The 55,170-nt window shown below is 67.3% G+C and carries 57 protein-coding genes (2 of these 57 running past the window's edge); 25 read left to right on the forward strand and 32 right to left on the reverse strand.

The features are described 5' to 3' along the window. Positions 1 to 175 carry the 3' portion of a transketolase family protein gene (locus QTH90_RS17345; RefSeq protein WP_286665807.1) on the forward strand. It extends 830 nt beyond the left edge of the window, so only the last 175 of its 1,005 coding nucleotides appear in the window; its start codon lies off the left edge, out of view; it ends in the stop codon at positions 173 to 175. 8 nt (positions 176 to 183) lie between these two features. Continuing rightward, positions 184 to 2,187 carry a transketolase gene (tkt, locus tag QTH90_RS17350; protein WP_286665808.1) on the forward strand — a complete coding sequence of 668 codons (2,004 nt, stop codon included), beginning with the start codon at positions 184 to 186 and terminating at the stop codon, positions 2,185 to 2,187. Positions 2,188 to 2,300: 113 nt separating this feature from the next. Here the strand turns inward: tkt and QTH90_RS17355 are convergent, their stop codons facing one another. Then, positions 2,301 to 3,527 carry a DEAD/DEAH box helicase gene (locus QTH90_RS17355; protein WP_286665809.1) on the reverse strand — a complete coding sequence of 409 codons (1,227 nt, stop codon included), beginning with the start codon at positions 3,525 to 3,527 and terminating at the stop codon, positions 2,301 to 2,303. A 130-nt stretch (positions 3,528 to 3,657) separates the two neighbouring features. On the opposite strand from QTH90_RS17355, the gene QTH90_RS17360 reads away from it, so the two are divergent. The 4 genes from QTH90_RS17360 (at position 3,658) to QTH90_RS17375 (ending at position 6,663) form a co-directional block, all read left to right on the forward strand. Beyond that, positions 3,658 to 3,873 carry a DUF3820 family protein gene (locus QTH90_RS17360; protein WP_286665810.1) on the forward strand — a complete coding sequence of 72 codons (216 nt, stop codon included), beginning with the start codon at positions 3,658 to 3,660 and terminating at the stop codon, positions 3,871 to 3,873. 228 nt (positions 3,874 to 4,101) lie between these two features. Then, complete coding sequence (gene rbp / locus QTH90_RS17365; protein WP_286665811.1) at positions 4,102 to 4,500, forward strand: RNA-binding regulator; 399 nt, start codon at positions 4,102 to 4,104, stop codon at positions 4,498 to 4,500. Positions 4,501 to 4,652: 152 nt separating this feature from the next. Further along, positions 4,653 to 5,141 (forward strand): tripartite tricarboxylate transporter TctB family protein, encoded by a 489-nt coding sequence (locus tag QTH90_RS17370; RefSeq protein WP_286665812.1) that lies wholly within the window; start codon positions 4,653 to 4,655, stop codon positions 5,139 to 5,141. A gap of 10 nt (positions 5,142 to 5,151) precedes the next feature. Continuing rightward, a complete protein-coding gene (locus QTH90_RS17375) occupies positions 5,152 to 6,663 on the forward strand; it encodes a tripartite tricarboxylate transporter permease (protein ID WP_286665813.1) in 1,512 nt (503 codons plus the stop codon). A gap of 156 nt (positions 6,664 to 6,819) precedes the next feature. Here the strand turns inward: QTH90_RS17375 and QTH90_RS17380 are convergent, their stop codons facing one another. The 9 genes from QTH90_RS17380 to purT all read right to left on the reverse strand — a co-directional run bounded on the left by QTH90_RS17380 (position 6,820) and on the right by purT (position 17,323). Next, entirely contained in the window at positions 6,820 to 7,992 is a 1,173-nt protein-coding gene (locus QTH90_RS17380) for an ABC transporter substrate-binding protein (RefSeq protein ID WP_286665814.1), read from the reverse strand. A 31-nt stretch (positions 7,993 to 8,023) separates the two neighbouring features. Beyond that, positions 8,024 to 9,910: an AMP-dependent synthetase/ligase gene (locus tag QTH90_RS17385; protein ID WP_286665815.1), complete on the reverse strand. Its 1,887-nt coding sequence runs from the start codon at positions 9,908 to 9,910 to the stop codon at positions 8,024 to 8,026. After that, positions 9,907 to 10,680, reverse strand: a complete 774-nt coding sequence (locus QTH90_RS17390) for an ABC transporter ATP-binding protein (protein ID WP_286569783.1) — start codon at positions 10,678 to 10,680, stop codon at positions 9,907 to 9,909. Before QTH90_RS17390 ends, QTH90_RS17385 begins: the two co-directional genes overlap by 4 nt. A 529-nt stretch (positions 10,681 to 11,209) precedes the next feature. Continuing rightward, positions 11,210 to 12,025: an ABC transporter ATP-binding protein gene (locus tag QTH90_RS17395; RefSeq protein ID WP_286665816.1), complete on the reverse strand. Its 816-nt coding sequence runs from the start codon at positions 12,023 to 12,025 to the stop codon at positions 11,210 to 11,212. Then, a complete protein-coding gene (locus QTH90_RS17400) occupies positions 12,022 to 13,098 on the reverse strand; it encodes a branched-chain amino acid ABC transporter permease (RefSeq protein ID WP_286665817.1) in 1,077 nt (358 codons plus the stop codon). Before QTH90_RS17400 ends, QTH90_RS17395 begins: the two co-directional genes overlap by 4 nt. A gap of 165 nt (positions 13,099 to 13,263) precedes the next feature. After that, positions 13,264 to 14,139, reverse strand: coding sequence for a branched-chain amino acid ABC transporter permease (locus QTH90_RS17405; protein ID WP_286665818.1), 876 nt, complete (start codon positions 14,137 to 14,139; stop codon positions 13,264 to 13,266). 93 nt (positions 14,140 to 14,232) lie between these two features. After that, the gene (locus QTH90_RS17410; RefSeq protein ID WP_286666280.1) at positions 14,233 to 14,976 is read right to left on the reverse strand and encodes a helix-turn-helix domain-containing protein; all 744 of its coding nucleotides are present in this window, start codon (positions 14,974 to 14,976) and stop codon (positions 14,233 to 14,235) included. Positions 14,977 to 15,146: 170 nt separating this feature from the next. Next, positions 15,147 to 16,094 (reverse strand): LipP1 family hormone-sensitive lipase, encoded by a 948-nt coding sequence (gene lipP1 / locus QTH90_RS17415; protein ID WP_286665819.1) that lies wholly within the window; start codon positions 16,092 to 16,094, stop codon positions 15,147 to 15,149. 26 nt (positions 16,095 to 16,120) lie between these two features. Next, positions 16,121 to 17,323, reverse strand: coding sequence for a formate-dependent phosphoribosylglycinamide formyltransferase (gene purT, locus QTH90_RS17420; RefSeq protein ID WP_286665820.1), 1,203 nt, complete (start codon positions 17,321 to 17,323; stop codon positions 16,121 to 16,123). Positions 17,324 to 17,488: 165 nt separating this feature from the next. Between purT and QTH90_RS17425 the strand changes: the two genes are divergently transcribed. From QTH90_RS17425 to QTH90_RS17445, 5 genes are all read left to right on the forward strand, one after another. Beyond that, positions 17,489 to 18,337, forward strand: a complete 849-nt coding sequence (locus QTH90_RS17425) for a 3-hydroxybutyryl-CoA dehydrogenase (RefSeq protein WP_286665821.1) — start codon at positions 17,489 to 17,491, stop codon at positions 18,335 to 18,337. A 127-nt stretch (positions 18,338 to 18,464) separates the two neighbouring features. Then, positions 18,465 to 19,280, forward strand: a complete 816-nt coding sequence (locus QTH90_RS17430) for a crotonase/enoyl-CoA hydratase family protein (protein ID WP_286665822.1) — start codon at positions 18,465 to 18,467, stop codon at positions 19,278 to 19,280. A gap of 88 nt (positions 19,281 to 19,368) precedes the next feature. Next, positions 19,369 to 19,830: a MarR family winged helix-turn-helix transcriptional regulator gene (locus QTH90_RS17435; RefSeq protein ID WP_286665823.1), complete on the forward strand. Its 462-nt coding sequence runs from the start codon at positions 19,369 to 19,371 to the stop codon at positions 19,828 to 19,830. A 65-nt stretch (positions 19,831 to 19,895) separates the two neighbouring features. Further along, positions 19,896 to 20,321: an organic hydroperoxide resistance protein gene (locus QTH90_RS17440; RefSeq protein WP_286665824.1), complete on the forward strand. Its 426-nt coding sequence runs from the start codon at positions 19,896 to 19,898 to the stop codon at positions 20,319 to 20,321. A 144-nt stretch (positions 20,322 to 20,465) separates the two neighbouring features. Beyond that, complete coding sequence (locus QTH90_RS17445) at positions 20,466 to 21,584, forward strand: DUF2855 family protein (RefSeq protein ID WP_286665825.1); 1,119 nt, start codon at positions 20,466 to 20,468, stop codon at positions 21,582 to 21,584. A 52-nt stretch (positions 21,585 to 21,636) separates the two neighbouring features. On the opposite strand, the gene ccmI is transcribed toward QTH90_RS17445, so the two are convergent. Genes ccmI through napE form a run of 14 tightly spaced genes read right to left on the reverse strand, consistent with a single transcriptional unit; the run spans position 21,637 to position 32,642 of the window. Continuing rightward, on the reverse strand, positions 21,637 to 22,860 hold the full coding sequence (ccmI, locus tag QTH90_RS17450) for a c-type cytochrome biogenesis protein CcmI (protein WP_286665826.1): 1,224 nt from the start codon (positions 22,858 to 22,860) through the stop codon (positions 21,637 to 21,639). Beyond that, positions 22,857 to 23,291: a cytochrome c-type biogenesis protein gene (locus tag QTH90_RS17455; protein WP_286665827.1), complete on the reverse strand. Its 435-nt coding sequence runs from the start codon at positions 23,289 to 23,291 to the stop codon at positions 22,857 to 22,859. Before QTH90_RS17455 ends, ccmI begins: the two co-directional genes overlap by 4 nt. Beyond that, positions 23,288 to 23,809 carry a DsbE family thiol:disulfide interchange protein gene (locus tag QTH90_RS17460; RefSeq protein ID WP_286666281.1) on the reverse strand — a complete coding sequence of 174 codons (522 nt, stop codon included), beginning with the start codon at positions 23,807 to 23,809 and terminating at the stop codon, positions 23,288 to 23,290. Before QTH90_RS17460 ends, QTH90_RS17455 begins: the two co-directional genes overlap by 4 nt. Then, positions 23,806 to 25,812 (reverse strand): heme lyase CcmF/NrfE family subunit, encoded by a 2,007-nt coding sequence (locus tag QTH90_RS17465; protein ID WP_286665828.1) that lies wholly within the window; start codon positions 25,810 to 25,812, stop codon positions 23,806 to 23,808. Before QTH90_RS17465 ends, QTH90_RS17460 begins: the two co-directional genes overlap by 4 nt. Further along, positions 25,809 to 26,267: a cytochrome c maturation protein CcmE gene (ccmE, locus tag QTH90_RS17470; protein ID WP_286665829.1), complete on the reverse strand. Its 459-nt coding sequence runs from the start codon at positions 26,265 to 26,267 to the stop codon at positions 25,809 to 25,811. Before ccmE ends, QTH90_RS17465 begins: the two co-directional genes overlap by 4 nt. Next, the gene (locus QTH90_RS17475; protein WP_286665830.1) at positions 26,257 to 26,403 is read right to left on the reverse strand and encodes a heme exporter protein CcmD; all 147 of its coding nucleotides are present in this window, start codon (positions 26,401 to 26,403) and stop codon (positions 26,257 to 26,259) included. Before QTH90_RS17475 ends, ccmE begins: the two co-directional genes overlap by 11 nt. Next, positions 26,400 to 27,170, reverse strand: a complete 771-nt coding sequence (gene ccmC, locus QTH90_RS17480) for a heme ABC transporter permease CcmC (protein WP_286665831.1) — start codon at positions 27,168 to 27,170, stop codon at positions 26,400 to 26,402. Before ccmC ends, QTH90_RS17475 begins: the two co-directional genes overlap by 4 nt. 11 nt (positions 27,171 to 27,181) lie before the next feature. Next, positions 27,182 to 27,787 (reverse strand): heme exporter protein CcmB, encoded by a 606-nt coding sequence (gene ccmB, locus QTH90_RS17485; RefSeq protein ID WP_286666282.1) that lies wholly within the window; start codon positions 27,785 to 27,787, stop codon positions 27,182 to 27,184. 25 nt (positions 27,788 to 27,812) lie between these two features. Next, positions 27,813 to 28,487, reverse strand: a complete 675-nt coding sequence (ccmA, locus tag QTH90_RS17490; protein WP_286665832.1) for a cytochrome c biogenesis heme-transporting ATPase CcmA — start codon at positions 28,485 to 28,487, stop codon at positions 27,813 to 27,815. Beyond that, positions 28,480 to 29,157, reverse strand: a complete 678-nt coding sequence (locus QTH90_RS17495; protein ID WP_286665833.1) for a cytochrome c3 family protein — start codon at positions 29,155 to 29,157, stop codon at positions 28,480 to 28,482. The genes ccmA and QTH90_RS17495 overlap by 8 nt, the downstream gene beginning before the upstream one ends. Before the next feature lie 18 nt (positions 29,158 to 29,175). Beyond that, positions 29,176 to 29,649, reverse strand: coding sequence for a nitrate reductase cytochrome c-type subunit (locus tag QTH90_RS17500; RefSeq protein ID WP_286665834.1), 474 nt, complete (start codon positions 29,647 to 29,649; stop codon positions 29,176 to 29,178). A 19-nt stretch (positions 29,650 to 29,668) separates the two neighbouring features. Next, complete coding sequence (gene napA, locus QTH90_RS17505; protein WP_286665835.1) at positions 29,669 to 32,158, reverse strand: periplasmic nitrate reductase subunit alpha; 2,490 nt, start codon at positions 32,156 to 32,158, stop codon at positions 29,669 to 29,671. Further along, positions 32,148 to 32,426: a chaperone NapD gene (locus tag QTH90_RS17510; RefSeq protein WP_286665836.1), complete on the reverse strand. Its 279-nt coding sequence runs from the start codon at positions 32,424 to 32,426 to the stop codon at positions 32,148 to 32,150. Before QTH90_RS17510 ends, napA begins: the two co-directional genes overlap by 11 nt. Positions 32,427 to 32,474: 48 nt before the next feature. Then, complete coding sequence (gene napE, locus QTH90_RS17515) at positions 32,475 to 32,642, reverse strand: periplasmic nitrate reductase, NapE protein (RefSeq protein WP_286665837.1); 168 nt, start codon at positions 32,640 to 32,642, stop codon at positions 32,475 to 32,477. Positions 32,643 to 32,772: 130 nt separating this feature from the next. On the opposite strand from napE, the gene QTH90_RS17520 reads away from it, so the two are divergent. Then, on the forward strand, positions 32,773 to 33,819 hold the full coding sequence (locus QTH90_RS17520; RefSeq protein WP_286665838.1) for a serine/threonine protein kinase: 1,047 nt from the start codon (positions 32,773 to 32,775) through the stop codon (positions 33,817 to 33,819). Here QTH90_RS17520 and QTH90_RS17525 read toward each other — a convergent pair. After that, a complete protein-coding gene (locus QTH90_RS17525; RefSeq protein WP_286665839.1) occupies positions 33,816 to 34,706 on the reverse strand; it encodes a LysR family transcriptional regulator in 891 nt (296 codons plus the stop codon). The genes QTH90_RS17520 and QTH90_RS17525 overlap by 4 nt on opposite strands. A gap of 113 nt (positions 34,707 to 34,819) precedes the next feature. On the opposite strand from QTH90_RS17525, the gene QTH90_RS17530 reads away from it, so the two are divergent. From QTH90_RS17530 to QTH90_RS17550, 5 genes are read left to right on the forward strand one after another with little or no spacing between them, the layout of a single operon-like run. Then, complete coding sequence (locus QTH90_RS17530) at positions 34,820 to 36,547, forward strand: acyl-CoA dehydrogenase family protein (RefSeq protein WP_286665840.1); 1,728 nt, start codon at positions 34,820 to 34,822, stop codon at positions 36,545 to 36,547. A gap of 40 nt (positions 36,548 to 36,587) precedes the next feature. Next, complete coding sequence (locus QTH90_RS17535) at positions 36,588 to 37,565, forward strand: Bug family tripartite tricarboxylate transporter substrate binding protein (protein WP_286665841.1); 978 nt, start codon at positions 36,588 to 36,590, stop codon at positions 37,563 to 37,565. Between the two features lie 28 nt (positions 37,566 to 37,593). Beyond that, positions 37,594 to 38,571, forward strand: a complete 978-nt coding sequence (locus QTH90_RS17540) for a tripartite tricarboxylate transporter substrate binding protein (RefSeq protein WP_286665842.1) — start codon at positions 37,594 to 37,596, stop codon at positions 38,569 to 38,571. Between the two features lie 31 nt (positions 38,572 to 38,602). Beyond that, positions 38,603 to 38,989: a PaaI family thioesterase gene (locus QTH90_RS17545; RefSeq protein ID WP_286666283.1), complete on the forward strand. Its 387-nt coding sequence runs from the start codon at positions 38,603 to 38,605 to the stop codon at positions 38,987 to 38,989. Beyond that, a complete protein-coding gene (locus tag QTH90_RS17550; protein ID WP_286665843.1) occupies positions 38,986 to 40,125 on the forward strand; it encodes a CaiB/BaiF CoA transferase family protein in 1,140 nt (379 codons plus the stop codon). The genes QTH90_RS17545 and QTH90_RS17550 overlap by 4 nt, the downstream gene beginning before the upstream one ends. A 37-nt stretch (positions 40,126 to 40,162) precedes the next feature. On the opposite strand, the gene htpG is transcribed toward QTH90_RS17550, so the two are convergent. Continuing rightward, on the reverse strand, positions 40,163 to 42,205 hold the full coding sequence (gene htpG / locus QTH90_RS17555) for a molecular chaperone HtpG (RefSeq protein ID WP_286665844.1): 2,043 nt from the start codon (positions 42,203 to 42,205) through the stop codon (positions 40,163 to 40,165). Positions 42,206 to 42,471: 266 nt separating this feature from the next. Between htpG and QTH90_RS17560 the strand changes: the two genes are divergently transcribed. The 7 genes from QTH90_RS17560 (at position 42,472) to QTH90_RS17590 (ending at position 48,291) form a co-directional block, all read left to right on the forward strand. Beyond that, on the forward strand, positions 42,472 to 43,122 hold the full coding sequence (locus QTH90_RS17560) for a hypothetical protein (protein WP_286665845.1): 651 nt from the start codon (positions 42,472 to 42,474) through the stop codon (positions 43,120 to 43,122). Between the two features lie 32 nt (positions 43,123 to 43,154). Beyond that, positions 43,155 to 43,793 carry a hypothetical protein gene (locus tag QTH90_RS17565; RefSeq protein ID WP_286665846.1) on the forward strand — a complete coding sequence of 213 codons (639 nt, stop codon included), beginning with the start codon at positions 43,155 to 43,157 and terminating at the stop codon, positions 43,791 to 43,793. Positions 43,794 to 43,812: 19 nt separating this feature from the next. Next, a complete protein-coding gene (locus QTH90_RS17570) occupies positions 43,813 to 44,469 on the forward strand; it encodes a hypothetical protein (RefSeq protein ID WP_286665847.1) in 657 nt (218 codons plus the stop codon). Continuing rightward, positions 44,469 to 44,954, forward strand: coding sequence for a hypothetical protein (locus tag QTH90_RS17575; protein WP_286665848.1), 486 nt, complete (start codon positions 44,469 to 44,471; stop codon positions 44,952 to 44,954). The genes QTH90_RS17570 and QTH90_RS17575 overlap by 1 nt, the downstream gene beginning before the upstream one ends. 5 nt (positions 44,955 to 44,959) lie before the next feature. Next, positions 44,960 to 45,766, forward strand: a complete 807-nt coding sequence (locus tag QTH90_RS17580) for a fimbrial biogenesis chaperone (RefSeq protein ID WP_286665849.1) — start codon at positions 44,960 to 44,962, stop codon at positions 45,764 to 45,766. Continuing rightward, on the forward strand, positions 45,763 to 47,844 hold the full coding sequence (locus QTH90_RS17585) for an SdrD B-like domain-containing protein (RefSeq protein WP_286665850.1): 2,082 nt from the start codon (positions 45,763 to 45,765) through the stop codon (positions 47,842 to 47,844). The genes QTH90_RS17580 and QTH90_RS17585 overlap by 4 nt, the downstream gene beginning before the upstream one ends. A 168-nt stretch (positions 47,845 to 48,012) precedes the next feature. Continuing rightward, on the forward strand, positions 48,013 to 48,291 hold the full coding sequence (locus QTH90_RS17590) for a hypothetical protein (protein ID WP_286665851.1): 279 nt from the start codon (positions 48,013 to 48,015) through the stop codon (positions 48,289 to 48,291). A gap of 106 nt (positions 48,292 to 48,397) precedes the next feature. Here the strand turns inward: QTH90_RS17590 and QTH90_RS17595 are convergent, their stop codons facing one another. The 6 genes from QTH90_RS17595 to QTH90_RS17620 all read right to left on the reverse strand — a co-directional run bounded on the left by QTH90_RS17595 (position 48,398) and on the right by QTH90_RS17620 (position 54,192). Next, positions 48,398 to 49,432 carry an ABC transporter substrate-binding protein gene (locus QTH90_RS17595; protein WP_286665852.1) on the reverse strand — a complete coding sequence of 345 codons (1,035 nt, stop codon included), beginning with the start codon at positions 49,430 to 49,432 and terminating at the stop codon, positions 48,398 to 48,400. Between the two features lie 83 nt (positions 49,433 to 49,515). Beyond that, on the reverse strand, positions 49,516 to 49,791 hold the full coding sequence (locus QTH90_RS17600; RefSeq protein ID WP_286665853.1) for a hypothetical protein: 276 nt from the start codon (positions 49,789 to 49,791) through the stop codon (positions 49,516 to 49,518). Positions 49,792 to 49,924: 133 nt separating this feature from the next. After that, complete coding sequence (locus tag QTH90_RS17605) at positions 49,925 to 51,280, reverse strand: sensor histidine kinase (RefSeq protein ID WP_286665854.1); 1,356 nt, start codon at positions 51,278 to 51,280, stop codon at positions 49,925 to 49,927. Further along, entirely contained in the window at positions 51,277 to 51,936 is a 660-nt protein-coding gene (locus QTH90_RS17610; RefSeq protein ID WP_286569743.1) for a response regulator, read from the reverse strand. The genes QTH90_RS17605 and QTH90_RS17610 overlap by 4 nt, the downstream gene beginning before the upstream one ends. Positions 51,937 to 52,513: 577 nt before the next feature. Continuing rightward, positions 52,514 to 53,188 carry a DsbA family oxidoreductase gene (locus tag QTH90_RS17615; RefSeq protein WP_286665855.1) on the reverse strand — a complete coding sequence of 225 codons (675 nt, stop codon included), beginning with the start codon at positions 53,186 to 53,188 and terminating at the stop codon, positions 52,514 to 52,516. 50 nt (positions 53,189 to 53,238) lie between these two features. Continuing rightward, on the reverse strand, positions 53,239 to 54,192 hold the full coding sequence (locus QTH90_RS17620; protein ID WP_286665856.1) for a LysR family transcriptional regulator: 954 nt from the start codon (positions 54,190 to 54,192) through the stop codon (positions 53,239 to 53,241). A gap of 145 nt (positions 54,193 to 54,337) precedes the next feature. On the opposite strand from QTH90_RS17620, the gene QTH90_RS17625 reads away from it, so the two are divergent. Beyond that, on the forward strand, positions 54,338 to 55,170 hold the 5' portion of the coding sequence (locus QTH90_RS17625; protein WP_286665857.1) for an MFS transporter. Its footprint extends 502 nt past the window's final position; only the first 833 of its 1,335 coding nucleotides appear in the window; its start codon is at positions 54,338 to 54,340; its stop codon lies off the right edge, out of view.

The raw sequence follows: 55,170 nt of genomic DNA on the forward strand, positions 1-55,170 counted from the left end.
GCTCGGCGAGGCGGTGGCCGGCCTGCTGCTGCGCAGCGGCAATGCACCGGCGCAGTTCCGCCAGATCGCGCTGCCCGACGCCTTTCTCGATGCCGGTGCGCTGCCGACCCTGCATGAGCGCTACGGCATCTCCGCCGAAGCGATGGTCTCGCAGATCAAGGGCTGGCTGGGCTGAGGTGGGCCATGACGTCCCACGCACTCGCGCCGCTGGCGCATGCCATCCGCTTCCTCTCGATCGATGCCATCGTGCGTGCCACCGAGGGGCACCAGGGCGTGCCGCTCGGCATGGCCGAGATCGCGACGGCGCTGTACACGCGCCACCTGAAGTTCAACCCGGCCGACCCGACCTGGCCGGACCGCGATCGCGTGGTGCTGTCGAACGGCCATGGCTCGATGCTGCTGTATTCGCTGCTGTACCTGACGGGCTACCGGAACATCTCGCTGGAACAGGTCCGGAGCTTTCGCGAGTTCGGCTCGCGCTGCGAAGGCCATCCGGAGTTCGATCCGTCGAGCGGCATCGAAGTCACGACCGGGCCGCTCGGCCAGGGCATCGCGAACGCCTTCGGCATGGCGGTGGCCGAGGCCTATCTCGGCGCGCGCTTCGGCCCGGGTCTGGTCGACCACTTCACCTATGCGTTCGTCGGCGACGGTTGCCTGCAAGAGGGCATCGGCCAGGAAATGATCTCGCTGGCGGGACATCTGCGGCTGGGCAAGCTGATCCTGCTGTGGGACGACAACCGCATCACGGATGACGGCAGCACGGCGCTCTCGATCAGCGAGGACGTCGCGGAGCGATTCCGCGTCGCCCACTGGCACGTGATCGAGGTCGACGGCCACGACATCGAGGCGGTGGCCGACGCCCTCGCCCTTGCGCGGCAGGACCCGCGCCCGTCGATGATCGCGTGCCGCACGGTGATTGCGCGCGGCATCGCGAGGCTCCAGGGCCAGCGTGGCGGCCACAGCGCGAGGCTGCATCCCGAGGACGCCGATGCCGCGCGACAGGCGCTCGACTGGCCCGGCGCGCCGTTCGAAGTGCCGGCGCCGGTGCTGCAGGCCTGGCGAGACGCCGGGCGCCGGAGCACAGCGGCCTACGACGAGTGGCAGCGCAGGCTGGCCGGCTTGCCGGCGGCCGATCGCGCCGAGTTCGAGCGGATCATGGCCGGCGACTTGCCGCTGGAGTGGCGCGACGTGCTGCACAGCTACAAGCGCCGCATGCTCGACAGCGACGACCAGCCGCAAGGGGGCATCCTGATTTCGGCCGAGATCAACGACCTGCTCACCGATGTGTTGCCCGAGCGCATGGTCGCTTGCGCAGACCTCGAAGCGCCGACCAGCCACAAGCGGCGCCTGAACGCCTTCACTGCCGACGACCGCGGCGGTGCGTATGTGCACTGCGGCGTCAGGGAACACGTGATGGGCGCGATGGCCAACGGCATGGCGGCGCATGGCGGCGTCATCCCCCTGAGCGTGACCTACCTCGCCTTCTCCGACTACGAGCGGCCCGCGATGCGCATGGCCGCGCTGATGGGGCTGCCGGTGAAGTTCGTGTTCAGCCACGATTCGATCGGCCTCGGCAAGAACGGGCCGACGCATCAGCCGGTCGAGATCCTCGCGTCCCTGCGCGCCATGCCGAACATGCTGGTGTTCCGCCCGGCCGACGCGGTCGAGGCCGCCGAATGCTGGGAGGCGGCACTCGAGCATCGCAGCGGACCATCGAGCCTGGTGTTCGCGCGACAGGCGCTGCCCCGGGTCCGCCGCCGCAATGCCGGCGACGACAACAGCAACCGGTCGAGCCGCGGCGCCTACGTTCTGGCTGCGGCGGAAGGCGGAGTGCGCGCGGCGGTGACGCTCATCGCGACCGGTTCCGAAGTCTCGCTCGCCCTCGAGGCCCGCGAGGCGCTGCAAGCCGACCGGGTTCCGACGGCCGTGGTGTCGATGCCGTGCTGGGAGCTGTTCGAGGCACAGGACGATGCCTACCGGGCCTCGGTGCTGCCCGGCGGCACCGTGCGGATCGGCGTCGAGGCTGCGTTGCGCTTCGGCTGGGACCGCTGGCTTGGCGAGCGCGGCGGCTTCGTCGGCATGACGGGCTTCGGTGCCTCCGGCCCTGCCGATGTCCTGTACAGGCACTTCGGCATCACGCCAGGTGCGATCGTGGCCGAGGCTCGGCGGCTTCTCAAGACTGGATAAACCTCTCGCCCCCAGGCTCGCTCACTTCGTGTAGCCGCCAACCCCCTTCCGGGGGCAATACCGGCGGCCCGGCTAAGCCGGTTCCGCGGTATTCCTGGGATTGGGCATGGCGGTCAACGCGCGGCGGCGCGCAGCTTGTCCTTCTTGCTGGGGCGCTTGCCCTTGATGCCGCCGGTGCCGGCGGGTGCGGGCACGGCGGTTTCGACGGGCTCGAAGCCTGCCACGCGCTCGCGCGGCACGTTGAGGCCCTGGCGTTTTTCGATGAGCCTGAAGTGCGCCTCGGTAGCCGCGCTGACGAAGCTCACGGCCAAACCGCTTTCACCCGCGCGGCCGGTGCGGCCGATGCGGTGCACGTAGTCGACGGCCGAACGCGGCAGGTCGTAGTTCACCACCACGGGGAGCTGGGCGACGTCGATGCCGCGCGCCGCGAGATCGGTCGCGACGACCACCTGCACCCTGGACGCCTTGAAGTCGGTGAGCACCTGCGTGCGCTTGCCCTGGCTGAGCAGGCCATGGAAGGGCTCGGCCTCGATGCCGGCCTTGCGCAGCTTGTCGGCCACGATCTCCGAGGCGTGCTTGGTGGCGACGAACACGAGCACGCGAGTCCAGCCGCTGTCTTTGACCAGCTGGCGCAGCAGTTGTGTGCGCCGCGCGGCGTCGACCTCGATCGCGCGTTGCAGGATCGCGGGCTCCTCGGCCGCCTCGGATTGCACTTCGACCCGCACCGGGTCCTGGAGCAGTCCTTCGGCGAGCGACTGGATCGCCTGCGGGAAGGTTGCGGAGAACAGGAGGTTCTGGCGCTCCTTCGGCAGCAGCGCGAGGATGCGCCCGAGTTCCTCGGCAAAGCCGAGGTCGAACAGGCGGTCGGCCTCGTCCAGCACCAGCGTCGACACCGAAGACAAGCGCAGCGCGCGATGGTCGATCAGGTCCAGCAGCCGGCCCGGCGTGGCGATCATGACGTCGGCACCGCCGCGCAGCGCCATCATCTGCGGGTTGATGGAGACGCCGCCGAACGCGACGGCGATCTTCACCGGCACGGGCAGGTGCTGCGCCAGGCCGCGCATCGACTCGCCCACCTGCGCCGCCAGCTCGCGCGTGGGCACGAGAATCAGCGCTTGCAGGCGCCGCGGCGACGAGCGTGGCTCGCGCGCCAGCCGCTGCAGCAGGGGCAGCGAGAATGCCGCCGTCTTGCCGGAGCCGGTCTGGGCCGCGCCCAGCAGGTCCCGCCCTTGCAGGATCGCCGGAATGGCTTCGAGCTGGATGGCCGTGGGCGCGACGTAGCCCTTGTCAGCGGCGGCACGCACCAGGGCAGGATCGAGTCCCAGGGATTGGAATGGCATGAAGAAGCGGGCCTGAATGGAGCCGATGAATGGAAAAAGCGAGGGTCGCAGAGATGAAGGAGCATAGCCACCATGGGCTGCCGGACCGTTTCGAAGTCGAGCACCGCAGCGCGAAAGCGCGGAGCTTGCCGTGAAGCCGGAAGACCTGGAACGCCTGGTGACCCTCGAAATGCCCTTCGGCAAATACAAGGGTCGGGTCATCGCCGACCTGCCCGGAAATTACCTCACCTGGTTCGCGCGTGAGGGTTTTCCCGCAGGAGAAATTGGCCGTTTGCTCGCTCTGATGCATGAAATCGACCACAACGGGCTCAAAACGCTGCTGAATCCGCTCCGAAAAAGGCCCTGAATCGCGAATACGTCGCAAATACGGTGCACACGGATACAAATAGGTTCAAAAATAAAAAGCATTTCACCCAAAAGTTCCATAGTGAAGGAAAATGCCGGGACGTCGCGGCCACTTGCTGCCCGCGCGTGATCCGGGTGATCGGTCAGTTTCGCGCCACAGCGCTGTTTAGTTTGTTGTGATTCTGGGACTCCATCGCTTTGTCTGTTAGGTTTGATTAGGAGTCCCTCCATGGGCAAGAAACTTTACGTAGGCAACCTCGCCTACTCCATCCGCGACAACGATCTCGAACAGGCCTTCGGCCAGTACGGTTCGGTCGCCAGCGCCAAAGTCATGATGGAACGCGACAGCGGTCGCTCCAAGGGCTTCGGCTTTGTCGAAATGGGCACCGACGCGGAAGCGCTGGCAGCCATCGAAGGCCTGAATGGCCAGGCACTCGACGGCCGCAGCCTGACCGTCAATGAAGCACGTCCGATGGAGCCCCGTTCGCCCGGCGGCTTCGGCGGCGGCGGTGGCCGCAGCGGCGGCGGCGGTGGTTACGGCGGCGGTGGTGGCGGCGGCTACGGCGGCGGCAACCGCAGCGGCGGTGGCGGCTACGGCGGCGGCGGCGGTGGCCGCGGCGGCTACTAAGCCCTCGTCAGCACATACGGCAAAAAGGCTCCTTCGGGAGCCTTTTTCATTGGGCGCGGCCGGCCCGTACGTGGAAGTCCGTACAGTAGTGGTCAGCGAACAGTCAGCCGCGGAAGACGACCCTCGAAGGCTCATCAACGAGGGTCGAGACAATGCGTATCAAGAGTCAGGCTGACTTCTTTTCAGGAGTCATGTTCTTAGCGGTGGGGGGCGCCTTTGCCATAGGCGCCACCACCTACAACATCGGCGACGGGGCCCGCATGGGGCCCGGCTACTTTCCGCTCATGCTGGGGATCCTGCTGGCGTTCCTCGGCGCACTGGTCATGTTCCAGTCGCTGGTGGTCGAGACGGCCGACGGCGACCCGATCGGCAAATGGGCCTGGAAGCCGCTGTTCTTCGTCATCGCGGCCAACCTCGCGTTCGGCGTGTTGCTCGGTGGCCTGCCGAGCGTCGGCGTGCCGGCCATGGGCATGATCATCGCGATCTACGCGCTCACCATCATCTCCAGCCTCGCGGGCGAGCACTTCAAGCTGCGCGACGTGCTGGTTCTCTCGACCATCCTGGCGGCAGGCAGTTATGTAGCGTTCATCTGGGCGCTCAAGTTGCAGATCCAGGTCTGGCCCACCTTCATTTCGGGCTGAGGAGACCTTCATGGATCTGATTCACAACCTCGCGACCGGCTTCGGCGTCGCCTTCACGCTCACCAACCTGCTGTACTGCCTGGTCGGTTGTATTCTGGGCACGCTGATCGGCGTGCTGCCGGGCATCGGCCCCGTCGCGACCATCGCGATGCTGCTGCCCGCCACCTACGCGCTGCCCCCCGTGTCGGCGCTGATCATGCTGGCCGGCATCTACTACGGCGCGCAGTACGGCGGCTCCACCACCGCCATCCTGGTCAATCTGCCGGGCGAGTCATCCTCGGTGGTGACCTGTATCGACGGCTACCAGATGGCGCGGCAGGGCCGGGCGGGGCCCGCGCTGGCGGCTGCCGGCCTGGGTTCGTTCTTCGCGGGCTGCGTCGGCACGCTGATCCTGGCGGCCTTCGCACCGCCGCTGACCGAACTGGCCTTCAAGTTCGGCCCGGCGGAGTACTTCTCGCTGATGGTGCTCGGCCTGATCGGCGCCGTTGTGCTGGCGTCGGGCTCGCTGCTCAAGGCGGTCTCGATGATCGTGCTGGGCCTGCTGCTCGGCATCGTCGGCACCGACGTGAACTCGGGTGTCGCGCGCTTCAGCTTCGACATCCCTGAGCTCACCGACGGCATCGGCTTCGTGGTGATCGCCATGGGCGTGTTCGGCTACGGCGAAATCATCGGCAACCTCTCGCAGCCGGACGAAGAGCGCGAAGTGTTCACCTCCGAGGTGAAGGGCCTGTGGCCCACCAAGAACGACTTCAAGAACATGGCGCCTGCCGTGCTTCGCGGCACCACGCTGGGCTCCGCGCTCGGCATCCTGCCCGGTGGCGGCGCGCTGCTGGCTTCGTTCGCGGCCTACGCGCTGGAAAAGAAGATCCGCATGAAGCCCGGCGAAGTGCCCTTCGGCAAGGGCAACATCCGCGGCGTGGCTTCGCCCGAGTCGGCCAACAACGCCGGCGCGCAGACCTCCTTCATCCCGCTGCTGACGCTGGGCATTCCGCCCAATGCGGTGATGGCGCTGATGGTGGGTGCGATGACCATCCACAACATCCAGCCCGGCCCGCAGGTGATGACCAGCAACCCCGAACTCTTCTGGGGCCTGATCGCCTCGATGTGGATCGGCAACGCGATGCTCATCATCCTGAACCTGCCGCTGATCGGCATGTGGATCAAGCTGCTGACGGTGCCCTACAAGTTCCTGTTCCCGGCCATCGTGCTCTTCTGCGCGATCGGGGTGTACTCCACCAACAACAACACCTTCGACATCTGGATGGTGGCGGCCTTCGGCTTCATCGGCTATCTCTTCATCAAGCTGCGGACCGAGCCTGCGCCGCTGCTGCTGGGCTTCATCCTGGGGCCGATGATGGAAGAGAACCTGCGCCGTGCGCTGCTGCTGTCGCGCGGAACGTGGAGCGTGTTCGTGACGCGGCCGTTGTCGGCCGGCTTGCTGGTGGCAGCGTGTCTGCTGCTGGGCATCGTGCTGCTGCCGTCGATCAAGGCGAAACGCGAAGAGGCCTTCGTAGAGGATTGAGCTCGCCCCCAGGTTGGCTCACTTCGTGTAGCCGCCCACCCCCTTCCGGGGGCGATACCAGCGGCCCGGCGAAGCCGGTTCCTCGGTATCTCTGGAAGGGGAGCCTCAAAAAAGCCGCCCTTGGGCGGCTTTTTCTTTGCGGGTTCGTTCGCCGCGTCAGGGCGCCACGTAGTCCGATACGACTTTCCACTTGCCATCCACGATCTGCGACAGGCGCGACTGCTCGTTGCCGAGACGCTTGGTCGCGGTGAAGGTCATCTTCGGCGCACCGAACATGTCCGGCTCGAAGGTGCTGCTGTCCATCGCCTTGATGAACGTGTCCGTCGTGAGGTTCGGCCCGGCCTTGTTCGCGGCCTGGATGAAGCTCTGCACGATCATGTAGCCGTAGACCGAGAACACCGTCGGGTCCTCGTTGAACTTGGTCTTGTACTTGTTGGCCCAGAAGCGCAGCGGCTGCGATTGCTCGTCCGTGTAGGGGTTCTGCACGGTCATGGTGGCGTAGATGCCGTCCATCGGCTTGCCGCCGAGCTTGTGGATCAGGTCGGTGTAGGCCGCGCTCGACCCGAGGAAGGTCGGGTTGAAGCCCGTCTTGCGCGCCTCGCCCACGGTCCCGATGGTCTCGCGGATGATGGTGCCGAGCACCACGAGGTCGCAGTTGGCGGCCTTCATCTTCGCGACTTGCGACGAAAAGTCGGTCGCGCCGCGCTTGAAGGAGGTCTTCTCGGTCAGCTCCAGGCCCGCGGTCTTCAGGCCGGCTTCGGCGCCGCGCTGCACTTCGAGTCCGAACTCGTCGTCCTGGTAGATGGTGCAGACCTTCTTGGCGCCCTTCTCCTTGATCATCTTCGGCAGCGCGATCCGGATCTGGTCGTAGTAGGTCGCCGCAAACGAATACTTGAGGCGGTTGAGCGGCTCGTACATCTCGCGCGCCGCCGTGATCGGGAAGAAGTTGACCACGTTCTTGTCGAACTGCACCGGCATCGCCGCCATGTTCTGCGCGGTGCCGATGTGGCCGGCCATGATGAAGATCTTGTCCTGGTTGACCAGCTTCTGCGCCGCCAGCACCGCCTTCTTGGGGTCGTAGCCCGAGTCCTCGACGAAGAGCTTGAGCTTGCGGCCGTTGACGCTGCCCTGCTCGTTGAGTTCGTCCACGCCCAGTTGCATGCCGTTGCGCGCCTGCTTGCCGAAGCCGGCGAGCGGACCGGAGAGATCCTGGATCGTGCCGATCCTGATCTCGTCCTTGCTGACGCCCTGCTGCTGCGCCCCGGCCAGGCCGGAAACCAGCGCCAGGCCAGAGGCCGCGGCAAGGGGGATGAGTGACTTGATCTTCATATCCGCTGTCTCCTCTAGGTTGGCAAAAAAATCAGGCGTACATCGCCTCGATGCGCTCCGCGTACTTGGCCTGCACCAGCTTGCGCTTGAGCTTCATCGTGGGCGTGAGTTCTTCGTCCTCGGCGCTGAGCTGGGTCTCGAGCAGGAAGAACTTCTTGATCTGCTCGACCCGCGCGAACTTGGCATTGACGCGGTCGATCTCGGCCTGGATCAGGTCCTGCACTTCCTGCGTGCGCGTCAGGCTCTGGTAGTTGCTGAAGGGCACGTCGTGGTCCTGCGCGAATTTCTCGACGTTCTCCTGGTCGATCATGACGATCACCGTGAGGTAGGGCTTGGCATCGCCGATCACCACCGCGTCCGTGATGTAGGGGCTGAACTTGAGCTCGTTCTCCAGCTCGCTCGGCGTGATGTTCTTGCCGCCTGCCGTGATGATGATGTCCTTCATCCGGTCGGTAATGCGGAAATACCCGTCCTGGTCGACCGTGCCGACGTCGCCGGTGTGCAGCCAGCCGTCTGCGTCGATGGTTTCGGCGGTCTTCTCGGGCAGGTTGAGATAGCCCATGAACACGTTGGTGCCGCGCACGAGGATCTCGCCGGTGGCGGGGTCGATGCGCACTTCGTTGTAGCCCGCGGCCGGCCCGATGGCGCCGGGCTTGATGCGCGTCGCGGGCACGCCGGTAGACGCACCGCACGATTCGGTCATGCCCCAGACCTCCAGCATCGGCACGCCAAGCGCGAGATACCAGCGCACCAGGTCGGGCGAGATCGGCGCGGCGCCGGTCACGAGGAATCGCGCGCGGTGGATGCCGATCAGCTTGCGCACGTTGTCCAGCGCGAGCCAGCGCGCAATGCGGAACTTGAAGCGCAGCATGCCGTCGACCGGCTGGCCGGCGAGCACGCGCTCGGCGATGGCTGTGCCCACACCGATGCTCCAGCCGTAGGCCGCCTGCTGCAGCGCACTGGCTTCCTTGAGCGCGATCATCACGCCCGAGTAGAACTTTTCCCACACGCGCGGGACGGCGGTGAAAACGGTGGGCGCGATCTCGCGCACGTTCTCCGGCACGGTCTCGGGGTTCTCGACGAAGTTGAGGATGGAGCCGGTGTACATCGCGAAGTACTCGCCGCCCATGCGCTCTGCGATGTGGCACAACGGCAGGAAGCACATGCGCTCGTCGTGCTCGTCCTGCGAGATCAGGGTGTTGTAGCCGCGCGCGGTGTAGACGAGCCCGCGATGGCTGTGCATCGCGCCCTTGGGCTTGCCGGTGGTGCCGGAGGTGTAGACGAGGATGGCGAGGTCCTCGGGGCGGCAGGCGGCGACGCGCTGCTCCAGTTCCTGCGGATGGCCCTTCAGGTAGTCGCGCCCCAGTTCGCGCAGGGCATCGAGGCTCATCACGTCGGTCTCGCGCAGGTCGCGCAGGCCTTCCATGTCGAACACGATGATCTTGCGCAGCAATGGCAGGGCGCCGCGCACTTCGAGCGCCTTGTCGAGCTGCTCGTCGTCCTCGACGAAGAGCACGGTGGTGCGTGAGTCTTCGCAGAGGTAGTGCACCTGCGATGCGGCATCGGTGGGATAGATGCCGTTGGAGACGCCGCCGCAGCTCAGCACGGCCACGTCGCACAGCACCCATTCGATGACGGTGTTCGACAGGATGGAAGCGCATTCGCCGGAGGCAAAGCCGATGGCCATCAGGCCGCCGGCGATTTCGCGCACGGCATCGGCGGTCTGCTGCCAGGTCCAGCTGCGCCAGATGCCGAGTTCCTTTTGCCGCATCCACACCTTGTCGGCGCGCAGGCGGGCCGCGTTCCAGAACATGGCGGGAATGGTGTCGCCGGGGACCGCGATGTTCTGCCGGGGCTGGAGGTGTTCCAGGTCCCACAGGCCGGCGGGTGCCTTGGCTCGCATGGCGTTGTTCTTCATCTCCAGGTCTTCTTTTTCTTCCAGCGCCGCTCGCCGCGCACGCCGTCGTCCTTGAGGCCGAGGTAGAACTCCTTGATGTCCTCTTTCTCGCGCAGGCGGTCGCAGGTGTCTTCCATGACGATGCGGCCGTTCTCGAGGACATAGCCGTAGTCGGAGGCGTTGAGCGCCATGTTGGCGTTCTGTTCGACCAGCAGGATGGTGGTGCCGCGCTCGCGGTTGATGCGCACGACGATCTCGAAGATTTCCTTGGTGAGCTTGGGCGACAAGCCGAGGCTGGGCTCGTCGAGCAGGATGAGATGCGGCGCGGCCATGATGGCGCGCGAGATGGCGAGCATCTGCTGCTGCCCACCTGAGAGCAGGCCGGCGTCCTGCGTCGCGCGCTCCTTCAGGATGGGGAAGTAGGTGTAGACCGTTTCGATGTCGCGGGCCACGCCGTCACGGTCCTTGCGGGTGTAGGCGCCCATCAGGAGGTTGTCGCGCACCGACAGCAACGGGAACACTTCGCGGCCTTCGGGGACGTGGCTCAGGCCCTGCTGGACGATGTACGCGGGGTCCTTGGCGGTGATGTTCTGGCCCTGGAATTCGATGCTGCCTTTTCGGGGGTCGATGATTCCGGAGATCGTCTTCAGGATCGTTGTCTTGCCTGCGCCGTTGGAGCCCAGGACTGTGGCTATTTCTCCTGCGCGGACCTTGAGGCTGACGCCTCGGATGGCCTTGATGGGGCCGTAGGCGCTTTCTACGTTCAGCAGCTGGAGGACTGTTTCGCTCATCGTGCGGCCCTCTTGTGCGTCGGTTTGGGGGGGCGACGACGGGCGGTGTGCCCTGTGCCGGCCGACGTCACCGGCCCTTCGGGCTGCCCTGCGCTGCTCGCGGTACGCGGGGTCCGCGCAAACTCGCTTCGCTCAAACACGCGCGGCCCTTTTTCCGCGCACCGCTGCGCTGCTCGGCGGTGCCTCAACGGCCGGCACAGGGCACACCGCCCGCCGTCGCAGGGACGCTGCGGTTGAACTGTCCGCGACACGCGGTGTGATGACGCGCAGGTCTTGGGCGTTAGAGGCGCACTCGTCCGTCGCACACGCACGAAGCCCGGCATGCGGTGCGCGCTGGCCGACCCCTCTACGCCGCCGAAGCGCGCAGCTTCAGGCGGAAAAAGGGCCGCGCGTGTTTGAGCGCAGCGAGTTTGCGCGGACCCCGCCTGAAGCGAGCACTGCAGGGCAGCCCGAAGGGCCGGCGTAGCGGGGTCGGCCAGCGCGCACCGCATGCCGGGCGCTCTTCCAACGGACACCACAGCAGTAAACACTACGCAGCCCTCCGCAAACTACTCACGTCATCCACGGTCCCCAGATAGGCTTCGATCACCCGCGAATCCGACTGAACCTCACGTGGAGTCCCCGTAGCCAGCGCCTCCCCCATGTTCATAGCCAACACGCGGTCAGACACCTTGGACACGAGCGACATGTCGTGCTCCACCATCAGCACGGAGATCCCCAGCTCATGCTGGATGTCCTGGATCCAGAACGCCATGTCCGCCGTCTCCTCCACATTGAGCCCCGACGATGGTTCATCGAGCAGCAGCAGCTTCGGCTCCGTACACAGCGCACGCGCCAGCTCGACCACCTTTCGCACCCCGTAGGGCAGCCCCGCCACCATCGAGTCGCGGTGATGCTGCAAATCCAGCAAGTCGATCACTTGCTCCGCCTTCTCGCGCGCCGCGATCTCCGCGCGGCGCGTCGCCGGGGTGAAGAACACCTCGCTCCAGAAGCCCGTCTTGCGATGCGTGTGCCGGCCGATCAACAGGTTGTGCAGGACAGTCGCATGCTCGAACAACTCGATGTTCTGAAAAGTTCGGGCGATGCCCAGCGCCGCGATCTCGTGCGGCGCCTGCTGCGTCAGCGCGATCGGCTTGCCCTCGCCATGCCAGACGATGTCGCCCGTAGTCGGCGTGTAGATCCGGCTGATCAGATTGAACACCGTCGTCTTGCCCGCACCGTTCGGCCCGATCAACGTGAAGACTTCGCCACGCCGCACATCGAAGCTCACCTTGTTGACCGCGAGCACGCCGCCGAAGCGCACGCTCAGGTCGCTGGCCGAGAGAAGAACGTCGCTGGCACTCATCTCAGGCGATCCGACTTGGTGAAGGACTTCTGCCGCTTGAACAAGCCCTTGCGATAGAAGGGAAAGAGTTGAAGCCACGTACGAATCTTGAGCCACCGCCCATACAGCCCCAACGGCTCGAACAGCACGAACGCGATCAGCACCAGCCCATAGACCAGTCCCTGCAAGCCCGGCGCCTGCCCCACCACCGGCGGCAACCAGTCCTTCCCCAACGCAATCAACTGCGGCATCGCGATCAGGAAAATCGCGCCGAGGAACGCGCCGTGCACCGAGCCCAGCCCGCCAATCACCACCAGCAGCAGCAGATCAATCGACTGGAGAATGCTGAACTGGTCCGGCGAAATGAAGCTCAGCTTGTGCGCATACAACGCACCGCCCAGACCCGCCAGCGCAGCCGAGATCGCGAACGACAGCGTCTTGTAGCGCGCCAGATGAATGCCCATGCTCTGCGCCGAAATCTCCGAATCGCGGATGGCGACGAAGGCGCGCCCGGTGGGCGAGCGCAACAGGTTCAGGATCGCGAGCGTGCACAGCACCGCGACCAGCAGGCACACGAGATAGAAGCTCTCGCTCGACCCCAGGTCCATGCCCAGCAGCTTCGGCGACTTCACATGCAGTCCCGAGTTGCCGCCGGTCACGCTCTCCCACCGCGCGAACACCTCCTCGACGATGAAGCCGAAGGCCAGCGTCGCGATGCCCAGGTAGATGCCCTTCACCCGCAAGGCCGGCAACGCGACCACCACCCCCACCGCCGCCGACAGCGCCGCAGCCGCGACCAGCGCCAGTGGAAACGGCACGCCCAGGTTGCTCAACACCGCCTGTGTGTACGCCCCCGTGCCCAGGAAGGCCGCATGCCCGATCGAGAACTGCCCCGTGAAGCCGGCGAGCAGCATCAGCCCGAGCCCGACGATCCCGTAGATCAGCACGAAGGTCAGTTGCGCGAGCCAGTACTCCGGCAGCGCCCAAGGCGCCACGATCAGCGCCGCGCCCAGCAGGCTGTACCAGAAGACATGGCCGCCATGCTTGGCGAGGTCGATGTCCTGCGTGTAGCTGGTCTTGAAGGTGTAGCGCATCTCAGATTTCCACCACGCCGCCCCAAGACTCGCACCCCATGAAACGGGCGCGACCAAAGCCCGGGAATACCGCGGAACCGGCTTCGCCGGGCCGCCGGTATTGCCCCCGGTAGGGGGTAGGCGAAGCGACACGAAGTGCGCGAAGACTGGGGGCGAGCTTCATCCTTAGACTTTCTTGCGCAGCTTCTCGCCGAAGAGGCCGTTGGGCTTCACCATCAGCATCACGAGCACCACGATGTACGGCGCCGTGTCCTTGAAGCCGTCCGGCAGGTAGAAGCCCGCGAAGGACTCGACGATGCCGATCACCAGCCCGCCGACGATCGCGCCCGGCAGGCTGCCGAAGCCTCCCACCACCGCCGCCGGAAAAGCCTTGAGCCCGATGAAGCCCATGTTCGCGTGCACGAAGGTGATCGGCGCCAGCAGCATGCCGGCGATCGCCGCGACCGCCGCCGCCAGCCCCCACACCAGCCCGTTGAGCCGCTTCACCGGAATGCCCATGTAGTACGCGGCCAGCTGGTTCTGCGACGAGGCCTGCATCGCGATGCCGAGCTTGCTGTAGCGGAACATCGCGAACAGCAGCCCGCACAGCACTGCGGTCGCCACGATGATCGCCATCTGCTCCACGTTGACGACCAGTTCGCCGACCTTCCAGATCTGGTCCTTGTAGGGCACCGGCAGCGCGTGCGTCTCGGTGCCGATGGCCGGGATCATCGTGATCAGCCCGCGCGCCACGTAGCCGATGCCGATCGTCAGCATCACGATCGAGAACTGCGGCTGCCCGAGGATCGGGCGGATCACCACCAGCTCCAGCAAGACGCCGAAGGCGATCATGGCGACCACCGCGAGCAACGCCGCGAGCCAGAAGGGCAGCCCGAACAGCGTCATGGCCGCGAAGGCGCAGAAGGCACCGAGCATCATGAGTTCGCCCTGGGCGAAGCTCACCGTTTCGGTGGCCTTGTAGATGAGCACGAACCCCAGCGCGATCAGGCCATAGATGCAGCCTTGCGCAATGCCTGAGAGCAGGAGCTGGAGTATTTGCAAGGGGGTTTCGTTCGGGTTTCGCGGTTTATAGCGGTGAGCACCGCGCGCCGCGCAGAGGGTTGTCCCGCATCCGTCGTGGCGCGGCCGTGCGCGTCATTGGTGCACGGCGAGCCGACGCGAGCCGGCGAGGATGTCGCTGGGCCGCAGGCCGTAGACCTGGCGGATCGAGTGGCTGAAATGGGTCGAATCCGGATAGCCGGTGTCTAGCGCGATGTCGGTCAGCGTGGCCGTCTGGCGCACGTGGCGCAGCAGGCTTCGCGCGCGCTTCCAGGCGCGGAAGGCGCGGAACGGCACGCCGGTCTCCTGCTTGAACAGGTGCAGGAAGCGGGAGAAGGACAGCTTCACCGCCGCGGCGCATTCCTCGGCCGAGGTGGGCGCGGCCGGGTCGGCGTTGATGCGGTCCACCACGGCGCGGATGCGCGCATCGAGCGGACGCGGTGCGAGCGGCTGGCCGAAGAAGAGCGTGTCGAAGTCGAAGCCGTCGAAGCTCTCGCGGCCCGAGGCTTCGAGCAGGCGCGCATGCGCATCGCGGACGCGGCGGACGAACTGCGGCGCATCGACCGGCCCGCAGTGCTGGAGGAAGTCCGGCAGCAGCGCGGGGTCGACCGATTCCGATTCGACGAGGAGATTGAGGATCAGGCGATGGTCCGTCGCCACTTGGTGCGGCACCTGCGGCGGCACGACGAGCAGTTCGCCGCTCTGCCACGCGCTCCCGCCGATACGGATGCGCAGCGGAGCGCCCGTCGGCGACACGTACACGCCGTGGCCGCCAAGGCTGCGTTCAGCCGCCGCGCCGAGAAGCCCTGCATAGAACACGCGTTGCGTCGTGATCCACATGAGACGCTCGCCGTGGCGCCCGCGCGCCACCACTGCCGGTTGTCTGGTCACCAAGATGCCCTTTCCTCCGCTTGGCGACGCTGGGCCTCGGGGCCCGCGTCGTTTCGGAGGATCGTAGCGGCGCGAACGGAAACGGGGGTGCCGATTGCGCGGGGACTTTCCCTAGGGCTCTAGGCGCGTGGCAGCAGCGCGCGCCGCAATTCGCCAGCGCACAGCGCCACCGCCGCATTGGCCTCGTCGAGCAAGCGGCCCATGGTGATGAAGCCGTGGATCTGGCGTTCGAAGCAGACGTAGGTTGCGCGGTTGCCTGCCTCGGTCAACGCACGCGCGTAGTCGAGTCCCTCGTCGCGCAGCGGGTCGTAGCCGGCGGTCAGCACCAGTGCGGGCGGCAGGCCCGCAAGGTTCTTGTGCAGCAGCGGCGAGGCGCGCCAGTCGAGATCGTGCGCGGGGTCGGTGATGTAGTGGTCGTGGAAGTACGTGATCGTGTCGCGCGTCAGCACATAGCCCTGCCCGTTCGTCGTGTGCGACGGGTGCCCGCGGCGCATGTCGGTCGCGGGATAGATCAGGAGCTGGAAGGCGATCGGCAGGTCGCCGGCATCGCGCGCATCGAGGGCGACCACGGCCGCGAGGTTCCCGCCCGCGCTGTCGCCGCCGACGGCCAGCCGGCTCGGGTCCACGCCGAGCGATGCCGCTTCCTTGCGCACCCAGCGCGTCGCCGCGAGCACGTCGTCCACGGCCGCGGGAAAGCGATGCTCCGGGCCCATGCGGTAGTCCACCGCCACCACGGCACAGCCCGACAGGTTGGAAAGTTCACGGCACAGCGTGTCGTGCGTGTCGAGATCGCCGATGGTCCAGCCGCCGCCGTGGTAGTAGACGAGCACCGGCAGCACCTGCTTCGCATCCGAGCCCAGCGGACGGTAGAGCCGCATCGGAATGGGGCCGTGCGGCCCCTCGGCGACCAGCTCGCGCACCTCGGCCACTTCACCCGGCTCCGGCTGCGTGAGGGCGCGCCGCTCGCGATAGAACTTGCGCGCGTCGGTGTGCGGGAGCGTGTGGGTCGGCGGCACGCCGCGCTCGACGAGGAGATCGATGAAGGCCTTGGCTTGAGGATGCAGCATGGTCGCTCCGGGTGGGTGGTGATGAATCAGGCTTGGCGAGGCTTCACGCGCGACGCCGCTTCCTTGGCATTGCGCCGTGCGGTGTCGACGTCGGCGGCATGCGCCAGCGCCACGCCCATGCGGCGCTTGACGAAGCTCTCGGGCTTGCCGAAGAGCCGCACGTCGGTGCCCGGCACGGCGAGCGCTTCCGCCACACCGTCGAAGGCGATGCCGGTGGCATCCACGCCGCCGTAGATGACGGCGCTGGCGCCCGGGCTCTTGAGGGTGGTGTCGACCGGCAGGCCGAGGATGGCGCGGGCATGCAGCTCGAACTCGTTCTGCCATTGGGTCGCCATGGTCACCATGCCGGTGTCGTGCGGACGCGGGCTGACTTCGCTGAACCAGACCTGGTCGCCCTTGACGAACAGCTCGACGCCGAAGAGGCCCTGGCCGCCGAGGTCCGTCGTCACGGCCTGCGCGATCTCCTGCGCCTTCTGCAGCGCGGCCGGCGCCATCGGATGCGGCTGCCAGCTCTCGACGTAGTCGCCGCTCACCTGCACGTGGCCGATGGGGTCGCAGAACTGCGTCTGCACCGCGCCGGCGCCGTCCTTCGCACGCACGGTCAGCAGCGTGATCTCGTAGTCGAAGTCGATGAAGCCTTCGACGATCACCCGTCCGTGGCTCACACGGCCGCCGGCCATGGCGTAGTCCCAGGCCTTCTGCACGTCGGCCGGGCCGTCGATCTTGCTCTGGCCCTTGCCGGAACTGCTCATCACGGGCTTGACGATGCAGGGGTAGCCGATGCCGCCGTCGATCGCCGCCTGCAGCTCAGCCAGAGAATCGCAGAACTTGTAGGGGCTGGTCGGCACGCCCAGCGTCTCGGCGGCCAGGCGGCGGATGCCTTCGCGGTCCATCGTGAGGCGCGCGGCACGGGCGGTCGGGATCACGCGCACCACGCCGGCATCCTCGAGTTGCTGGAGCATGGGCGTGGCGATGGCCTCGATCTCGGGAACGACGAGCTGCGGCTTCTCGGCCTCGATCAGTGCCTGGAGCTGCGCCGGGTCGCTCATCGTGATGGTGCGCGCGTGGTGCGCCACCTGCTGGCCGGGGGCGTTCTCGTAGCGGTCGACGGCGATGGTCTCCACGCCCAGGCGCTGGAGTGCGATCAGCACTTCCTTGCCGAGCTCGCCGGAGCCCAGGAGCATCACGCGGGTCGCGGAAGGAGAGAGGGGGGTGCCGAGGGTGGTCATGGTGCGGTTCCGTGGCTGGGGGATGTGAACGCGGCACTTTAAATCACTCGCGCTGTCACACGCGGCAACGGCGCCAGGCGGCCGCTGTTTCACAATGCCGGGCATGGATCGCCGCGGCAGTGGCATCCCCTCCCCTTTCATCTTTCAGTTCAAGGAGCATTTCTCATGGCTATCCAGACGGTCGGCATCATTGGTGCGGGAACGATGGGCAACGGCATCGCGCAGGCCTGCGCGGTGGCGGGCGTCAACGTCGTCATGGTCGACATCGCGCAGGCCGCGGTCGACAAGGGCATTGCCACGGTGTCGGGCAGCCTCGACCGGCTCATCAAGAAGGACAAGCTCACCGCCGCCCAGAAGGACGCGGCGCTGGCGCTGATCAAGGGCTCCACGAACTACGAGGACCTGAAGGCCGCGCAGCTCGTCATCGAGGCCGCCACCGAGAACCACGAGCTGAAGCTCAAGATCCTCAAGCAGGTGGATGCCATGCTGGCGCCGGAAGTGATCATCGCGTCGAACACCTCGTCGATCTCGATCACGCAGCTCGCCGCCGCCACCTCGCGCGCCGACCGCTTCATCGGCATGCACTTCTTCAATCCGGTGCCGATGATGGCGCTGGTCGAGATCATCCGCGGCTACCTCACCAGCGATGCGACGCACGACGCGGTGAAGGAGCTCGCAGTCAAGCTGGGCAAGTCGCCGATCACGGTGAAGAACGCGCCCGGCTTCGTGGTCAACCGCATCCTGGTGCCGATGATCAACGAGGCCTTCTTCGTGCTGGCCGAAGGCCTCGCGACGGCGGAAGACATCGACGCCGGCATGAAGCTCGGCTGCAACCAGCCCATCGGCCCGCTGGCGCTCGCCGACATGATCGGTCTCGACGTCTGCCTGGCCGTGATGGAGGTGTACCTGGAGCAGTTCGGCGACTCGAAGTACCGCCCCTGCCCGCTCTTGAAGGAAATGGTCGCGGCCGGCCAGTTGGGGCGGAAAACGGGCCGGGGCGTGTACACGTACTGACCCCCAGGCTTGCCCACTTCGTGTGGCCGCCCACCCCCTTTCAGGGGGCGCCGCCAGCGGACCGGCGAAGCCGGGTCCGCGGCAGCCCACGAAAGCGAAGCTGACTGAATAACGGAGACGAATACTCATGACTGCCACGCCTACTACCCCGCCGCCTGAAGGCTGCATCGATACCCAGGTGCTCGACCATGTGCTGCTGATCGGCATCAACCGTCCGGCCAAGCGCAATGGCTGGACGCCCGCCATGTTCAGGCAGCTTGCCGAGGCCTACACGCGGCTCGACGACGACCCGGCGCTGCGCGTCGGCGTGCTGCATGCCTTTGGCGACCACTTCACGGCGGGGCTCGACCTGCCGGCGGTGACCGAGTTCATGAAACGCGGCGAGAAGGCGGTTCCGCAGGGGCTGGTCGAGCCGCACGATTTCGGCTTGCCGGGCTATCGACGCCGCACCAAGCCGATGGTGGTCGCGGTCAAGGGGATCTGCTTCACGGTGGGCATCGAGCTGATGCTTGGCGCGGACATCGTGGTCGCGGCAGACAACTGCCGCTTCTCGCAGATGGAAGTCCAGCGCGGGATCATGGCGACCGGCGGCGCCACGCTGCGCATGGCCGAGCGCGCGGGACTGGGCAACGCGATGCTGCATTTGCTGACCGCCGACGAGTTCGACAGCGCCGAGGCCCTCCGCCTGAACTTCGTTCAGAAGGTGGTGCCGGCCGGGAAGGAACTCGACGAGGCCCTGCGCATTGCGCAGCGCATCGCGGCCCAGGCACCGCTCGCGGTGGTGGCGACACGGCTCAACGTGTTGAAGGCGATCGAACACGGACCGCTCGCGGCGGTGGAGGATTTCATCCCCGTGCAGCAACGTCTTGCCAACAGCGAGGACGCCGCCGAAGGCGTGCGCTCCTTCGTGGAGCGGCGGCCGGCGCGATTCAGCGGGCGCTGATCCGGGATGCGGCGCACAGCGCCGCATGCGGAACATCCTGCTACAAATTAAATTGCACACAATTCAATTGCCAGCTAAACTTCAGCCCATGCCCGCTCCAGCCCCTCCCGCCCTTTCAGCCGACGAGATGCTGCGGCTCGACAACCAGCTCTGCTTCGCTGTGTATTCGGCGTCGCTGGCGATGACCAAGCTGTACAAGCCGTTGCTCGAAAAGCTCCAGCTCACCTACCCGCAATACCTCGTGATGCTGGTGCTGTGGGAGCGCGACGGCCTCATGGTGTCGGAGCTTGGCGAGCGCCTCTTTCTCGACTCCGGCACGCTGACGCCGCTGCTGAAGCGGCTCGAAGCCAACGGCCTGGTGGCGCGCATCCGCGACGTGGGCGACGAGCGTCGCGTGCACGTCAACCTCACCGCTGCCGGCCGCAAGCTCAAGGCGCGTGCGGGCAGCGTTCCCGCCTGCCTGCTGGCCTCCTCGCAATGCTCGCTGGCCGAACTGACCGACCTCACGCAGCAGATGCAAGGCCTGCGGGACCGCATCAAGGCCGCCTAGATTTCCCCTCCACGCTTCGACTCGTCGAAGCACCCTTTCCTCTCTCACCAACCAAAGGAACCACCATGGTCAAGAAACTCGACAAAGTGCTCTACACCGCGCAAGCCCACACCATCGGCGGCCGCGACGGCGCCGGCAAGACCAGCGACGGCTCGCTGGACGTCAAGCTCAGCTCGCCCGGCAGCGGCAAGCCCGGCACGAACCCCGAGCAACTGTTCGCGGTCGGCTATTCGGCCTGCTTCATCGGTGCGATGAAGGCCGTGGCGCCCAAGATCAACGTGAAGGTGCCTGAGGACGTCGCCATCGACGCGAGCGTTTCGCTCGGCCCGATCGACGCCGGCGCGGCCTACGGCATCGCCGTCAAGCTCGCGATCACCCTGCCGGGCCTGGACGACGCGCAGAAGAAGCTGCTGGTCGAAACGGCCCATCAGGTCTGCCCGTACTCGAACGCCACGCGCGGCAACGTCGAAGTCGAACTCTCGATCGCCTGATCACCGCAGGCCACCGGCCTCGCGCAAGGCCCGGCAGGGCGTCGCCTACGCGACGAACTGCCGGGCCTTTTTCATGCAATCGACGCAAGCCTGCGCTAAGGTCGCCCACGACTTCGCAGCGCACAGCACGCACAAGGAGCAACCATGAGCACGACCGACCTGCTGATCCGCAAGGACGACCTCTCCTCCACCCGCCTGCGCACCGCCGAGGACCAGCGCCTCGCCGACGGGCAGGTCCGGGTGCGCATCGACAGCTTCGCACTCACCGCCAACAACATCACCTACGCCGCGTTCGGCGACGCGATGAACTACTGGCAGTTCTTCCCGACGGGCGAGGAGGGCTGGGGCACGATCCCGGTGTGGGGCTTCGCGACGGTCGTGCTCTCGCTGCATCCCGGCGTCGCGACGGGCGAGCGGCTCTACGGCTACTTTCCGATGGCGTCCGCCGCCGTGCTGACGCCCGAACGCCTGTCCCCCGAGCGCTTCACCGACGGTGCCCAGCATCGCGCCGCCCTGCCGGCCGTCTACAACCAGTACTTCCGCTGCCGGTCCGACCCGCTCTACACGGCGGACACCGAGGACATCCAGGCGCTGTTGCGACCGCTCTTCATCACCTCCTGGCTGATCGACGACTTTTTCGACGACAACGACTTCTTCGGCGCACGCCCCGGCGTGGCGCTGCTGTCGAGCGCGTCGAGCAAGACGGCCTACGGCACCGCCTTCCAGCTCGCCCAGCGCGAAGGCATCGAAGTGATCGGGCTCACATCGGCGGCCAACAAGGCCTTCTGCGAAAGCCTGGGCTGCTACAGCCGCGTGCTGGCCTACGAGGAACTCGACCAGCTCCCGGCCGACACGCCCTGCGTGTACGTGGACTTCGCCGGCAACGGCGCGCTGCGACGCGCGATCCATACGCGGTTCACGAACCTCAAGCACAGCGCCTCCATCGGCGGCACGCACGTCGACCAGTTGGCCGCCAGCGGCTCGGGCAAGGACCTGCCCGGCCCGCGCGCGACGCTGTTCTTCGCGCCAGCGCAGATCAAGAAGCGCACCGCCGAATGGGGTGGCGAGGCATTCGGCCAGCGCATGGTGCAGGCCTGGCATGCCTTCATCGCACGCGTGACCAATGCCAAGGCGCCGTGGCTGCGCGCCGAACACCATGCCGGTGGCGAGGAGGCGCAGGCGGCCTATGCGGAGGTGCTGGCCGGACGCGGCGATCCGCGCGTCGGACACATCCTGTCGATGTCTTCGTCGTCTCCTGACTGACAACCCGCAGCATCGGTGAAGCGCTGGATCTGAGCCGCGCCGCCGTCGACCTTCAGCGGATCACCTTGTCCGCCTCCAGCGTGACAGCGTCCTGCCCCAGGGGCACATCCGCGACCGAGCCGGTCAAGTCACCCGGCTGCGACGCCGCCTGACCCGAGCGCGTCACGCGCACCTCGATCGTCACCGCGTCGAAGCGCGAGATCGGGAACTCCGGCGACATCGCCAGGCTGTCGTCGAGCACGAACCGCGCGGGCAGATCCTTGACTTGCAGGCGCAGCACCGCGACCGGCATGCGTCCGGTGGCCGCAGACCGGGCCAGCACGAACACGGTGTCTTGCGGCGAAGTCTTCTCCCGCAAGGCCGCGGCGACGGACACGGTGCCGGCGACGCGCTGGCGCGCCGCTTCGACGACGCGCGGCGCTGCTGGCTGTTTCGTCGCGCCGAGTTCAGCGAGATTCGCGCCGATCTTCCGGGCTGCCTCGGAGTCCGGCGGCAGCAAGGCCAGCACATGTTCCCAGCGTTGCCGCGCCTGCGGCAGGTCGCCCCGCTTGAAAGCGGCCATGCCGGCCAGCGCGAGGGCCTTCGGGTGGTCGGGATCGATGGCCAGCGCGGCATCGATGGCGGCCTGCGCCGGGCCGCCCAGGTCGCCGTCGCGAGCCGATGCCAGCGCGTCCGCATAGTCGGCAAGGAGCTGGGGCTGGTTCGGCGCCAGCGCCATCGCCTTCTGGTAGGCGACCACCGCATCGTCGTAGCGCTGGAGGTACTCGTAGGAGCGTGCCAGCACGATCCAGCCTTCCACATCGTCGGGTTGGGTGCGCAGGCGCGCTGCGAGGCGGCCGATCATGCTCTCGACCTCGACACCCTCGCCCTCATGGGAGCCTGATCGCTCCGCCGCCAGCATCTGGCTCGCGGCGGCCATCGGGTTGCCGACCTGCAGATACAGCAGCAGCGCGGTGGCAGGCAGGCCGACACTCAGGATGCCCGCGACGCCCCAGCCCATCCAGGGCCGCGACGCGAGCCCGGTGCGCGGCGCCGATGGCGATGCCTCGTCGAGCACCTGCCGCTGCAGTTCGTCGATGGCCTGCGCGCGGTCCTGCGCGCTCAACGCATGCGATTCGAAGTCCTTTTCGATCCGCGCCAGTTGGTCCGCGTGGAGCCTGCGCACGGTATCGCCCTGCGCCAGCGGACGCGCCGCCGAAGCCCTGAGCAGGGGCGGCACGACGAAGAGCAGCGCCAGCACCAGCAGCGCCACGGCAGCCAGCCAGAGGGCGGTCACGGCGCGTCCCCTTTCAGGAGCGTCTCGGCTCTTTCGCGCTCGGCCGGCGTCAGCGGCGCGGGTTCCGAACGGCCGTGCCGCCGCACCACGCGCCACAGCGCCCCGAAGCCAGCCGCCAGCAGCACGAAGGGTCCCAGCCACAGCAGCCAGGTCGACGGCCCGAAAGGCGGGTCGTAGCGCACGAAGGCGCCGTAGCGCTGCTCGAAGTAGTCCCTGATCTGCTGCTCGCTGCGACCCTGGCCGAGCTGCTCGCGGATCTGCTGGCGCATGTCCGCAGCCAGCGGCGCATTCGATTCGGCCAGGGTCTGGTTCTGGCACACCATGCAGCGCAGGCTGGCAGAGAGTCGCGCCTCCCGGTCCTCGATCGTGCCGGCGGCTGCGGCGCCCAGCATCGCTGCCCACAGCAGGGCGAGGCAGATCCGGCGGCTCATTGCAGGCTCCGCACGACGGGCAGCAAGCGCTCGCGCCACAACTCGGCGCTGATCGGGCCCGCATGCTTGTATCGGATGCGCCCCGCGCCATCGATCACGAAAGTCTCGGGCACGCCGTAGACGCCATAGTCAATGCCGACGCGCCCGTCGCTGTCCACCGCCGATCCCCGGTAGGGATTGCCGAATCGCTGCAGCCAGCTGCGCGCCGCATCGCCCTTGTCCTTGTAGTTGAGGCCATAGAGCACCACGCCGTCCTTGCCGGCGAGTTCCATCAGCACGGGCAGTTCGTCGCGGCAGGGTGCGCACCACGAGGCCCACACGTTCAGCAGCCAGACCTGGCCGTGCAGGCTCTCGACCCGCAATCTTTGCTGCGGGTCGTGCAGCAGCGGAAGGTCGATGGCGGGTGCCGGCTTGTCGATCAACGCCGAAGGCAGCAGCTTCGGGTCGCGACGCAAGCCCACCGCCAGCAGGATCGCCAGCACGATGAAGATCGCGAAAGGCAGCTTGAAGCGCATCAGGCGCCCTCCTGCGGCCGCAATGCGGCCGTGGCGCCGCCGGCCGGTGCCGCCTTGCGCGCGGCCATGCCCAGGCGGTAGCGCCGATCGGTCGCTGCGAGCAAGCCCCCGAAGGCCATCAGCAGACAGCCAGCCCAGATCCACGCCATGAAGGGCTTGACGTGGAGCCGGAGGGTCCACGCCCCATCGCCGAGCGGATCGCCCAGCGCCACGAAGAGATCGCGCGTCAGGCCCACGTCGATGGCGGCCTGGCTCAGCGGCATCTGTTGCGCGCGGTAGATGCGTTTTTCCGGATGCAGCGTCACGACCGGCTGGCCGTGGCGCGACACCTGCACCGTGGCGCGCTGCGCGTCGTAGTTCGGCCCGCTGGCCGGCGCGATGCCTTGGAATCGAAACTCGAAGCCGGCCAGCGCAGCCCGCTCGCCGATGTTCAGCCTGAGTTCCTGCCGGCTTTCGAAGCCGTTGGCCATCGTCGCACCGAAGATGAAGACGCCGATGCCCGCATGCGCGACCAGCATGCCGTACCAGCCGCGCGGCTGGCGACGCGCGCGTTCGATCCAGCCGCCGCGCGCGCCACCCAGCCGCTGCCAGGCGTGCGCCGCGGCGCTGGCGACGGCCCAGGCCGCCAGCAGGAGCGCAAAGGTCGACATCGCCGACCAGCCGCGCTGTTCCGCCGGCAAGGTGAAGGGCAACAACAGCGCAGCCGCGCCGCTGGCAGCCAGGGCCCAGCGAAGGCGGTGCGCCAGTTCGGGCAGCGGCGCATGCTTCCAGCGCGCGACCGGACCCACGCCCATGAGGAAGACGGCCGGCACCATGATCGGCACGAACACGGCCTCGAAGTACGGTGGCCCCACGGAGATCTTCTGGCCTGCCAGCACGTCGAGCGCCAGCGGATAGAGCGTGCCGATCAGCACCGCCATCGCCGCGACCGTCAGCACCACGTTGTTGGACAGCAGGAGCGACTCGCGCGACAGCAGGCCGAAGCGTCCGCCCAGCCCGATGCGCGGCGCCCGCCAGCCGAAGAGCAGCAGCGAGCCGCCCACCACCGCGACCATGAAGGCCAGGATGTAGAGCCCGCGCCCCGGATCGACCGCGAAGGCATGCACCGAGGTCAGCACGCCGGAGCGTACGAGGAATGTCCCCAGCAGGCTCAGCGAGAAGGTGCAGATGGCGAGCAGCACGGTCCAGCTGCGGAAGGCGCCGCGCTGCTCGGTCACCGCCAGCGAATGGATCAGCGCCGTGCCCACCAGCCAGGGCATGAAGGAGGCGTTCTCCACCGGGTCCCAGAACCACCAGCCGCCCCAGCCGAGCACGTAGTAGGCCCAGGCGCTGCCCATCAGGATGCCCAGGGTCAGGAACATCCAGGCGGCCACGGTCCAGGGCCGCGACCAGCGCGCCCACGCGGCGTTGAGTTCGCCCGACAGCAGCGCGGCGATGGCAAAGGCGAAGGCGACCGAGAAGCCGACGTATCCCATGTAGAGGACCGGCGGATGCACCACCATGCCCGGGTCCTGCAGCAGCGGGTTCAGGTCGCGGCCCACCAGGGCGGGCGGCATCAGTCGGGTGAAGGGATTCGAGAGAAACAACAGGAACAGCAGGAAACCCACGCTGAGCCACCCCATCACGGCGAGCACGCGCGCGACGTAGGCCTCGGGCAGTTGCCGGCTGAACAGCGCCACCGCCACGGTCCACGCACTGAGCAGGCAGAGCCACAGCAGCATCGAGCCTTCGTGCCCGCCCCACACGGCCGCGAACCGGTAGGCGGTGGGCAGGTCCGCATGCGAGTTCGACGCCACGTAGAGCACGGAGAAGTCGTTATCCAGAAAGCTCCATGCGAGGCAGGCGAAGGCGATGGCTGCAAAGATGAACTGGCCGAGCGCCGCGGGACGCGCCAGCCGGATCCAGGCGGAGACGCCCCAGTGCGCACCCGCCAGCGGCAGGCTGCCCTGCACCACCGCCACCAGCAGCGCCAGCACGAGGCTGAAGACGCCGATCTCCGGGATCACTGCGGCGCCTCCAGCGTAGGCGCCGTGTGGGCCTGTCGCGCCTGCTCCAGGGCCGCGGCCGCTTCGGGCGGCATGTAGTTCTCGTCGTGCTTGGCCAGCACCTGCGTCGCCTCGAAGGAGCCGTCGGGCAGCAGCCGGCCGGCCACCACCACGCCCTTGCCTTCGCGGAACAGGTCCGGCAACAGGCCGCGATAGCTCACCGGCACACGCTGCGCCAGGTCGGTCACCACGAAGCGGACCGTCAGTCCGTCGCCGCCGCGCTGCACCGAGCCGTTCTCCACCAGGCCGCCGATGCGGAAGGCGCCACTGCGCGGCGCGGCACTGGCCGCCACCTGGCTCGGGCTGAAGAAGAAGACCAGGTTGGAGCGCAGCGCGTTCAGCACGAGCAGCGCGGCCAGACCGAACGCCAGCAGACCGGAGCCGATGATCGCGAGACGCCGCGTCCTAGGCTTCATCGTGCGGCTCCGAAGGCAACGGCACCCGGGCTTGGGCGCGGCTGCGCCGCACGAGGCTCCAGACCTCGGCGGCGATCAGCACTGCTGCGACGCCGTAGGCCGCGAGGATGTACAGGGTTGCGTCGCTGCCGCTCATCGCCGCCTCGCCAAGGTGTCGCGCTCCACGATCAGGCAGCGCACGCGCGCCAGCGCCACCGCCACCGAATAAGCCCAGCAGGCGCCCGCCATCAGCAGCATGCCCATGAGCATGGTGTGCGCCATCGCGGGCGCGGCCGTGAAGCTGACCGATGCGCCCTGGTGCAGCGTGTTCCACCACTGCACCGAAAAATAGATGATCGGCACGTTGACCACGCCGGCCAGCAGCAGGATCGCGCCGCCGCGGTCCGCGCGCCGCGGATCGTCGATGGCCGACACCAGGCCCAGGTAGCCCAGGTAGAGAAAGAGCAGGATCAGCTCGGAGGTCAGCCGCGCATCCCATACCCACCAGGTGCCCCAGGTCGGCTTGCCCCACACCGCGCCGGTCCACAGCGCGATCACGGTGAAGAGCGCGCCCGTGGGTGCCAGCGCCCGCGCCATCAGCGCCGACAGCCGCGTGTTGAACGCGAGCCCCATCGCGGCATGGAACGCGGCGACGAGATAGATGAACATCGACATCCACGCCGCAGGCACGTGGATGAAGATGATGCGGTAGACCTCGCCCTGCTGGTGATCGGTCGGCGCCACCAGGAAGCCGACCACCAGCCCCGCCACCGCCAGCACGCCGGCGAGGGCAGCGAACCACGGCACCATGCGGCCGGCCCAGCCATGGAACACCGCTGGCGACGCCAGCTGCCGCCAGCGACCGCGCCGACCGGCCGGCCGTGGCGCCAGGGCTTGCGGGTCGATGCGTCGGAGCGAGTCCATGGCGCGACCGCTCATTCCACCGCCAGGCGCAGGGCCGCGCCCACCGCCCACGGACACAGGCATGCCGCCACCAGCAGACAGGCGCCGAGGAGCGACAGGTGCGGATTCACGGGCAGCCCCTGATGGCTGGCTGCGACCGCGCCGCTGCCGAAGATCAGCACAGGCACGCACAGCGGCAGCACGATCAGCGCCAGCAGCACATTGCCGCGAAGCCCGAGCGTGAGCGCGGCACCGAGCGCGCCCAGCAGCACCAGCGTCGGCGTGCCCAGCAGCAGCGACAGCAGCAGCACGCCGATGGCCTGCGCCGGCAGCCCGAACTGCAGCCCCATCAGCGGCGCGACGGCGACCAGCGGCAGGCATGTGATGAGCCAATGCGCCGCGATCTTGGCGTAGACGATGCCTGTGAGCGAACGCGGCGACAGCAGCAGCTGTTCGAGAGCGCCATCCTCCAGGTCGGGCAGGAAGAGCCGATGCAGCGAGATCATCACCGCCAGCAGCGCCGCGACCCATACAACGCCGGGGCCGATGGCCGCCAGCAGTGCGGCGTCCGGCCCGACGGCCAGCGGGAACACGCTGCCGACCACGATGAAGAACAGCAGCGCGCTGAGCGCATCCATCGGCCGGCGCGAGGCCGTGCGGACTTCACGGCCGATGATCGGTAGGGCGAATGCCATCGCTCAGCCTGTTCATGTCCAGCGTTTGCGCGCAAGGGCCATCGCGATCGATGTCGCGATGGGTCGTCACCACGGCCATGCCGCCGCTGCGGACGTGTTCGGCCAGGCAGGCGTCGAAGCTCTCCTCGCCTTCGGCGTCCAGGCCCGCACAGGGCTCGTCGAGCAGCCACAACGGCCGCTGGCTCAGGAGCACGCGTGCCAGGCTCAGGCGACGCTGCTGGCCCTGGGACAGATGGCGCATCCGCTCGTTCTCGCGGTCCGCGAGCCGCAGTTTCCGCAGCACGTCGCGGCATGCCGCATCGCTGCTTGTTGCGCCCGCGACATGCAGCGAAAAGCGCAGGTTCTCGAACACCGTGAGTTCGCCGCTCATGCCGCCCGCGTGTCCCATGTAGGCCACCTCGCTGGCAAAGGCGGCGTCACGCGTGCCGACGCGGCGGCTGCGCCAATGCACATGGCCTCCGGTCGGCTGCAGCAGGCCGCACAGCAGCCGCAGCAGGCTGCTCTTGCCGCTGCCGTTCGATCCGCGAATCTGAATCACGTCGCCCGGCGCGGCGTCGAAGCTGACGCCGGCAAACACACGCCGCCCTCCGCGCGCGCATGCCAACTCGCGAACGCAAAGCCCGTCGTGCAAGACCTCAGCCACCCGCTTTGGCGCCGCCCGGACCGCCGCCGGCGGGCGCCAGTGCCTCGTCGCCTTCCTTCGGAACGACCTGCCCCGGCGTGTCGGTCGGCGCCTGGCCCGGCGGGATGTGGGGCAGCCTGTGGGCGATACCCTTGTGGCAGTCGATGCAGGTCTTCTCCTTGTTCGCCAGGAAGGTCATGTGCATGTTCTGCGCACGGACGCTCTGGCGCGTGAAGTCCATGTACTCGTAGTTGTGGCAATTGCGGCATTCGAGCGAGTCGTTGGCCTTGAAGCGCGCCCACTCGTTCTGGGCCAGCCGGAGACGTTCCTCCCGAAACTTCTCCTGCGTCGAGATGCTGCCGAATATCTTTCCCCACACCTCCTTGGAGGCCTGCATCTTGCGCGCCATCTTGTCGGTCCAGTTGTGCGGCACGTGGCAGTCGGAGCAGATCGCGCGCACTCCGGATCGATTGGTGTAGTGGATGGTGGGCTTGAGCTCCACGAACACGTTGTCGCGCATCTCGTGGCAGCCGGTGCAGAACTTCTCGGTGTTGGTGAATTCCATCGCCGTGTTGAAGGCACCCCAGAAAATGATGCCGCCGATGAAGCCGCCCAGCGTCAGGAACCCGAGGCTGAAATGCACGCTCGGCCGGCGGATGATGGCCCAGTAGCGCTTCAGGAGGTTCATCATGGTGTGGCGTCCCCGCGGCTACTTCTTGTTGGCCTGGGCGGCCTCGGCGGCCCGCTTCGCGATCGTGTCGGCATTCTCGAAGTCGTTGCCCACCAGCGGCTGGACCGGGTCCTGCGCCACATGGCACTGCATGCAGAAATAGCGCCGCGTCGAGATCTGCGGCAGCACCTTGCCGCTGCGGTCGATGTAGTGCGTCGGGCTGACGGGAATCGCCTGCGAGAAATCCGTGCGGGTGCGCGCATGGCAGTCGAGGCACTTGTTGAAGTTCTTGTCGATCTGGTAGCCGTCCACCCGGTGCGGGATGGTGGGCGGCTGCATGTCGTAGTTGCGCGGGCGCCGCACGTCGTCGTTCACCGCATTGCCCAGGCGCGGCGGCTCCGTGGGGTCGGGGATCGGCACCGGGCCGCGCGCCGGGTCCACCAGCCCGCCCGACTGGGCCCACGCGAAACCGGCCAGCAGGCCGAGCAGCGGGAGGAGCTTGCGTGGGGTCATGCCGGTGTCTCTGGACGTGTCAGACCCTGACGATCTTCACCGCGCACTTCTTGAAGTCCGTCTGGTAGGAGATCGGATCGGTCGCATCCAGCGTGACCTTGTTGATCAACTGGCTGGCGTCGAACCACGGCACGAACACCAGCCCGCGCGGCGGCTTGTTACGGCCCCGTGTTTCTATCCGCGTGCGCATGCTGCCGCGCCGCGAGCTGATCTCCACCTCGATGCCGCGCCGCACGCCCAGGGCCCGCGCGTCCTCGGGATGCATGTAGCAGACGGCATTGGGCACGGCCTTGTGCAGTTCAGGCACTCGGCGCGTCATCGAGCCCGAGTGCCAGTGCTCGAGCACGCGGCCGGTCGACAGCCAGAAGGGGAAGTCCTTGTCGGGCGCTTCCGGCGGTGGCTCGTAGGGCAGCGCGAAGATCAGCGCCTTGCCGTCGGGGAAACCGTAGAACTGGAAGCCCGTGCCGGGCTTGACGTAGGGGTCCGAGCCTTCGCGGTAGCGCCAGAGGGTTTCCTTGCCGTTCACCACGGGCCAGCGCAGTCCGCGGACCTGATGGTAGGTCTCGAAGGGCGCCAGGTCGTGGCCGTGGCCGCGGCCGAAGCTGGCGTATTCCTCGAACAGCCCCTTCTGCACGTAGAAGCCGAAGGCCTTCGCCTCGTCGTTGTCGTAGCCGGCCTCGATCGCCGAGTTCGGAAACTTGTCGACCTGCCCGTTGCGGAACAGCACCTCGAACAAGGTCTTGCCCCGGAGTTCGGGTTTCTTGGCGATCAGTTCCTCGGGCCACACCTCTTCGACCGTGAAGCGCTTCGAGAACTCCATCAGCTGCCAGAGGTCGGAGCGCGCCTCGCCGGGCGCGCGGACGAGCTGGTGCCAGAACTGCGTGCGGCGCTCGGCATTGCCGTAGGCGCCCTCCTTCTCGACCCACATCGCGGCTGGAAGGATCAGGTCGGCACTGAGCGCGGTGACGGTCGGGTACACATCCGACACGACGATGAAGTTGTCGGGGTTCCGGTAGCCCGGGTAGCCTTCCTCTTTCAGGTTGGCCGCGGCCTGCATGTTGTTGTTGACCATCACCCAGTAGGCGTTGAGCTTGCCGTCCTTCAGCATGCGGTTCTGCAGCACCGCGTGAAAGCCGGGGATGTCGGGGATGGTGCCCTCGGGCAGCTTCCAGATGCGTTCCGCCTCGGCCCGGTGCTTGGGATTGGTCACCACCATGTCGGCCGGCAGCCGATGGGAGAAGGTGCCGACCTCGCGCGCCGTGCCGCAGGCCGAAGGCTGGCCCGTCAGCGAGAAGGGGCTGTTGCCGGGCGTCGCGATCTTGCCGGTGAGCAGATGGATGTTGTAGACCATGTTGTTGCACCACACACCGCGCGTGTGCTGGTTGAAACCCATGGTCCAGAAGGACATCACCTTGACCTTCGGATCGGCGTACATCTCGGCCAGCGCCTGCAGGCGGTTGCGCGGCACGCCGCTGAGCCTGGCGGTGTAGTCGAGGTCGTAGGTAGACACGAACTTCGCGAACTCGTCGAAAGTCATGGGCTTGGAGCCGCCCGCGTCGTTGGCGTTCTTGGCCGCCTTCTGCAGCGGATGCTCCGGCCGCAGCCCATAGCCGATGTCGGCGTTGCCCAGCCTGAACGAGGTGTGCTTGTCGACGAAATCGCGGTTCACGCGGTTCGTCGTGATGATGTGGTTGGCGATGTAGTTGAGGATCGCCAGGTCGGTCTGCGGCGTGAAGGTGAGCTCGATGTCCGCCAGTTCATAGGACCGGTGCTCGAAGGTCGACAGCACCGCCACCCTAACGTTGCGCCCGCTGAGCCGGCGGTCGGTCACGCGCGTCCAGAGGATGGGGTGCATCTCGGCCATGTTCGAGCCCCACAGCACGAAGGCATCGGCCGCCTCGATGTCGTCGTAGACGCCCATGGGTTCGTCGGCGCCGAAGGTCCGCATGAAGCCCACGGCCGCCGAAGCCATGCAGTGACGTGCGTTGGGGTCGAGGTTGTTCGACCGGAAGCCCGCCTTCATCAGCTTCAGCCCGGCGTAGCCTTCCCAGATGGTCCATTGGCCCGAGCCGAACATGCCCACCGCCGTCGGGCCCTTCTCCTTGAGCACCCGCTTGAACTGCGCGGCCATCACGTCGAAGGCCTGGTCCCATGAGACGCGCGTGAAGTCGCCATCCTTCGCGTACTGGCCGTTCTTCATGCGCAGCAGCGGCGTCAGCAGGCGATCGTCCGCATACATGATCTTCGACAGGAAGTAGCCCTTGACACAGTTGAGGCCGCGATTGACTTCCGCCTCGGGGTCGCCGTGCGTGGCAACCACGCGGTTGTCCTTGACCGCCACCGTCACGCCGCAGCCGGTGCCGCAGAAACGGCACGGCGCCTTGGACCACTTGAGCCCGGCCGCGTCGGGAGCTACCGCCTGCGCAATTCCCGTCAGGGGAATGCCGGCCACCGCGCCTGCGGTCGCCGCCGCCGTCTGGCGAATGAAGTCCCTCCTGTCAATGGGCATCGGGGATCTCCTCGTTCATCGCTTCCACGGTGTCCGCGTACTGGTACACCAGCGCGGCGGAGAGAACGCCGTCGGTGCGCTGGATCGCGTTCACCCGGGAGAGCATCTGGTCGGCGCTGTCGGCATCCAGGGTGACGACCAGCTTGCCATTGGGCGAACTGCCGAAGATCCGTGCGCCGGGCATCAGCGCAATGGCATCCTCGACACGCTGCAGGCGCTTCGGCGTGGCATGCACGACCAGACTGCTGATATGCACTTCCTCGGGCACTTTGGCTTCCTTTTCTTGAAAGGTGGCTGATGCGCTGCGCGGGATGCGTCAACCTCGACTGCCGGGCGGCCCCGCAACGAGAAGCTGATACATCCAGACAAGAAAGCCGTAGCCCGCGACGATGATGCCCGCGAGCACAGGCGCCATGACGACGGAAAGAAACAGGAAGCTGCGCAGTTCCTGTGCTTTGGTGAAAGGCCCATTCGGTTGTTCCACAGGTCTCCTTCATGGCGGGCTACCGCAAGAATGCCGGGCGAGAACCGAGAAAGTCCAATTCATTCTTCTCCGAAGGCCCGGCAGTGTCAATTTGCCCAAAGGTGCAACGGCGAACGCCGACAATGTGGCCGTGTCGCTTTCTACCCCCCCTCCTCCTGGTGCGGCTTCGGCCGGTCATCCCTACGAAACCCTCACGCCCGACGTCGTGCTCGATGCGCTGGCGACGCTGGGCCTGCACGGCGACGGCCGGCTCACCGCACTCAACTCCTACGAGAACCGCGTCTATCAGGTGTATCTGGAGGATCGCAGCGCCGTCGTCGTCAAGTTCTACCGGCCCGGGCGCTGGTCCGATGCAGAGATCCTCGAGGAGCACGGCTTCTCGCTCGAACTCGCTGCTGCCGAAGTGCCCGCGGTGCCGCCGATCGCGGTCGATGGCGCGACGCTGCATCGACATGGCGGCTTCGCATTCAGCGTGAGCCCCTACCGTGGCGGACGCGCGCCGGAGCTGGACGATTTCGAAGTGCTCGAATGGATCGGGCGCTTTCTGGCGCGCATCCATGCGGTCGGCTCGCGCAAGCCCTTCGCAGCGCGCCCGGTGCTGGACCTGCAGACCTTCGGCATCGCATCGCGCGACTGGCTGCTGGGCCACGACATGGTGCCGCTCGACGTCCAGCGCGAGTGGGAAACGGCCTGCAACGCGGCCTTCGAGATGATCTCGGCCACTGCGCTCGGCACCGGCGCGCAGTCTGCCGACGCGGCCTTGAAGAAGCTGCGACTGCACGGCGACGTGCACCCCGGCAACATCCTGTGGACGCCGACCGATCGCCCCGATGGCGGCCCACACTTCGTCGACCTCGACGACGCCCGCACCGGCTTCGCAGTGCAGGATCTCTGGATGCTGCTGTCGGGCGACCGCGCGCAGCGCACCACGCAATTGAGCGGCCTGCTCGACGGCTACGAGCAGTTCCGCGACTTCGACCGGCGCGAACTCGCGCTGATCGAGCCGCTGCGCACACTGCGGCTCATCCACTACAGCGCATGGCTGGCGCGGCGCTGGGAAGATCCGATCTTTCCGATCAACTTCCCGTGGTTCGGCTCGAGCGACTACTGGAAGGGGCAGATCCAGATGCTGCAGGACCAGTGCGAGGCGATGGAGGAAGAGCCTCTCTACGCCTAGGCGGCCGACGACGGGTCAACCTGCATCGCCCGCAGGAAGCCCTGCACCACCGCATTCTCCGGCCCGTCGCGCCACACGCAGAACGCTTCGGACCGCGCGACCTCTTCTTCCAGCGGCCGGAACACCGCACCCCGCAGCGCCGTGTGGCGCATGGCGCTCGGCACCAGCGCCACGCCCATGCCCTGCGAGACCAGCGACACCACCGACAGCCAGTGCCGAACCTCATGGCGGACTTCGGGCCGGAAGCCGGCCTGCGCGCAGATGGACAGGATGCGCTCGTGATAGTCGGGCGACACGCTGCGCGAGAACAGCACGAAGGGTTCGTCGCGCAAGCTGGCGGTGGATACGGTGCGCCGTCGCGCCAGCCGGTGATCGACCGGCAGACAGGCCACGAAAGGTTCCGACACCAGCAGCACGTGCCGCAGTTCCGCCGGCATGCGGCTGGTGTGCACGAAGCCGAGGTCCAGCCGGTCATGCAGCAGTTCGACGATCTGCTCGCCCGAGTTGAGTTCGACCATCGTGACCCGCACCGCAGGGTGCTTCGCCTGGAACTTGCGTAGCGCAGGCGGCAGTCCACGGTAGAGCATCGCGCCGACGAAGCCGATGCGCAGCCGCCCGGCCGAGCCCTGCGACACGTCACGCGCCTGCAGCGCCGCTTCCTCTGCCTGGCGCAGCAGGAGCGTTGCGGATGTCTGCAGCGCCTCGCCGGCAGGGGTGAGGCGCACCTCCTTGCTGTTGCGGTCGAACAGGCGCGCGCCCACGGCGTCCTCCAGCTGCCGGATGGCCACGCTCAGCGGCGGCTGTGAAATCGCCAGCCGCCGCGCGGCGCGGCCGAAGTGCAGTTCCTTCGCCAGCACGACGAAATAGCGCAGATGTCTCAGTTCCATGCGTTCCATCCGAAGCAGTTTTTCACAATAGGCAAATCAGATCAATCAAGACATATCTGATATTGGACAGGAATCGTTCGAGACTCAAAGATGGCGGCCCAAGGAGACAGGCCATGACCACCCGCACCGCCGCATCGACCGGCAACACCGCCGCCCATCCCGTGCCCGACCGCCATGGGCAGAACCTCTTCACGACCGACACCGAGCTGCACACGCTGCTCGCGCTGTACCTGCCGCCCGAGCTGCTGCAGCACATGCAACCCCACTTCGAGCGGCTCGGCGGGCTGGCCGGCGGCCGGCTCGACGAGCTGGCGCAAGTGGCGGACCACAACCCACCCACCCTCCAGTTGCGCACGCGCACCGGCATCGACGACCAGAAGGTCATCAAGCACCCAGCCTACGTCGAGATGGAGCGCCTGGCGCTCAGCGAGTTCGGCCTGGCCGCGATGTCGCACCGCGATGAAACGCTGGGCTGGAAGGGCAAGATGCCGCCGCTGGTCAAGTACGTGCTGACCTATCTCTTCGTGCAGGCCGAGTTCGGCCTGTGCTGCCCGGTCTCGATGACCGATTCGCTGGCGCGCACGCTCAAGAAGTTCGGCAGCCCCGAACTGGTCGAGCGCTTTCTGCCGCGCTTCCAGTCGCTGGACTTCGACACGCTCGCGCAGGGCGCGATGTTCATGACCGAGCAGGCCGCCGGCTCCGACATTGCCGCGACCGTCACGCGCGCCTGGCAGGACGACGCCGGTCAATGGCGCCTGAGCGGCGACAAGTGGTTCTGCTCCAACCCCGACGCCGATTTCGCGATGGTGCTGGCGCGCGCCGACGATGCGCCGGCCGGCATGAAGGGCGTGTCGCTGTTCCTGCTGCCGAAGCAGCTCGACGACGGCAGCGCCAACCACTACCGAATCCTGCGTCTCAAGGACAAGATGGGCACGCGCTCGATGGCCAGCGGCGAGATCCGCCTCGAAGGCGCGGTCGCCTACCTGGTTGGCGAGGCGGGCCGTGGGTTCCAGCAGATGGCCGACATGGTCAACAACTCGCGCCTGTCGAACGGCGTGCGTGCCGCCGGCCTGATGCGCCGTGCAGTGGCGGAGGCCGAATACATCGCGAGCGAACGCCGCGCCTTCGGCAAGCGCCTGGCCGACATGCCGCTGATGCAGCGCCAGTTGCAGAAGCTGCGCCTGCCAGCAGAGCAGGCCCGCACGATGGTGTTCCAGACCGCGCTGGCACTCGCCCGCTCGGACAGCGGCGACAAGACCGCCTACCCCCTGCTGCGCATCCTCACGCCACTGATCAAGTTTCGCGCCTGCCGCGATGCCCGCAAGGTGACCGGCGATGCGATGGAAGTACGCGGCGGCTGCGGCTACATCGAGGAATGGGCCGATCCGCGCCTGGTTCGCGATGCACACCTGGGCTCGATCTGGGAAGGCACTAGCAACATCGTCGCGCTCGACGTGCTGCGCGCGGTCAAGCGGGAGAACTCGCTGCCCGCGCTGCAGGACCATTTCTCGATGCTGCTGGATCAGGCCGTGGTGGCGCCTGCATTCGCCGCCGCCCTGCGCGATGCGCTGTTGCGCGCCGCCGCGCTGGCCGAACACGCTTCGCAAGAGGGCGGCGAATTGCTGGCGCGCCAGGCCGCTTCGGCGCTCTATCACACCTGCAGCGCGATCGCGATGGCCTGGGAAGGCTCGCGCACCGGCTCGGCGCAGCGCATCCAGTGGGCACAGCTGGTGCTGCTGCATCGCGTGCTGCCGCGCGATCCGCTCGACGCAGGTGGCGTGCCCGAGTCATGGCGCACCGACACCACCGCGTTGCGCGCCAAAGTGGCCGCAATGGCCTGAGACCCGACGTATTCACAAGAAGCACTTCAAGGAGACAAACATGAAACTGCTCAAGACCTTCGCTCTCGTCGCCTGCATCGCCGTACTGCCTGTCGTGTCGACGGCCCAGGCGCAGACCTTCCCGACCAAGCCGGTGACGCTGGTCATCCCCTTCCCGCCGGGCGGCCCCACCGACGCCATGGCGCGCACGCTTGCGGCCGAGATCAAGGACCACCTCGGCCAGCCCGTGATCGTGGAGAACCGCGCCGGCGCCGGCGGCAACATCGGAGCCGACTACGTGGCGCGCGCCGAGGCCGACGGCCACACGCTGTTGTTCGGCACCTCCGGACCGCTGGCGATCAACGCCAGTCTCTATCGCAAGATCAACTACGACCCGGTGAAGAGCTTCGCGCCGGTGATCCAGGTCGGCCACCTGCCCAACATCCTGGTCGTGAATCCCTCCGTGCCTGCCAAGGATGTGCGCGAGCTCATCGCCTATGCCAAGGCCCATCCGGGCAAGCTGAGCTATGCGTCGTCGGGCAACGGCGCCTCGTCGCACCTGGCGGGCGTGCTCTTCAACGGCATCGCCGGCACCGATCTGCAACACATTCCGTACAAGGGCACCGGCCCGGCGCTCAACGACCTGCTGGGCGGCCAGGTGTCGATGAGCTTCACCGACGTGCTGACCGCGCTGCCCTACGTAAAGGCCGGGAAGCTGCGCGCGCTCGGCATTGCCACTGCGCAGCGCTCGCAGGCCCTGCCCGACCTGCCGACGCTCGCCGAGCAAGGCGTCACGGGCTATGACGTCAGCGTGTTCTTCGGGATCGTGGCGCCGGCTGGTACGCCGCCGGCCACGATCGCGAAGCTCAACAAGGCCTTTGCGGACGCGCTCGCCACGCCGAAGGTCAAGCAGTTGTTCGCCTCGCAGGGGCTGGAGCCGGCGCCTTCGAACACGCCGGAGCAACTGGGCAAGTACATCGGGGCGCAGGTGACGAAGTGGTCCTCCGTCGTCAAGCAGTCAGGCGCGCAACTGGACTGAACGCACAACGACATCAAGGAGATACGTCATGAGGTTCCCGCTCACTCGAAGAAGGCTTCTGTCCGCAGCCACCGCCACCTTGGCCCTGGGCGCCGGCGCAGCGATGGCCGCGCCCTTCCCCGAACGCCCGATCACGCTCATCGTTCCCTATGCGGCCGGAGGCCCGACCGACCAGCATCTGCGCACGCTCGCCGACGAAGCCGGCAAGGTGCTCGGCCAGGCCATCGTGCTCGACAACCGCCCCGGCGCCAACGGCATCAACGGCGCTGCAGCGATGCCGCGCGCCACGGCCGACGGCTACACGCTGGCCGTGCTGCCCGCATCGGTGTACCGCGAGCCCTACGTCAACAAGGTGGCCTTCGACCCGGCCACGAGCTTCTCGTACATCGTGATGCTGTCCGACTACACCTTCGGCCTGACCGTGAAGGCCGATGCGCCCTGGAAGACCTGGAAGGAGTTCGCCGCCGATGCCGCGAAGCGCCCGGGCCGGATCAACATCGGCGCGACCGGCGCCGTCGGCACGCCGCGCATCGTGATGGACGAGGTCGGCGCCATGGCCAACCTGCAATTCAACATGGTCCCGTACAAAGGCGACGCCGACGTGGCCAACGCCATCCTCGGCGGCCACATCGATGCGGCCCCGCTCTCGGGCGTGGCCGTGCCGCACATCGAGGCGGGCAAGATGCGCTACCTCGCGATGCTCACGCCGAAGCGCGTGAAGCGCTACCCCGACCTGCCGACGCTCAAGGAACAGGGCATCGACGCGTTCATCGATTCGCCCTACGGCATCGCCGGACCGGCAGGCATGGACCCGGCACGCGTGAAGGTCGTGCACGACGCCTTCAGGAAGGCGCTGGAATCCCCGGCAAGCCAGCGTGTGATGGACCAGCTGAACCAGCCGATGAACTACATGGGCTCCGACGACTACCGCAAGTACGCGCTGGCGAGCCTGACCCGCGAGAAGGACCGCGTCGACCGCCTGCGCAAGGCCGGGCTGCTGGATTGATGCCGTGACCTTCGACAACGAAGCCCCCGGCATGCTTTTCGGCCTGCCCATGCCGATGGCCAAGGCCTTCGGACTGCGCGGCGAGGAGATCGGCGATGACCGGGCGCGCGTGCGCATGCCGCCCGACCCGGCACACACCAACAGCCGCGGCGACGTGCACGGCGGCGCCTTCGCCGTGCTGATGGATTGCACCCTGGCAAGCGCCACCCGCGCGCATGCGCCGACGCGCTACGGCGTCGTGACGATCGACCTGTCGCTTCATTTCGTCGCGCCCTGCGCCAGCGACGTCATCGCCACGGCCACCTGCGAACGCCGTGGCCGCTCGCTGTGCTTCGCGCGCGGCGAGGCGCGCAATGCGCAAGGCGATCTGTTGGCGCTCGCCACCGGCACCTTCAAGCTCGTAGAAAGATCATCATGACCCCGACTGCCAACACCGGCGCACTCGCCGGCATCCGCGTACTCGACATCTCGCGCATCCTCGGCGGCCCGTACTGCGGCCAGATCCTCGGCGACCACGGCGCCGACGTGCTCAAGGTCGAGCCGCCGCAAGGCGACGACACGCGCACCTGGGGGCCGCCCTTCAAGGAAGGCGTGGCGTCCTACTACCACGGGCTCAATCGCAACAAGCGCACCATGGCGCTCGACCTCGGCAGCGCCGATGGACGCGACGCGCTGCTGGCGCTGGTGGCCGAGGCCGACGTGCTGGTCGAGAACTTCAAGACCGGCACCATGGAGCGCTGGGGCATCGGCTACGACGAGCTGTCGAAGCGCTTCCCCCGGCTGATCTGGTGCCGCGTGTCGGGCTTCGGCGCCGACGGCCCGCTCGGCGCGCTGCCGGGCTACGACGCGGCGGTGCAGGCGATGACCGGCATCATGAGCATCAACGGTGAGGCCGACGGCGGTCCGCTGCGCGTCGGGCTGCCGGTGGTCGATATGGTCACCGGCCTCAACGCGACGATCGGCGTGCTGCTCGCACTGCAGGAGCGCACGCGCAGTGGCCGCGGCCAGTTCATCGAGGCGGCGCTGTACGACAGCGGCCTCTCGCTGCTGCATCCGCATGCCGCGAACTGGTTCATGGATGGCGCGGTGCCCCGGCGCACCGGCAATGCGCATCCCAACATCTACCCCTACGACGCGCTCGCGACCCGCACGGACCCGATCTTCGTCGCGGTCGGCAACGACCGGCAGTTCGCGAGCTTCTGCGTGTGCATCGGACAACCCGCGCTCGCGGACGATCCGCTCTACCGCACCGCGGGCGCGCGCTCGATTCACCGCGAGGGGCTCAAGCAGCGGCTCGAAGCCGCGCTGGCGGACTTCGATGGGCGCGCGATGGTCGAGACCTTGATGGCCGCCGGCGTGCCTGCGGCGCCGGTGCTGTCGGTGGACGCCGCGCTGGAGCATCCGCACACGGCCCATCGCGGCATGGTGGTGGAATTGGAAGGCGGCTACCGTGGGGTTGCGTCACCCATCAAGCTGAGCCGTACGCCGGCAACCTACCGGCATGCGCCGTTGACGGCGGGTGAGAGCTTCATCGAGTCCGATACCGCCGCCTGATCTCGACCCGCCGCGGAACCGGCCAAGACGGGCGTGCTCAGACCAGCAAGGCGTTCACGCGCCGCACATACGCAGCCGGGTCCGCCGGCAAGCCGCCCTCGGCCAGCAGCGCCTGGTCGAACAGGATATTCGCCAGATCCTCGAAGTGCGCCGAGCCTTCCAGCTTCTTCACCAGCGGATGCTCCGCATTCACCTCCAGCACGGGCTTCACTTCCGGTGCCGGCTGGCCAGCCTGCTTGAGCATGCGTGCGAGCTGCGTGCTCATGCCGCCGTCCTGCACCACGAGGCAGGCCGGTGAATCCACGAGGCGCGTGGTGACGCGCACGTCCTCGGCCTTGTCCTTGAGGACTTCCTTGAGCCGCTCCAGCAGCGGCTTGAACGATTCCGCAGCCTCTTCAGCCGCTTTCTTCTCGGCTTCGTCCTGCAGCTTGCCGAGATCGACCGCACCCTTGGCCACGCTCTGCAGCGGCGTGCCGTCGAATTCGGTCAGGTAGTTGAGCGCCCATTCGTCGACGCGGTCGGTCATCAGCAGGACCTCGATGCCCTTCTTCTTGAAGATCTCGAGCTGCGGGCTGTTCTTGGCCGCGGCCAAGGTGTCGGCCGTGATGTAGTAGATCGCGTCCTGGCCTTCCTTCATGCGCGACTTGTAGTCGGCAAAGCTCACGCTCACCGTGTCGGTCGTGCTCGACGCGAAGCGCAGCAGCTTCGCGATGCGTTCGCGGTTGCCGAAGTCCTCGCCCAGCCCTTCCTTCAGCACGGCGCCGAACTCGGCGTAGAACTTGGCGTACTTGCCGGATTCGTCGGTGTAGCCAGCGGCGGCTTCGGCAGCGGGCGTGCTGTCGGCCGCCTTCTTGTCGACGACGTCCGTCACACCTTCGGTCGGCTCGGGCGTGGGCACGGATTCGCCGGAACCGACGTCGATCTTGCCCTCGCTGCTTTCGCTGCCGGTCTTCTGCTTCTTCGCGAGGTCTTCCAGCATGCTCAGCACGCGCTTGGTGCTGCCTTCGCGGATGGCCTTCACGTCACGGCTCTCCTGCAGCAACTCGCGGCTCACGTTGAGCGGCAGGTCGGCGGAGTCGATCACGCCCTTGACGAAGCGCAGGTAGCTCGGCAGCAGCGCCTCGGCGTCGTCCATGATGAAGACGCGCTTGACGTAGAGCTTCACGCCCGCGCCCTTGTCGCGGTTCCACAGGTCCATCGGCGCCTTGGCCGGGATGTAGAGCAGCTGCGTGTACTCGGTGTTGCCCTCGACGCGGTTGTGGCTCCAGGCGAGCGGCGCCTCGTGGTCGTGGCTGATGTTCTTGTAGAACTCGACGTACTGCTCTTCGGTGATGTCCTTCTTGGCGCGGCTCCAGAGTGCGTTCGCCTGGTTGACCGGCTCCCACTCGCCGGTCTTGACCATCGCGCCACCCTTGTTGTCCTCGCCTTCCTTCCACTCTTCCTTTTCCATGAGGATGGGCAGGGAGATGTGGTCGGAGTACTTGCCGATGATGGACTTGAGCTTCCAGGCGTTCAGGTACTCGTCGGCATCGTCGCGCAGGTGGAGGATGACACTGGTGCCGCGCTGCGGGCGCGTGATGCTGTCGACCTCGAAGTCGCCCGCGCCGCTGCTGACCCAGCGCACGCCTTCTTCGGTGGGCAAGCCTGCGCGGCGCGATTCGACAGTGATCTTGTCGGCCACGATGAAGCCCGAATAGAAGCCCACGCCGAACTGGCCGATGAGCTGCGCGTCGGCCTTCTGGTCGCCCGAGAGCTTGCTCATGAACTCCTTGGTCCCGCTCTTGGCGATGGTGCCGAGGTTGTCGATGGCTTCCTGCTGGCTCAAGCCGATGCCGTTGTCGGTGATGGTGAGCGTCTTGGCGTCCTGGTCGAAGGACACGCGCACGTCCAGGTTGGGCTGGTCTTCGTACAGCGCGGGCTGGTCGATGGCCTCGAAACGCAACTTGTCGCAGGCGTCCGACGCATTCGAGATCAGCTCTCTCAGGAAGATTTCCTTGTTGGAGTAGAGCGAGTGCGTGACGAGGTAGAGCAGTTGCGCGACTTCGGCCTGGAAGGGGAGTTTGGTCTTGGGAATGGTCATGGCACTGAAGACAGTCAGAGAAAAAACATCGCCGCCTGCGGCGAACGGAAGACTTTACAAGACGGCGCCCATCGACGGCGCGCGTGAACAACTTCACGAAGACAAGCACACCGGATTGGCGACCAACGGTAACCGCAAAGACTTACATCACGGATTTCCCGCAAATGAACACTTTGAGACTTTTCTGAGAACTATGTCCTTACGCGGGTTGTAGGTCGCCGCCTACAGTCCGGCCACCTTCACATCAACCCCTTGCGGGAGTCTTCATGAAAAAGCTTGTCCTGGTTCCGGTTCTTGCGGCTCTTGTCTCTCCGTTGGCCGCGCTGGCCGATTCCACCTTGGTGACACCGGCGGGCGCTGGCCCAGCCACTGCCCAGGCGCGCCTCGATTTCAGGGTCAACGTTCCGCGTGTCCTGTTCCTCCAGGTCGGCACCGGGAGCAACCTCGCCAATGGCACCACGGCTGACCTGATTGACTTCACGGTCCCGGCGACCGGCGTGACCGGCGGCGCGGCCACCACCGTTGGCGGCGATCTGACCGGCGGCGCCGTGACGGTGCGAGTTCTCTCCAACGGCAGCGGCACCCAGAACGTCACGCTGAATTCCTTTACCACGGGTCAGATGAAGAACGCCGCGGGGCAGACGATCGGCTGGAACCAGATCACGGTCGCCAAGGCCCCCCTGGCCGCGAACACGCCCGGCTACAACAACATCGGCATCGACCACCCCACCTTCAACAACTCCACCGGCGGTGGCAACGGAAGCGTGACCACGCTGGCACCGACTGCGGGCGTGGTCAATGTGGAAGGCAAGTGGACCTTTGCCTACGCGAACACGGCGGCGGTCGCTGCCGGCACCTACGGCGGCGTGGGCACCACCAACAACGGCCGCGTGGTCTACACCGCGACCTCGCCCTGAACGCACCCCCTCCGGGAAAACGAAGCACCATCATGCGGACCTGGGCGCGGCTAGCGCTGCTGGCCGGGCTCGCCGCTGCGCTCGCCCCGGTCCACGCCGAATCGAAATTCGTCAGTGGCGACAGCGGCACGCTGTCGGCCACGGCGCGGCTGGACCTCGTGGTGACCATCCCCCGCATCCTGTACCTGCGGGTCGGCGCCGGCACCGACTACACCACCAGCAACAGTCCCGACCTGATCAGCTTCACCGTGCCGGCCGGCTCGATCGGCAAGGGCGTGCCGGTCGCCGGCGTCGGCGGTGACCTGACGGGCGGCGCAGTCACCGTGAGGGTGATGGGCAACGGCGGCGACATCACGCTCAACTCCAGCACCGTCGGCCCGCTGAACAACGGCACCGCCAGCCAGCAGATCGACTGGAACCAGATCACGGTGGCGAGCACCGCGCTGGCCACGACCACGCCCAACTTCAACAACGGCAGCATCACGCACCCGACCTTCAACGCCACGGGCGGCGCTGGTTCGTCCGTGCTGTTGCCATCCACCAACAAGATGGTGCGGCAGGAAGGCAAGTGGACCTACGGCTACGCCAACACCAAGGTCGCCGCTGCCGGCACCTATGGTGGCGTCGGCATCAACCATGGCCGAGTCACCTACACGGCCACCATGCCCTGACCCCCCGGAGATCGCGACAATGCCCCTCGTGAAGCACGTCACCCTGCCCGCCCCCTCCGCGCATGCCGCCGCGGCCGTCGTGCTCGCAGCGGCAGGCCTGTCGTTCGGCGGCGGGGCGCAGGCCTACCTCGTCAACATCACGCCCGCCGCGCGCGCAATCTATCTGCAAGTGGGCACGGGCACCTTCACCGGCACCTACACGGGCGGTGGCACGCCGGGCACCAACACGGCGGTCAACACGGTGACGGCCACCGTGCCGGCCAGCGCGATCGGCGCGGGGCCGCAAACCATGGCGACCAACAGCACGACCGCCAACAGTCCTTACGACAACTATGCGTTCTGCACGCCCGGCAACGGGCAGGTCTACGTCGGCGGCTTCTTCCGGTCGACCAACGCCAGCGCGAACGCCACCCTCGCGGTCACCGCGCCCGCTACGCTGGTCAATACCACCGGCGAGACGATTCCGATCAACACGATCTCATGGGTCTCGGGCGGCAACGGCGATGCCTCGGCGACGATTCCCAGCGGCACCTTCACCGGTTCGAGGCAGCAGTTGCTCACCGTCACGCGCAACAACTGGTTCGAAAGCTGCCTGACGTTCAGCTACTCCAATGCGCAACTCGCGCCGGCCGGCACCTTCAAGGCGCAAGCCGTCTTCGAACTGGTCGCACCGTGATGAACTTCCTGCGCCGTTCTCCCAAAGGCATCGCTCTCGCGCTGCTTGCCCTCCAGTACGCGCTGCTCGCGATGCCGGCGCAAGCCGCCACCTTCCGCGTCGACGACACCGGCACGCTGGTGAGCCAGCCAGTGACGCCGATGAAGTGGCGCCAGATGGTGCCCTCGCGCACCGGCGACAACGCGATCGAAGGACAGCTCAGCGTCGCCCTGCGCCTCAACCTCACGAACTGGGTCAACCGGCCGGCGCGGATCTTCATGGGGCTGGCGCCCACGGAAGGCGAGCAGCTCGTTGCCACCTGGCGCACCCAGGGCCGCCTGTTGCCGGGCTCCGTCCAGGGCGGCAGCCGCACGCTGGTGTTCGACGGCGTCGTGCGCGACCCTTTCCTGACTGAAACCATTCAGCTCAACCTCCTGGCCGATGGCCGCCTGTTGACGCGCACCCAGCGACTTCAGTTCTTTTTCGAGATCGAGGTATCGCCTTGAACCGCATGACTGCTTTCCGACCATTTCGACCGCTTGCCCTGATCGCACTCGGCATCGGCGTGTGGTGCCCCGCCGCCTTTGCGCAGTTCGCGCTGGCGGTCTCGCCCCCGCGCTTCGAGCTGAGCGCCAAGCCCGGCGCGTCGCTGCGCGAAGTGATCGAACTCTCCCAGGTCGACGCGCGTCCGGGCAACTACAGCGTGCGCACTGCGGATTGGACTTTCAAACCCGATGCCACGGTCGAGTTCATCGACGCGCTGACGCCCGGCAGCTGCCGCCCGTGGGTCGCGATCGAGCGCAAGGAAGTGGTGGCCGCGCCCGGCCGGCCCTATCGCTTCCGCTTCGAGGTCTCGCCGCCTGCCGACACCCCACCCATGGAGTGCCGCTTCGCGATCCTGATCGAAGGCAAGGAACAGGCGGCCAGCGCCACCATGCCGATCGGCCTCGCGGCCCGGGTCGGCGTGATCGTCTATGTGGCGGTCGGCGACGTGAAGCCCGCGCTCAGCGTGGTCGGCAGCAGCGTGCAGACGGTCAACGGACAGAAGCTGCCGGTGCTCAAGGTGCGCAACGACGGCACCGCGCATGGCCGGCTCAGCGGCTTCCTGAAGGGCACGGACGCCAGCGGCACCTCCCTCGACTTCACCGCCAGTTCCCTTCCCATCCTGCCCGGCGAGACGCGCGACATCACCTTGACCGCCACCCGCCCCGGCAATGCCGACGCCACCGTGCAGATCGGCTTCCCGGTCACGGTGCGCGGCAAGCTCGAATGGGGTGAATCCGGATCGACCGAGATCGATCAGCGCTTCGCTCCATGAGCCGACGGCTGACCTGGCTCGCGCTCGGCATGCTCAGCGCGGGCTTCGCGGTGGGCAGCCGCGCCGCGGAACCGGCAGCGCCCGCCTATGAAGACCGCGTGCTCGACAGCGCCCCGCAAGCGCAGATCGACGAGAGCGCCGAGCAAGCGCCCGCCACCGGCTGGCCGCGCGGCGGCAGCGTCGAGCTGCAGACGCAGCGCCAGCGAGCGCTCACCGAGCAACGCAACCAGACGCTGCAGTTCACCGGCTTCCTCGACACGCCCAACTACGGCGCCTTCTCGGCCGACCTGAGCCTCAACCGCTACCGCAACACCGTGACGGCCTTCGACATCTCGGGGCAGAACGGCAACCTCTACAACCTGTCCTACCTGAGCGGCAACACCGGGCGCATCGACCAGCGCGCCATGCCCTTCAACAACGGCTGGTACGCCCACAACAGCATCGGCGACATCAACACCGCCGCCACCCAGTTGTCGCGCGGACTCGGCCGCATGTCCCTGCCCTCGCTGCCCATCGAAGGCTTCGCGACGACCTTCGAGAAGCCCGGCCGAACCAGCCTCAATGCTTCCAGCGGGCGGCTGGGCTTCTTCGATGGCATCAACTCGCAAGGCTTCACCACCGGCCGCGGCACCGCCACCACCTTCGGCGGGCAGCAGCAGATCGCGGGCGACGACAGCCCGCTCGGCATCGGGCGCACCGACATGGCCTTCCAGTGGGTGGACGCACGCAACGTCAACCTCAACAGCATCACGGGCTATGCACAGGACACCACCTCGTTCTGGGGCGCGACTTCGTGGCAAGGCGTGGCGCCGTGGGCCGATTCGATCGGCGCCGGCATCGGCCCGCTGACGGAGCGGCCGGGGGGCTTGCGCGTGCAGGCCAACTACGCACACAGCACCGGCAAGCCCTCGGACCTGGGCTCGCTCGCGCCGCACGATTCGGCCAACGGCTTCTGGGTCGACGCGGACTGGCGCAGCGACTGGGCGCGCCAGGGCGCCAGCGCCTTCTATTTCGACCCGGCCCTGCGCTGGGGCAGCAACCCGATCGCGGGCGACCTGCAGGGCGCGAGCTGGCGCGCGGACGTGTCGACCCGGCAATGGCAGCTCGGCGGCAATGTCGAACTCAGCGAAAGCGTGAGCGGCCAGCAGGGCCGTTCGCTCTTCGGCAATTTGTTCGGGCGCTACCGCTTCGACTCGCGCGACGCGATCTCCAGCACCGTCGCCGCACGCACCGGCACCCAGGCCGCGCAGTCGCTGCAGGTGACCTGGGAACACATCTCGCCGACCTGGGGCCAGAGCCAATGGCGCACGGACCTGGCGCACGGCCGCGACCAGCAGGTGGTGCGCCTCGGCCTCGACCAGGCCTGGGCGATGCCCGAGTCGAGTTCTTTTTCGACCACGCTGGCGTTCGAGCAATCGGAGCTGTTCGGCGCCACGGCGCGGTCGGTGATCTGGGGCGCGCTCGGCAGCCTGCCCTTCCTGGCCAGCGGCCGGCTCGACCTGAGCGTGCGCGGCAGCAACGGCATGGGCAGCAATTCTTCGCGCTTTCTCAATGCCAATGCCCGCGTGAGCTGGGCGCTGGGCGCCGGCTGGTCCTTCTATGTGCAGTACAGCGCCTCGAACGGCCAGGAGTCGCTCAACCCAGCGGTGGTGTCGGCGCTGACGGCGGCGACGCAGCAGCCGATCTTCGTGCTGCCCTCCAGCCGCACCCTGCTGTTTGCCGTGCGCTACGAGGCACGCGCAGGCACCGCGACAGCGCCGATCGGCGGCGGCCCCGGCGTCGGCTCGGGCCGGCTGGAAGGCCACGTGTTCCTCGACCAGAACAGCAACGGGCTGCGCGAAGCCAACGAGGGCGGTGTACCGGGCGTCACGGTCGTGCTCAACGGCCGCTTCGTCGCGCGCACCGATGCGCAGGGCTTCTACAGCTTCCCGTCGGTGGCGGCCGGCAACCACGAGATCGAACTCGTCCCCGACAACCTGCCGCTGCCCTGGAGCAACCCCGGCCCGGCCACGCGCCGCGTCGACGTGTTCGTGCGCGACACCGCCACCGCCGACTTCGCGATCCAGCGCGACCGCTGATTTCACGCCCTGGAGCCCTGGCCGACCCTACAGTTTTGGATCACACTGCCGATATCCCCGAGGTAGGCATCGCCGGGATGCCCACGCCCCAAGCTGCAAGGGTGGAACTCGATGTCGGGAAGATGGATCGGTGCAAGTCGCTGCGTCGGCGGACGCGAAGCCAGGGGCATGCTGCTCGCGCTGCTGCTTGCGCCCGCGCTTTGTGCGGCCGAATCCACGGTCGGTTCGAACAGCGCCTCCGCCCACCTTTCGTTCCGGGTGGTGATCCCGCCGGTGTTCCGCGTGCTGCAGGTCACACCGATCAAGGAAGGCTACCAATACCGAGTCTGGACCAACGTGCCGTCCATCCTGCTCAACGGCATCGAATACCGCTTCAACCGCGTCGGCGAAACCCTGCTCACAATCCCGGCTCCGCCGGCGGGCGTCTTCATAATCCACGGCCTCTGACCGAAGTTCCGGAAACACCACGGATCCGGCTCCGCCGGTCCGCCGGTGTTGCCCCCGGCGAGGGGGAAGGCGAAGCGACACGCAGTGCGCGCAGCCTGGGGGAGCGCTATCTAGGTTGTGACTCGACTTCCCGCGTCCAGCGGTCGATCAGACGCTTGCGTTCCGCCGCCTTGCCGTACTTCTCGAAGTCGTACTTGATGAGCCGCACATCGGCCATGGACGGAATGCGCGGATCAGGCTTGAAGGTCCTGTTGGCCGGCGATTGCAGGCTCCCCGCCGTGGCGCCGATCGCCTGCCCCGCCGGACTCATGAGCCAGTCGTAGTAGCGGACGGCATTGGCCTTGTTGCGCGCGCCCTTCACCAGCGCGATGCCGCCGATCTCGTAGCCCGTGCCTTCGCAGGGCGCCACCGCTTTCACCGGGTACTTGTCGAAGCGCCACTTGTCGAAGCCAAAGATGAAGCTCACGCCGATGGCGACTTCGCCTTTCGCCACGTTGGGCGCTTGCGCCTGGCCGCTGCGCGTGTAGGCGATGGTGTTGCGGTGCAGCTTCCGGAGATAGTCGAAGGCCTGCTCCTCGCCCATCAGCTGCACCAGCCCGGCGACGATGGTGTAGCCGGTGCCGCTCGTGCCCGGGTGCGACATCTCGACCTCGCCCTTGTATTCGGGCTTGATCAGGTCGGCCCAGCAATGCGGCTCGGGCAGTTTCTTCTTCTTGAGCACGTCGGTGTTGAAGCCGAAGCCCATCGCGCTCGTGTAGAAGCCGCCGACCATGTTCCCCGACATGGCGTACTGCCGCACGGACCAGTCGTACAGGTCATTGATGTAGGCGGGCCGGTACGGGTCGAGCAAGCCCTGTTCCGCCGCCTGCAGGAAAGGATCGCCGGTGCCGCCCCACCAGATGTCGGTCTTGGGATTGGCCGCTTCGGCACGCAACTGCGCGCCGATTTCGCCGGTGCCCTTGTGCGCCTGGAGCACCCGGATGCCGGTGGCCCGCGTGAACTCCGCCGCCGCGGCTTCGCACCATCCCGCATCCGTGCTGCACAGCGCGTTGACTGTGCCCTGCGCGGCGGCATTCGTTGCCGCGAGCAAGCCGAACAGCGCGCCGACGACGGCAAAGGATCTGGGGGCGACGTAGCGCATGGCGTATCCCGGGTCTCACGAAGGAAACCCGAGGATAGCGCCTGCCTGCGCGGCGAAGCGCAGGCCAAAGGGGACGCGAGCGTTCAGTGCGGCGTGCCCGAGGTGATGCCGGCCATGCCGGTCGACTGGCCGATGGACTCGGTGTTCATGGGGTGCGATGCCTCGATGGCGCCCCTCCTCACCTCTTCGCGGGTGAGCTGCGAACTGACCATCGGTGCGGCCGTCGACTGGCCGATGGATTCGGTGCCGGTCGGCCGCGCTGCCGCCATGGCGCCTGCGCTCACTTCGTCGCTGGACACCGAGCCGGTCGTCTGCATCGGGCGATAGTCCGACCCGTCGGACTGTGCGCTGGCGGTCATTGAAGCGAATGCGGCAAGCGTCGCCAAGATTCCAGCGGCGAGGACTTTGAGTGAAGCGTGCATCAGGGTCTCCTGGAGTGGTTGACTTGACTCTAGGTGGCCTGAATGAGGCGGGAGTGAGCAAAGACTTAGCTCAGGATGAGCGCGGCAGGAACACGCGCGCGAGCAATCCGGGGCCGTCCTTGCGATTGGACAGCTCGATGCGCAGGCCATTGCGCAGCGCGGCTGTCTGCGCGATGGCGAGCCCAAGCCCGCTGCCGCCGGGCGGCGCGCCGGCCACACGGAAGAAGCGGTCGAACACGCGCCCGAGTTGCTCTGCCGGAATCCCCGGACCGTTGTCCGTCACGTCGACCACCGCATGTCCATCGACCTCGTGGAGGCGCACATCGACGACTCCGCCTTGGGGTGCGTAGCGCACCGCGTTGTCGATGAGGTTGTCGAACACACTGCGCAGCTCGGCGGCGGGCGCGGTCACGAGCGGCGTGATGCGGCCGTCGAAGCCGACGTCCACGTGGCGCTGGTCGGCGAGCACCAGGAGCTGGCTCACGCTGTCGCGCAGCAGGGCCGCGATGTCGACCGGCCCGCGCGCGCTGGCCGCGGGCGCGTCCTGTCGCGACAGGCGCAGCAACTGTTCGATCAGATGCTGGGCGCGTTTCACTCCGCCTTCGAGCTGCGCGAAGCGTTCGGCCGCATCGCCCGGGGGCACATGGGCGCGCAGGTTCTCGATCTGCAGGCCGATCGCGGTCATCGGGGTGCGCAGTTCGTGGGCGGCGTCCTGCATGAAGCGGCGCTGGGCCGACAGGGTGTTGCGCAGGCGGGCGAGCAGGCTGTTGAAGGCGGAGACGAGCGGCGCGATTTCCTCCGGCACCCTGGCGACGGCCAGCTCGGCCGGGTTGCCCTCCTCCTGCGCTGCGACGTCGCGCGCCACGGCGCGCAGCGATCGCGATGCGGCCGACACGATGAGCAGCAGGATCAGCAGCGTGATGGGCAACAGCACGAGGATCGGCAGGCTCTCCAGCAGGGCGCGGCGCACGATGCGGTTGCGGCGGAAGCTGTCGTTCTGCACGACCTGCACGCGCGGCATGCCGGCCACGGGGTTTTCCTCGGCGGTGTAGACGCGCCATGCATCGCTGCCCCGGGTGCCGAGACGCACGTCGCTGAAGCCGGGCTCGGTCTGCAGTGGCATGTCGAGCCCAGGCCATGAACTGGCAAGGAGCGCCCGGCCGTCCGCATCGAAGATCTGCACGACGAAGGTGCCGCGCCGGAAAACATCCTCGTCGCTCGCGGGCTGAAGCGCGGGCAGGCGATGGTGGGTCGCATGCGACTCGGCCACCAGCCGCATCTGGTCGTCCATGAAGTTGTTGACCAGGCGGCCGTAGGCCACGTAGGAGAGCCAGGCGGTGGTCGCGATGGCCAGCAGGTGGAGCGCGACCAGCCACCACAGCAGCCGCGCGCGCAGCGATCGGGGCCGGAATCCCGATACGGTCACGCCGGCACGACCCGCCACCCGAGCCCGCGCACGTTGCGTATGGCCTCGGCGCCGAGCTTGCGCCGCATGCCGTGGATGAGCACGTCGATGGCGTTGCTGGTGACTTCTTCGCCCCATCCGTAGATGCGGTCTTCGAGTTGCTCGCGGGACAAGATGGCGCCGGGCCGTTCGAGCAATGCGTGCAACAGGGCAAATTCGCGGGCGGTGAGGACTTCCCGCACGCCGTTGACGATGACGTCGCGGGTGGTGAGGTCCAGTTGCAGCGCGGCCGTGCCGATGACCGAGTGCGCGGCACCGTCGCGTCGGCGCACGACGGCACGCATGCGCGCCAGCAGTTCGCGCAGTTCGAAGGGCTTGAGGAGGTAGTCATCGGCCCCGAGGTCGAGGGTGTGGATACGGTCGTCGAGGCCGTCGCGCGCCGTGAGCACCAGTACCGGCGTGGCGTCTCCGCGTTTGCGGGCGCGTCGCAGTACCTCGGTACCGTCTTCCTTGGGCAGGCCGAGGTCGAGCAGCACGCAGGTGTAACCACCGTCGGCAAGCGCGCTGTGGGCAAGCGCACCGTCGCGGACCCAGTCAACCGACCAACCGGCGTTGTCGAGCGCATGCATGAGGCTGCGGCCGATCATTTCGTCGTCTTCCACAAGTAATGCGCGCACGAGGGCTCCTTGTGCCTGGACACAGTTCGCGGGAGGCTACGCTGGAATTCTTAGTTGTGCATGAGGGGTTGTTTCCCTTCGGGCGGGCGCCCGGTAGGCGGTGCGGGCCGGTCGACCCCGCTACACCGGCCCTTCGGGCTGCCCTGCAGTGCTCGCTTCAGGCGGGGTCCGCGCAAACTCGCTTCGCTCAAACACGCGCGGCCCTGATCCGCCTGAAGCTGCGCGCTTCGGCGGCGCAGAGGGGTCGCCCAACCCGCACCGCCCACCGGGCTCTGGGGTATGCGACGGATATGCGCGCCTCTAACGCGTCCCAGCCTGCGCGCATCACCACCATTGAGGCGGACAGTTCAACCGCAGCGTCCCGCGTCGTCGGGCGGTGTGCCCTGGGCCGGCCGTTGAGGCACCGCCGAGCAGCGCAGCGGTACGCGGATCAGGGCCGCGCGTGTTTGAGCGAAGCGAGTTTGCGCGGACCCCGCGTACCGCGAGCAGCGCAGGGAAGCCCGAAGGGCCGGTGACGTCGGCCGGCCCAGGGCACACCGCCCGACGACGCCACCCCTACGCCTCCCGCTAACCCAGATCAAGCAACGGCCACGCCAGAAGACGCAGCACCAGCGATCTGTCGCAACGCGCGCTCGAAGACTTCCACCGGCTGCCCCCCAGAGATCAGGTGCTGGTTGTTGATGATGATGGCCGGCACGGAATGGATCCCGGCATCGGTGTAGAGCCGTTCGCGCTCACGAGTCCCAGCCGCGAACTCGTCGCTGTCGAGGATGGCACGCGCCTTTTGAGGATCGAGCCCGGATTCACTCGCGAGGCGCACCAGCACATCCGGGTCCGACGGGTTCTCGCCGTCGGTGTGGCAGGCCTTGAGCAGCGCCTTCTTCAGCGCGACCTGTTTCGCCACGTCCTCCAGTTCAGCCCAATGGAGCAGGCGGTGCGCGTCGAACGTGTTGTAGACGCGCGAGCGCCCTTCCCGCCTGAATTCGAAGCCGACTGCCGCGCCGCGTGCGCGAATCGCTTCGCGCGCCTGCGCCTGCTGTTCACGCGTGGAGCCGTATTTCTGGTTCAGATGCTCGAAGGCATCCTGGCCCTCGGGGGGCATCTGCGGGTTCAGCTCGAAGGGCTGAAAGCGCAGGTCGGCAGTCACGTCCGGCGCAACGTTCTTGAGGGCGGCTTCGAGCGCACCAAGGCCGACGGCACACCAGGGGCAGGAGACGTCGGACACGAAATCGATGTGGAGTTGGGTAGGCATGGCACGGATGATGGGGCCGTCCGTGTCACTTTCAACCGCCCGGGCGTCGATCACCCCACTGGCCTTGCGTCATCGTGGGCGACGAGTTCGCGCCCGAACTGAGCGACCAGGCCGCGCAGCCAGCGGTGCGCCGGCGAATGATGCACACGGTCGTGCCAGAGCTGATAGAAGCGCATGCGCGGAAAACCCTCCGGCGCTTTCAGCAACGCCAGCGGCAACAGGCGCGCATGGTATTCGGCGAAATGGCGCGCGGTCGTGAAGATCAGTTGTGTGCTGGCCGCGATCGAAGGCGCGAGCCCGAAGTAAGGCACCTGCACGCGCGCATCGCGCCCGAGGCGACGCTCGCCCAGGTAAGTCTCGACCACGCCGCGCTGCGCCATCGCATAGGGCACGGGGACCACGTGGCCCGCAGCCAGGTAGTCGGATTCGCTGAGCTGCGTGGCGCCTTGCGCCAACGGATGATCGCTCGCCATCAGGCAGACCAGATCGTCCTCCAGCAACAGCGAAATATGCAGGTGCTCCGGCGGCGCAGGCCAGTTGCCGATGACGAGGTCGAGTTCGTCGTCGCCGAGCGCACGTTCGAAATCGAAAGTGGGGCCGAGTGCCCGAAGCTCGATGCGGCAGTGCGGCGCCTCGAGGCCGACGTGCTGCGCCAACCGGGCGATCCACGAAGGCGCGATGTAGTCGGGCGAGGCGATGCGAAAGCGCTGCTCGGCATCCGCGGCCACGAACTCATCGGGCTCGACCAGCAGTGCTTCCAGTTCGCCCAGCGCTCGCCGCGCCTGGCTGGCCAAGCCCGCGGCACGGGCGGTCGGCACCATCGCAGTGCCGTCGCGCACCAGCAGTGCGTCCCCGAAGATCTCGCGCAGGCGCTTGAGCGAGCCGCTCACCGCCGGCTGCGTCTGGTGCAGGCGCGCAGCGGCACGCGACACGCTGCGCTCCTCCACGACCGTGGCAAGCACCCGCAGCAGGTGACCGTCGAGCAGATCGACGCCGCGTTGCATGGCTGTTGGGATCCTTGTCTATCGATATGTCCGATGCAGTCTATAGCGATTCGCATGCCGCGGCGGTATCGACAGGTCGGGGTGTCGGCTGGCCCAATCCGCAGACCCCTTCGATGTCCCTCATTGATCCGCCAAGGAGTTGTTCATGGCCACCCTGGAAGTCCCCCAACACGCAGCGCCCATCGCGCCGCCCAGCGCGCTCGACGCGGCATACAGCCGCATCACCTGGCGCATCATTCCCTTCATCTTTGCGCTCTGGGTACTGGCCTGGATCGACCGCGTCAACGTCGGCTTCGTCAAGCTCACCATGCTCGACGAACTGGGCTGGAGCGAAGCGGTCTACGGTCTTGGCGCCGGCATCTTCTTCCTGGGCTACTTCTTCTTCGAAGTGCCGTCGAACCTGCTCCTGCAGAAGATCGGCGCCCGCAAGACCATCATGCGCATCACCATCGGCTGGGGCATCGTCTGTGTCGCGACGATGTTCGTGAAGACGCCGGCGATGTTCTATTTCCTGCGCTTCCTCATGGGCGTGTTCGAGGCCGGCTTCTATCCCGGAATCATCCTGTACCTGACCTACTGGTTCCCGAGCGAGCGGCGCGCAAAGGCCTTCGGCATCTTCATGTCGGCCTCGGCGATCGCGGGTGTCCTCGGCGGGCCGCTGGCCGGCAGCATCATGAACAACCTGCACGGCCTGAATGGCTGGTCAGGCTGGCAGTGGGTGTTCCTCATCGAGGGGGTGCCCTCGGTCATCGCCGGCTTCGTGACCTGGTTCTACCTGACCGACCGCCCCGAGCAGGCGAAGTGGCTCACGGCCGAACAGCGCCGCCTGATCCACGAGGACATGGCGCGTGACGGCAAGGCACTCGGCCATCGCGAGGAGAGCCTGATCGCATCGCTGAAGGACGGCCGCATGTGGCTGCTGATCCTGATCTTCTTCTGCATCATCGCGGCCAATTCGTCGCTGACCTTCTTCGGCCC

Origin of the sequence: Variovorax flavidus, assembly GCF_030317145.1 — a bacterium.
Classification (GTDB): domain Bacteria; phylum Pseudomonadota; class Gammaproteobacteria; order Burkholderiales; family Burkholderiaceae_C; genus Variovorax; species Variovorax flavidus.

What these genes read in the sequence shown, in the direction of transcription:
- QTH90_RS17535 (WP_286665841.1), top strand. Translation starts at nt 36,588, where the DNA reads ATGAAACTGCTCAAGACCTTCGCTCTCGTCGCCTGCATCGCCGTACTG.
- ccmC (WP_286665831.1), bottom strand. Translation starts at nt 27,170, where the DNA reads ATGGACTCGCTCCGACGCATCGACCCGCAAGCCCTGGCGCCACGGCCG.
- QTH90_RS17400 (WP_286665817.1), bottom strand. Translation starts at nt 13,098, where the DNA reads ATGCGCTACACCTTCAAGACCAGCTACACGCAGGACATCGACCTCGCC.
- QTH90_RS17385 (WP_286665815.1), bottom strand. Translation starts at nt 9,910, where the DNA reads ATGAAGAACAACGCCATGCGAGCCAAGGCACCCGCCGGCCTGTGGGAC.
- ccmE (WP_286665829.1), bottom strand. Translation starts at nt 26,267, where the DNA reads ATGAAGCCTAGGACGCGGCGTCTCGCGATCATCGGCTCCGGTCTGCTG.
- QTH90_RS17595 (WP_286665852.1), bottom strand. Translation starts at nt 49,432, where the DNA reads ATGCGCTACGTCGCCCCCAGATCCTTTGCCGTCGTCGGCGCGCTGTTC.
- QTH90_RS17565 (WP_286665846.1), top strand. Translation starts at nt 43,155, where the DNA reads ATGCGGACCTGGGCGCGGCTAGCGCTGCTGGCCGGGCTCGCCGCTGCG.
- QTH90_RS17395 (WP_286665816.1), bottom strand. Translation starts at nt 12,025, where the DNA reads ATGAGTGCCAGCGACGTTCTTCTCTCGGCCAGCGACCTGAGCGTGCGC.
- QTH90_RS17430 (WP_286665822.1), top strand. Translation starts at nt 18,465, where the DNA reads ATGACTGCCACGCCTACTACCCCGCCGCCTGAAGGCTGCATCGATACC.
- QTH90_RS17615 (WP_286665855.1), bottom strand. Translation starts at nt 53,188, where the DNA reads ATGCCTACCCAACTCCACATCGATTTCGTGTCCGACGTCTCCTGCCCC.
- QTH90_RS17500 (WP_286665834.1), bottom strand. Translation starts at nt 29,649, where the DNA reads ATGACCCCACGCAAGCTCCTCCCGCTGCTCGGCCTGCTGGCCGGTTTC.
- QTH90_RS17475 (WP_286665830.1), bottom strand. Translation starts at nt 26,403, where the DNA reads ATGAGCGGCAGCGACGCAACCCTGTACATCCTCGCGGCCTACGGCGTC.
- purT (WP_286665820.1), bottom strand. Translation starts at nt 17,323, where the DNA reads ATGACCACCCTCGGCACCCCCCTCTCTCCTTCCGCGACCCGCGTGATG.
- QTH90_RS17585 (WP_286665850.1), top strand. Translation starts at nt 45,763, where the DNA reads ATGAGCCGACGGCTGACCTGGCTCGCGCTCGGCATGCTCAGCGCGGGC.
- QTH90_RS17525 (WP_286665839.1), bottom strand. Translation starts at nt 34,706, where the DNA reads ATGGAACTGAGACATCTGCGCTATTTCGTCGTGCTGGCGAAGGAACTG.
- QTH90_RS17575 (WP_286665848.1), top strand. Translation starts at nt 44,469, where the DNA reads ATGAACTTCCTGCGCCGTTCTCCCAAAGGCATCGCTCTCGCGCTGCTT.
- rbp (WP_286665811.1), top strand. Translation starts at nt 4,102, where the DNA reads ATGGGCAAGAAACTTTACGTAGGCAACCTCGCCTACTCCATCCGCGAC.
- QTH90_RS17530 (WP_286665840.1), top strand. Translation starts at nt 34,820, where the DNA reads ATGACCACCCGCACCGCCGCATCGACCGGCAACACCGCCGCCCATCCC.
- QTH90_RS17435 (WP_286665823.1), top strand. Translation starts at nt 19,369, where the DNA reads ATGCCCGCTCCAGCCCCTCCCGCCCTTTCAGCCGACGAGATGCTGCGG.
- QTH90_RS17375 (WP_286665813.1), top strand. Translation starts at nt 5,152, where the DNA reads ATGGATCTGATTCACAACCTCGCGACCGGCTTCGGCGTCGCCTTCACG.
- QTH90_RS17370 (WP_286665812.1), top strand. Translation starts at nt 4,653, where the DNA reads ATGCGTATCAAGAGTCAGGCTGACTTCTTTTCAGGAGTCATGTTCTTA.
- QTH90_RS17540 (WP_286665842.1), top strand. Translation starts at nt 37,594, where the DNA reads ATGAGGTTCCCGCTCACTCGAAGAAGGCTTCTGTCCGCAGCCACCGCC.
- lipP1 (WP_286665819.1), bottom strand. Translation starts at nt 16,094, where the DNA reads ATGCTGCATCCTCAAGCCAAGGCCTTCATCGATCTCCTCGTCGAGCGC.
- QTH90_RS17590 (WP_286665851.1), top strand. Translation starts at nt 48,013, where the DNA reads ATGCTGCTCGCGCTGCTGCTTGCGCCCGCGCTTTGTGCGGCCGAATCC.
- QTH90_RS17390 (WP_286569783.1), bottom strand. Translation starts at nt 10,680, where the DNA reads ATGAGCGAAACAGTCCTCCAGCTGCTGAACGTAGAAAGCGCCTACGGC.
- QTH90_RS17570 (WP_286665847.1), top strand. Translation starts at nt 43,813, where the DNA reads ATGCCCCTCGTGAAGCACGTCACCCTGCCCGCCCCCTCCGCGCATGCC.
- QTH90_RS17425 (WP_286665821.1), top strand. Translation starts at nt 17,489, where the DNA reads ATGGCTATCCAGACGGTCGGCATCATTGGTGCGGGAACGATGGGCAAC.
- QTH90_RS17445 (WP_286665825.1), top strand. Translation starts at nt 20,466, where the DNA reads ATGAGCACGACCGACCTGCTGATCCGCAAGGACGACCTCTCCTCCACC.
- QTH90_RS17440 (WP_286665824.1), top strand. Translation starts at nt 19,896, where the DNA reads ATGGTCAAGAAACTCGACAAAGTGCTCTACACCGCGCAAGCCCACACC.
- QTH90_RS17600 (WP_286665853.1), bottom strand. Translation starts at nt 49,791, where the DNA reads ATGACCGCCAGCGCACAGTCCGACGGGTCGGACTATCGCCCGATGCAG.
- QTH90_RS17380 (WP_286665814.1), bottom strand. Translation starts at nt 7,992, where the DNA reads ATGAAGATCAAGTCACTCATCCCCCTTGCCGCGGCCTCTGGCCTGGCG.
- QTH90_RS17550 (WP_286665843.1), top strand. Translation starts at nt 38,986, where the DNA reads ATGACCCCGACTGCCAACACCGGCGCACTCGCCGGCATCCGCGTACTC.
- QTH90_RS17455 (WP_286665827.1), bottom strand. Translation starts at nt 23,291, where the DNA reads ATGAGCCGCCGGATCTGCCTCGCCCTGCTGTGGGCAGCGATGCTGGGC.
- QTH90_RS17410 (WP_286666280.1), bottom strand. Translation starts at nt 14,976, where the DNA reads ATGTGGATCACGACGCAACGCGTGTTCTATGCAGGGCTTCTCGGCGCG.
- htpG (WP_286665844.1), bottom strand. Translation starts at nt 42,205, where the DNA reads ATGACCATTCCCAAGACCAAACTCCCCTTCCAGGCCGAAGTCGCGCAA.
- QTH90_RS17560 (WP_286665845.1), top strand. Translation starts at nt 42,472, where the DNA reads ATGAAAAAGCTTGTCCTGGTTCCGGTTCTTGCGGCTCTTGTCTCTCCG.
- QTH90_RS17620 (WP_286665856.1), bottom strand. Translation starts at nt 54,192, where the DNA reads ATGCAACGCGGCGTCGATCTGCTCGACGGTCACCTGCTGCGGGTGCTT.
- QTH90_RS17355 (WP_286665809.1), bottom strand. Translation starts at nt 3,527, where the DNA reads ATGCCATTCCAATCCCTGGGACTCGATCCTGCCCTGGTGCGTGCCGCC.
- QTH90_RS17495 (WP_286665833.1), bottom strand. Translation starts at nt 29,157, where the DNA reads ATGATGAACCTCCTGAAGCGCTACTGGGCCATCATCCGCCGGCCGAGC.
- QTH90_RS17580 (WP_286665849.1), top strand. Translation starts at nt 44,960, where the DNA reads ATGACTGCTTTCCGACCATTTCGACCGCTTGCCCTGATCGCACTCGGC.
- napA (WP_286665835.1), bottom strand. Translation starts at nt 32,158, where the DNA reads ATGCCCATTGACAGGAGGGACTTCATTCGCCAGACGGCGGCGGCGACC.
- QTH90_RS17545 (WP_286666283.1), top strand. Translation starts at nt 38,603, where the DNA reads ATGCTTTTCGGCCTGCCCATGCCGATGGCCAAGGCCTTCGGACTGCGC.
- tkt (WP_286665808.1), top strand. Translation starts at nt 184, where the DNA reads ATGACGTCCCACGCACTCGCGCCGCTGGCGCATGCCATCCGCTTCCTC.
- ccmB (WP_286666282.1), bottom strand. Translation starts at nt 27,787, where the DNA reads ATGGATGCGCTCAGCGCGCTGCTGTTCTTCATCGTGGTCGGCAGCGTG.